A 55,805-nucleotide genomic window follows, 5' to 3' on the forward strand; every position below is an offset into this window, starting at 1 on the left:
TACGACACCGTGACCGCGACCCGCGGGAAGGCGACCCGGGCCGAGCCGGTGGCGGCCGTGTTCTCGCAGAACGCCGCGCACATCGTGAACAGCCTGCCCGAGCTTGAGACCCAGTTGGTCACGTGGGTGCCAGGGCAGGACAGCCCGGATCGGCTGGACGCCATGGTGTGGGCCCTCACTGCTCTCATGCTCGCGCCTGCGGGCAACTCGGCCGCGGTCGCATAGGAGGACCCTTGAGCCAGTACCGGAACCGGGCGCTACGCCGAGCCGCCGAGACACGCGCGCTCAGCCTGGACAGCCTGCGCGACCGCATGCCCATCACCGTGGCGTCGATCGGCGGACAGCAGTCCCTCACCATGGCGCTGGACGCCGAGGCCCGCGGGTTCGCGAACAGCGCCGTCGCCTACCGGTGCGTGGACGCGATCGCCAGCAACGCGAGCAGTGTGCCCCTGGAAGTCGCCCGCCTGGACGGCTCGTTCATCGAGAACCACCCGATCGCGCACCTGTTCAACAAGCGGCCGAACACGTTCATGTCTGCCCGCGCCCTCAAGTACCTCGCCTTCATGCAGGCCGAGTTGGCTGGCCAGGCGTTCGTGTGGCAGGACCGCGGCGAGACCGGCCTAGATGACCCCACCGAAATTCACCTCGTCTTCGATCAAGTCGACGTCGTGGTGGACAAGCCGCTCGCGCAGCGGCCGACGACGACGAACATCGTCGGGTTCATGATCCGACGCGCGGACGGCACACAGGTCCCTGTACTGCCCGAAGAAATGCTCTGGCTCCGATACCCGCACCCGTTCGATCCGCTCGGCTGCCTCGCCCCATGGAAGGCCGCGAGGCACGCAGTCGACATGGACGCATACGCCCGCGAGTGGCAGCGTCAGTCCTACAAGAACGGGGCCCGTCCGACCGGCGTCGTCTACCTCGGCGACATGGGCGAGACCGAGTTCACCGCGGTGAAGGCCGCGTGGCGCGGCAGCATGCAGGGCCCAGAGAACGCGGGCAAGACGCTTCTGGTCCGATCGGCGCCGGGTGGTGGGCAGAACGGACAGAGCAAGGGGATCGGGTTCGAGCGGCTGACCTTCACCCCCCAGGAGATGGAGTACCTGGAGTCTCGCGTGGCCAACGCGGACGAGGTGATGCTCGCCTTCGGCGTGCCCCGGGACTACCTGCTCGGCGGGACGACGTACGAGAACCGGACCGCGGCGAAGGCCACCCTGTGGTCGGACACGATCCGCCCCAAGCTGGAGATGGTGTCCAGCGAGATCGACCTGCGCATGCTGCCCTCGGACGCCGAGGACGCCGTGTTCGACCTGTCCGGGGTGGACGCCCTCCAGGACTCGCAGGACTCCGTGGCCAACCGGGCGCGCGCGTCAATGTACGCGGACATCACCATGGTGGACGAGGCCCGCGCCGTACTCGGCCTGGACCCGCTCCCGAACGGGCTCGGCCAGCACACGCTCACCCCGTACCGCGCACAGTTCGCCCCCGTGCAGGGCGCCCCGTCGGGTGACGAGGCGCGGTCGTGGGATGCGGACTTCTCTCGTCTGCTGCCGTCGTCGCCGGACGTCGGGGCCGTTGTCGAGCGGGCCGTAGAGGCTGCCCTTGCCCGGCTGCTCGGGCAGGCCCCACCGCAGGTCGACGCCCCTCCGACGCCCCGTCGGCCGGAGCTGACCCGTGCCGACGACGACCCGTCGTCGCCGTCCCTCAGCGAGACAAACGCCGCTTATGACGAGCTGGAGCCCGCCGGCCGCCGCGCCGTGCAGGCCCTCGCCCGCGAGCAGCGCGACCGGGTGCTGCGGGACTTCGACCGGCTGATGAAGAAGCCCGAACGCAGCTCCGCGTGGCTGGAGGAGACCCGCGCGCACGCCTGCGCCCTCGCCCGTGACGACCAGGTGCGGCTCACCCCGCCCGACCCCGAGCAGGTGCCCGCGGCCCGCATGACCGACATGGACGTCGCCACCGGCCCGGAGGGGTGGGAAGAGCGCATCCGGGTGCGGGAAATCTTCGACGCGCGATACTGGCGGCGCCGCACCGGCGAGGTGCTGCGGCCGTTCATCGAGCGGGTGTGGCGCCGCGGCGGGGCCACCATCACCGGCTCGTTCGACCTGGACGAGCCGGCCGTGGCCGCCGCCCTGGACGACCGGATCGAGGAGTTGGCCGGGCAGGTCACGGCGACCACGGAACAGGTGCTCCGCTCGCAGCTCCTCGCGCACGGTGTCGCCGAGGGCGAGAGCATGCCCGAGCTGCGGGCGCGGATCCAGCGGGTGTTCGCCAACCTGAGCGACTACCGGGCGACGATGATCGCCCGCACAGAGACCGTCGGTGGGTACAGCCAGGCGTCGTTCCTCGCCGCGCTCGATGCCGGCGCCACGCGGAAGACGTGGCTCGCGACCGCCGACCAGCGGACTCGGGAGACCCACCGGCAGGAGAACGGGACCACCGCGGCGATGAACAAGCGGTTCACCCTCACCAAGAGCAGGTGGCCGGCGGACCCGACGGCCCCGGCGAGCCAGTCCATCCAGTGCCGGTGCGCGCTGACCTTCACCTTCGAGACCGAGGAGTCCTGACCATGTCGGAGCCCGAGCAGTACGACCCGTCCGTTGCCCACCGGTACCCGATGCCGGATCTCTCCGAGGCGCGGTCACTACGACCCCGCGTCTTCTCCCTGGTCCGTGACCACGACGTCACGGGCGTCTCGGGTACGGGCTCCGTTGCCGACGGCGTCTTGTGGCCGGACGGGACGGTGTCGGTTCGGTGGGTGGGCCCCCGTCCGTCCACGGTCTTCTGGGACTCGTTGGCGGACGCGGAGCACGTCCACGGACATGGCGGCCACACCCGCATCGTGTGGGACGACGAGGCCGAGGGGGTCTGACCGTGGTGACCGTGCTGCGCGGTGAGGTCCGCGCCATCCTCCAGCCCGCGGGAACGGCGCAGTACCAGGGCGCCTACTGCCCGCCCGGTGTGCCGTTCGCCGAGGTCCGTCGGGGCCCGTTCGACGGCAAGCAGGACATCGCCGTACGGCCGGACGCCGACGGCGAGTTGCCGCGGCACATGACATTCGGCGGCGGCCGAGTCGTCTACGAGTACGACGGCCGCGACAAGAAGAACCGGGCGGTGTACCGGTACGCGCCGAACCTGTCCCCGGCACACCGCAGCGTCATGGACGGCGTGGCCGAGGTCTACGCCGAGCACGCACTCAAGCAGGCCAAGGGAGGCCAGTAATGGAGATCGAGTTCCGCGTCTTCGAGCAGCACGAGTTCCGTGTAGGCGAGGACCAGGACGGCACCTTCGACGGCATCGCCTGCCAGTACGGGAAGAAGGACTCGTACGGGACGACGTTCCACCCCGGGGTGTTCCGGAAGGGCATCGACAAGGGTTCGTACGCTTACCTGTTCATGCACAGCCCGTACGACCCGATCGGGACGTTCCGTGCTGACGAGCAGCCCACCCACCTGCACATCGCGGGCGCGTACGACGACACGCAGGCGGGCCGGGACAAGCGGGCCATGGCCCGGTCCGGCAGCGCGCGCGAGCTGTCCGTGGGGTTCGTGCGCACGGATCTGCCCGAGTGGAAGAAGCTCGCCGAGATGGGCGACGAGGACCGCGCCGACGTGCTGGAGAACATCCGCTCAGCCCGCCTGGTGGAGGTCTCGCAGATCACCGCGCGCATGGCGGCCGTCCCCGGCTCCAAGCTGAAGACCGTCCGCAGCGCGCTCGGCGCCCTGTACACCGAGACCGTGGGTGAGCCGACGCTGGCCGAGCGGCTGGCCGCGTACGACCGCGAGCACGGCCGCGACTCGGCAGTGGCGTACGAGGAGGAGCAGCGGCGCCAGATGCAGCAGCGGCAGCGCCGGGCCGCCCTGCTGCGGCTCGCGTCTGTGAGGTGAGCTGGGGCGAATTGCAGCCCCCACCCGCACGCGTCCCTGTAGTCGATCTACCCTCCCCTCATCCGGGCCGCTCGCACCGGACGTGAAAGCCGCGAGCATGCCGGGCGCGATCCACCGGCCGTGACAGACGGACCGCAGCAACCCATGACGCATGGGCGGCTGTGCGCCGTCCACGGACCGAGAGGACTCGCGGTGAGCAACTTCGCGAAGATCCGCCCCATCGGTCGCCGCCGCGACGGTCGACCGATCTACCCCATCAAGGGCGGCGCCCCCACGCTGGCCGAGCAGCGCGACGCGATCGTGGCGCAGCTCCAGGACCCCAGCTTCGACGGGGACATGGACGACCTGCTTCAGCGCGCCGACGAGATCGCCGCGCAGATCGAGCAGGCGAACCAGCGGGATGCCCGCCTGCGGGCGCTCCAGGCCGCGCAGCTCCCCGCCGGGGACCCGCAGCCGCAGCCCGGTCAGCGCCGTGAGCAGCCCGGCATGCAGCCCGATGCGAACGGCAACCCGCACCCCCTCACGGTCGCCGAGTCGTTCGTCCGCTCCAAGGCGCTGGAGACCTTCCGTAGCCAGGGCTACACGGGGAAGTTCGCGGTCAACTTCGCCGCGGACGAGACCCGCGACGCCCCAACCGGCACCACCACGACGCAGACGTACCCGCTCCAGAACACGCGGGTGCCCGGCGTCATCCCGGAGCACCCGGACTACCCGCTGCTGGTGGCCGATCTGCTGGACCAGCAGACGTCCGATGGCACCACGCTGGAGTACCTGCGGGACATCTCCGGGCCCGTGGCTGGCACGGGCACGTGGAACAAGGCCGCGGTCGTGGCCGAGGGCAAGACGAAGCCGATGTCCGGTCCGTTCGAGTTCGAGACGATCACCACGACGCTGAAGACCGTCGCCCATTGGACGCCTATCACGAGGCAGGCCGCAGACGACAACGGTCAGCTGATGGGCTACATCAACGGGCGGCTGACGTACGGCCTGCTGTACAAGCGCGACCGTGAAGTGCTCACCGGCAACGGCACCACGGAGATGCAGGGCATCCTCACCACGCCCGGCATCGGCACCTACCAGCCCGAGGCGGGCAGCACGGACGCCAAGCTGATCACCGTCAGGAAGGCGCGCACGCAGGCCGAACTCGCCCTGTACCCGCCGGACGCGGTGATCCTCAACCCGCTCGACTGGCAGGACATCGAGCTGGACACCGACGCGAACGGCCAGTTCCGCGTCATCACCAGCGTCCAGGACTCGGGCGCGGCGATGCGCCTGTGGGGCCTGCGCGTCGTCACCACCGTGGCGATGGCCGCCGGTACTGCGCTGCTCGGCGGGTTCCGCGCGGGCGCCACCCTGTGGACCAGGCAGGGCGTGACGATCCTGATGAGCGATTCGCACGCCGAACTGTTCGTCGCGAACACCCTCGTGATCCTCGCCGAGATGCGCGCGAACGTCGCCGTCCACACCCCGGCCGCCTTCGTGAAGATCACGTTCTCGCCGGCCACGACCTGACCCTTCCGCGGGCGCTGCCCACCCCGTACGGGCCGCGCCCGCCCTGCTTCTTCCACATCGTCTGAGGAGCCACCTCATGGCCACCACACGCAAGAGCACCACCGAGACCCCCGAGCAGCCGAACGCCGCCGTCGTCTCCACCCGCGAGTACGCCGCCGGGGAGGGCTGGCAGGTCGGGCAGACCGCGCCGGCCGACGCGTTCCGTGCGCTCTCCGCACAGGGCGATGGCCAGCCCACCGGCCCGGTCCTGGACCACCACCCGGGCGGATACGCCCGGCAGATCGCCGTGAAGGGGCAGGTCGTCACCGCGGGCGTGCGCCGCGAGTTGGACGCCGCCGAGGCCGAGGAGCCGGCCGTCGAGGGCGAGCAGGGCTGACCGATGGCGTACTGCTCCGAAGAGGCCGCACGTGACGCGGGGTGCACCGGCTCGGATGCCGAGGTCGCCGCGTGGGTCGCTGCTGCCCAGGAGCGGATCGACGCCTACACACAGCAGTGTTTCGAACCAACTGACCTGGTGGTGGTATCGGATGTCGGCGCGGGGGGACTGGTCATCCTCCCGCGCCGCGTTCGGACCGTCACCAGCGTCATGCCCGTGCTGGCCGCCGACGACGGCCCGTCGATCCCGTCGTCTGCCTACCGGGTCACCTCGTCTGACGTGCTCGGGCAGGTCGACGCCGTACGCCTCGCGTGGGGTGGCTACGACGATCTCGTGGTGGGGGCCGAGTCGTACAACGGGGGCTGGCTCGGTCTGTGGGAGCGGTGGGGGGCCGAGCAGGTCAAGGTGGTCGGCTCGTTCGGCTACGACGAGCCGCCGCTGCTCGTGGAGCAGGCGTCCGCCTTGCTCGCCGCGCACCTCCAGGCCGAGGCCGCCCCGTCCGATGCAGACGCCGAGCAGGACCCATCGCTTCAGGTGGACGACGAGGGCAACAACGTGGCCATCGAGGACAGCGACGACGAGCCGTCGTCGGGCGTCGTCTCGGCATCGGCATCGACCGGATCGACGCAGGTCGACGCCCTGTTGGCGGGCTACCTGAACCGCGGTCACAGCCTGATCGGGGGTGTGTGATGCGCGTGCGTAGTTCGTCGCGGTTGCGGCTCGGTGCGTCCGAGTCCGTGCGGATCAACACCCGCCAGTACGAGCGCGGTCTGCGCCGCGCCTTCGGTCGCATGTCGGACGACGTGAAGCGCGCCGTCGACCGGACCCGGGTGGACGTGCAGAACGAGGCACGCCGCCGGGCGCCAGTCGACACGGGCCGCCTGCGGTCGTCGATCGTCTCCCGCGCCGAGGGCTCGGGGCGTGCGGTCGGCTACGTGGTGGGCACCAACGTCTCGTACGCCGCAGATGTGGAGTACGGCACGAGCCCGCACGTCATCAAGCCCAGGTACAAGAAGGCGCTGTACTGGCCGGGCGCCGCTCATCCGGTCGCGCAGGTCAACCACCCTGGCACCCGGGCGCACCCGTTCATGCGGCCCGCGATCGAGCTGACGGAGATCTTCTTCCGGGCGAACCTCTCGCAGATCCGGGGAGGCCGGTGATGGCCGCGAGCACCGCGGGCGCCATCAAGGCCCGCCTGGAAACCCTCCAGTTCGGCGTGCCCGTCTTCCGCGACGGGCCCCGCGAGGGGCAGGTCGAGCCGTTCATCGTCGTGCAGGAGGGCATGCCGGCTGGGCTCGACGCCACGGCGAACGGGGACTTTGGTGACCCGGCGGCCGAGATCAACATCATCGACACCGTCATCGTGGATCTCGTGCAGCGGGCCCGCGTGAAGACCGGCGCGCGCACCACGAAGGTCACCGAGCGGTACGGGCTGGCCGAGGCCATCGCGCACGCCCTGCACGGCTGCCAACTGCCGGCGCACCCGGCGAAGGTCACCGCGGTCCGCGTGCAGGACATCGACCGCATTCCGATCGCCGACAACCGGGTCCGGCACTCGATCACCGTGCAGGTCTACCGGGAGCTGCTGCGCGAAGAGGTGACGCCACAGTGAAGATCACGCACACGCCCATGGCCCGTGACGAGGTGATCGCCGTCCTCGGCCCGCACTGGCCCCCACTGCCCGGCGCCACCGTGGCGCGGATCGGCGCGCTCGTCGCCGTCGACCACGGGGCGGTCGCCGTCCACGACACCGACGGCCGGCCCGGCACCACTTGGTGGGTCATCGACGGGCTGATCGTCCCGCAGGACGCCGGCCCGCCCCCGCAGCTTCCCGGTGTCGCCCCGGAGACCATCCCCGTCCCCGAGCCCGCTGCACCACCCCTCACGTAAGGGCCGGACCCCGGCACCAGGAAGGAACCGAGATGCCCATCTCCCGAGTGACCAAGCTGTACGCAGTCGAGGACGCGAAGATCTTCCCCCTGCTCTCCGACCCGGAAGGCGGCACGCCGTCCTACGGGGCCGGCATCGACGTACCCGGCATCAAGTCCATGGAGATCTCCGGGGACGTCGAGGTGAAGGAGCTGCGGGGCGACAACGGTCTGCTCGACTCGGACGCATCGATCTCGAACGTCACCGTGTCCTACCCGCACGCGAAGCTCTCCCTTGACGTGCTCGTGGCGCTGCTCACTTCCACCATCACTGACTCGGGCACCACGCCGTCGCAGAAGACCAAGTGGGCCATGAAGCAGGGCGCGAAGCCGCTGCCGTACAAGCTGGTCGGGAAGACCCCGACGTCCGGCGGCGACGTCGTCGGCGGTGACGTCCACTTCTCCCTGATGAAGTGCGTGATGTCGTCCTTCCCCGGCCTCGGTCTGGCCGAAGAGGACTACCGCACCATCGACAACCAGGCGCGCTGTGTGCCGCTGATCTCGACCGGCGAGTGGATCGACATCGAGATCAACGAGACCGCTGTAGCGATCCCGACCGCCGCCACCTCGTGATCCCCGGCCGGGCGCGTCCTCGCTCAGCGCGCCCGGCCGGCCCCCTTCCCAGTCCGCAGGCCGAAACCCGGCACTCACCCAGGGACCCACCATGACCACAGGACTTGACCTGCTCGCCGAGGGCGGCGCCGTCACCCTCACCGACGGCACCGAAGTGCCGCTCCGCTACAGCTTCCGCGCGCTTGCGCTGCTGGAGGCCCGCTTCGGCTCCGTGGGGGCCGTACAGAAGGCGATCGACTCGACGGGCGAGGGCGCCGCGTTCGGGCCGCTCGCGCAGATCATCGGCGCGGGGACCGTCGGGCCCGGCGGGTTCGAGCCGCACATCCGCGAGTACCAGGACGCCAAGGGCGACCGCCACATCCAGGACATCGTGTACCGGCGCCGCACGGATGGCGCGATGCTCGATGACCTGCTCGACCCGGGCCGCCTCGACCAGTACACGCGCGCGTTCACGGCCGCACTCGGCCGCGCGCTGGAGAGCCGGAGCCAGGGAAACGCCGGCGCCCCGGTGACCGTCGCTCCGGAGCTGGAGACGACGCCTTCCCCTGGGGCGAATACCTCTACCTCGCCGTCGGTGCCCTCCACATTTCTCCCGGCGAGTTCTGGGGCCTGACCCCGCACCTGCTGCTCGCACTCGCCGAGCAGCACCAGGCCGCCCACCAGACCGGCGGCCGACGAGAACCCGAACCCGCGGACGGCACGAGCCTTCTGGGCCTCGCCGCGATGCGCCGTAGCTGACGAGGAGGTGACCTGTGGCCGACGACATCAACCTGCCGAACCTGGTGTCGCACCTCGCGGTCAACCTCGACGGGGTGTCCGGGGCCATCGCCGACGCCTCGCGGCAGGGCTCGGCGATGGGGTCCGCGCTCGGCCACGGCATCCACCGCGAGCTGGACAGCCTGTTGTCCCACCTGCCTCAGGTGGTGATCGACGGCGACTCGGACCCGCTGGACCGCGACCTTGCCCGGATCCACCGTGAGCTGGCGCAGCTCGACGCGCAGCGCATCGGCGTGGACATCTCCGTCCCGGACGCCCTGCGCGAGCTGGACCGGCTGGAGACGCACCTTCAGCGGATCGGGGACGAGCACCCGAACGTCAACGTGCGCGCGACCACGAGGCAGGCCGCGGCGCAGCTGAACGCGATCCTCGCCGCGGCCCGGCACGTGGACGACACCGACGTCGATATCGACGTGCACGTGGACGAGGACCACGTGAACCGGCTGCGGGGGATACTCGGCCACCTCGCCGCCACGGCGGGGTCGATAGGCGGTATGGCCGCCCAGTTCGGCAAGGTGGCCGCCGCCATCGGGGCCGTCATCCCGGTGGCGGCCGGGGCGACGGCGACGATCGCGAACATCCTGCCGGCGTCCGGCGTGGCGGTCACGGGGCTGCTGTCCGTCGCGCTGGCCGGCGGCACGGTGAAGCTGGCCATGGCCGGGGTGGGAGACGCGATCGGCGCGGCCCTGGACCCGGAGAAGGCCGACGACTTCGCGAAGGCGCTGGAGAAGCTGTCTCCCGAGGCGAGGGCGTTCGCCGTCGCCCTGCACGATGCCGCGCCCGCGCTGCGGGAGCTACAGCAGGGCGTCCAGAACGAGTTCTTCCGGGGGCTCGCCAACGAGCTGGAGCGCACCGGCCGCAGCGTGCTCCCGGTGCTGCGGACGAACCTGCTCAGCACGGCGACCGCGCTGCACGACATGACGGCCGGCGTGCTCGGCGCGGCGCGGGAACTGGCGGACTCGGGCACGTTGGGGACGGCGCTCGGGTCGGCGAGCAAGGGGCTGCGGAACCTGTCCGGGGTCCCGGGCGTGGTGGTCACGGCGCTGGGGCAGATCGGCGCGGCGGCCGGCCCGTCGTTCGAGCGGCTGACGGCCGCGGCCGGGCGCAGCGCGGACCGGATCGGCGAGCGGCTGGCTGGCGCGTTCGAGTCGGGCAGGATGCAGGCCGCCATCGAGCGCGCGATCGGTCTGCTCGGCGACCTGTTCGACGTGGGCGGCAACGTCGTTGAGGTCATCGGGAACATCTTCGGTGCTGTGCCCGCGGGCGGCGGCGGGATGCTCAGCGTTCTCCAGAGCGTCACAGCCGAGCTTGCGAAGATCACGGCAGGCGACGACGTACAGGCGGCGCTACGGGCCCTGTTCGAGACGATGGCGGCCATCGGCCGGGTGGCCGCGCCCCTGCTCGGGCTCGCCTTGCAGGCCCTCGCCCCCGCGATCACGGTGCTGGGGCCGCCCGTGCAGCGGCTCGTGGGCGCGCTCGGGGACGCGCTTCGGCCCGTGATCACCGCGCTCGGGCCCGTGCTGGAGGCCGTTGCCCGCGCGTTCGGCGCTCTGCTCGATGCTCTCGCCCCGCTCCTGCCTGCACTGGGAACGCTGGTTGCTGCTCTGCTCCCGGTCCTCATACCGCTGTTCGATGCCCTACAGCGGATCTTCGCCGCGGCGGCGCCCTCCGTGCGGATCCTCGCGGACATCCTGAGCCAGACCCTCGCGCCCATCTTCAGCGCCCTACCAGCACTGATCACGCCGCTCCTCGACGCGTTCGCCGAGATGGCCGAGCAGCAAGGGCCTCTGCTCGCACAGCTCCTCGCACAGCTTCAGCCCAGCCTCGTGCAGCTCGGCGTGGCCTTCGGGCAGGTCCTGGAGCAGGTCGGGCCGCTGCTGCCGCAGCTGGTCATGCTCGGCGCCACGCTCTTCCAGCAGATCGCCCCGTACCTGCCGCCGCTGATTGCCGCATTTGCCCAGCTCGCGGCCGTCTTCACCGAACAACTCGTGTGGGTCCTCGAACACCTCGTGGTGCCCGCGCTCAGGCTCGTCAACAGCCTGCTGACCGGCGACACCCCGAAGGCCACCGCGGCGGCCGGGGCCGCGATGAACAGCCTTCACCAGGTCATCGCCACGGTGTGGGCCGGGATCGTCAGCTACGTACAGCAGAAGGTTGCCGAGGTCGTCTCGTGGATCGCCGGCCTTCCCGGGCGCGCGGGCGCGGCGCTTGGTGGGCTCGCTGGGAGCCTGAGCAGTCAGGCCAGCAGGGCGGGCACGCAGCTGGTCGCCGCGGTCCGCGGCAAGCTCGACGAGGCGGTGGGTTGGATACGGGGGCTGCCCGGCCGTGCCGCGTCTGCTCTCGGCGGGCTCGGGGGAGTCTTGTTCAGCGCGGGTGCGTCGCTGATCAGTGGTTTCGTTGCGGGCATCACCAGCAGGATTCCGTCGGTCCAGTCCGTGTTGAACGGGATCACGTCGAGGCTGCCGGACTGGAAGGGCCCCAAGGCCAAGGACGCGAAGATCCTCACCCCGGCCGGCCGGGCGCTGATCGAGGGGTTCATCAAGGGCATCACCGGCACCACGGCCAAGCTGCGCTCTACGCTGGCGTCCATCACGAAGGCGCTGCCCGACAACGTGAAGAGCGGCTACGGGAAGACCCTCGCGAAGGCGACGGCCGAACTGGAAAAGCAGGTCGCGAAGCGGGACGCGGTGCTGAAGAAGCTCACCGCGGCACAGAAGAAGCTCGATGACCTGGTGAAGGCCCGGAACAAGGCCGCCTCGGACATCAAGGCGGGGATCCTCGGCGAGGCCAACATCACGACCGGGCACGCCGACGTCAACAGCGTGGCCGCGATCACGGTCGGGCTCCAGCAGTCCGTCAAGGCCACGAAGGAGTTCGAGGCCAACATCGCCAAGTTGGAGAAAGCCGGGCTCCGCTCGGACTTGCTCCAGGAGATCGCCGACGCCGGCGTGGAGGCGGGCGGGGCGACGGCTGCCGCGCTGGCCAAGGCGACCCCGGAAGAGCTGAAGAAGATCAACGGCCTTCAGGCCCAGCTCGCCAAGTCCGCGACAGCGACCGGGAACACCGTGGGCGACGCCCTGTACGGGGCGGGCATCCGCGCGGCTCAGGGCCTGGTGGACGGGCTGAAGTCGCAGGAAAAGGCGATCGAGAAGCAGATGCAGAAGATCGCCGAGGGCATGCTGTCCACGGTCAAGAAGACCCACAAGACCCACAGCCCGAGCCGGGAGTTCCGGTGGCTCGGCGAGATGGACGGCGAGGGCCTGCGCGAGGGACTGCTTGCCTCAACACGGCGCGTGCGGGACGCGGCCCGGTCCATGGCCGGTGCCGCGCTCGACGTCGCGTCCGGCGTGGGTCAGGTGCTGGTCGGCACGCCGTCCGCGGCGCAGCTGGCCGCCGTGTACGGGGGCACAGGCGGCGGGGACCAGCACAACACCTTCAACCTGTACGGCTCCGAGGCGAGCCCTGACGGCATCCTGCGCGCCCTGTCGTGGCGTGGCCTGGTGGGGAGGGGATGAGCCGTGGCACAGCAGCGACTCGGCCGCGTCCAGTGGGGGGCCCTGACGTTCGGGCCGGGCAGCCCGTACAGCGTGACCGCCATCGAGGGCCTGGACGACATGCCCGAGGTGCGCGCCCAGGATGTCGACCGTCCAGGCCAGCATGGGGACTACACCGGCCCGGACTTCACCGGCCCCCGCGTGATCCCGGTCAAGCTGGGGCTGCGGGCGGACACCCCGGACGGACTGCGCGACCTCAGCATCGCTCTGCGCAACGCGACCCAGCCGCAGCAGCGGCCGGAACCCCTTCAGTTCCTCGATCAGGGCATCCTCGTGTGGGCCAAGGTCCGCAAGAGGAGCATCCCGTACGACGCCGAGTACCTGTGGCGGATCGGGGATGCCGCGCTGGAGTTCTACTGCGCCGACCCGTACCTGTACGGCCTCGCCGAGAAGTCCGCTTCGACGACCGCCTACAGCCCCTCGGCCGGACGTACGTACCCGCTCGTCTACGGGTTCTCAACGGTCACGCTCAACTCGAACACCGACTTCGAGTCGACCCTGGCCCCGTGGACGGGGAACACGGCGACCGTGGCCCGCGTCAACACGCAGGCGCACTCCGGGGCGTGGTCGATGCAGGTCACCCCGAACGGCACGAGCCCGAACCCGCGTGGCGAGTCGGAGAAGTTCGCGGTGACGGCCGGGGCCGCCTACCGGGCGCAGGGGTGGATGCGGTGCTCGGCGTCCCGGAACGTTGCCCTGAACGTCAACTGGTACGACACCAGCAGCGTCTACATGACGACGACGTTCAACACGCAGCCGGTACCGGCGAACACGTGGACGTTCCTGAGCGCCACGTTCACCGCCCCTGCGGGCGCGGGGTTCGCGCAACTCGCCGCGACGCTGCCCAACACCCCTCCGTCCACGGACGTGCTGTTCGTGGACGACGTGGCGTTCCAGCAGGACTTCCCGAACGGCACACGATCGTACGGCAGCGCAGGCACGTCGGGCCGCCTCACGGCGGTGAATGACGGTGCGTCGCCCGCCTACCCGGTGCTGCGTCTCGACGGGCCCGTGGCGAACCCGGCCATCGAGCAGATCGGCGGCGGGATCCTCGCCCTCGACGCCACCGTGCAGGCAGGCGAGTACCTGATCATCGACACCCGGTCGCGGGCCGTGCTCCTCATGGGCTCCAGCCCGCGCCGCTCCTGGGTCCGCGGCGGCTCGGCGTGGCCACTGCTCCAGCCCGGCTCCACCGAACTCGCCTACCGCGGCAGCGCCCTGCCCGGCGCGGCCGGCCAACAGTCCCTGCTGACCGTCACCTGGCGCGACACCAGCCTGTGAGAGAGGAGGCCAGCGATGGCCGTCATCAACCCGCCCACCTGGATGCAGGCAGGCAGCTACCCGGCCAGGAACGACCGGCTCGCGCTCACTGCGCTGCTCGCCTACCCCGGCTTCCTGGTCGACGAGTCCACGCCGATGCGGATCCGGCAGGGCGTCAAGCCGTCGTACACCAACCAGCAGCTGAAGGTGCGAGCGGCCCCGACCCCGAACATGACCGTGATCGTCAGCGCGGGGTTCGCGTTCATCGACCAGCACGACGCCGGCGGGGTCGGAACGTACGTCTGCGTCAACGACGCCGATGTGACGCTGACGGTGCAGCCCGCGGGCGGCGTGGGCCAGTACCGCCGGGACACGGTGGTCGCCTCCGTGTACGACGCCGAGTACGCGGGCGGTGCATCGGAATGGCGGCTGGAGATCATCCAGGGTCCGTACGCGACGTCGGCGGGCGCCACGACCCGGGGCACCCTGCCGTCGAACGCGCAGATCCTCGCGGACATCAGCGTGGGCCCGTCGCAGACCAGCGTGGCGGCGGCCAACATCAGCGACATCCGTCAGTTCTCCGTGGCCCTGGGCGGCACGATGCCGGTGTTCTCGAACGTGGCACCGCCACGGCTGCACCCGGGCCAGCTGCTGTACCTGATGGACACAGACGTGTTCGAGGTAGGACAGCAGGCGGGTACCAAGCGGCAGGTCCGGGAGCAGATCCGGCCGTCGTCGTCCGACCAGGCGTCGTTCCCGTCCTCGCCGCAGACGGGCTCGTTCACGGATTTCACAGCCGCGCAATGGCCGCCGATCACGGTCACCGTGCCCCCGTCAGGCATGCTGAAGATCACGATCGGTGCCGCGTGCCTGAATACGAACACGTCCACGTCCACGGCGTGGTGCCGGTGGCGTTCCACGGGCGCCCTGACGGAGACCTCCACGGCCGCGAACTCCGTCTCCACGATCGGCAGCCGCGTCTACGCCAGCCGCACCGTGCTCCGCAGGGATCTCACTCCCGGCGCGTCCGTGACGTTCACCCCGCAGTACAACATCAGCTCGTACGGCGCTGGAGTCACGTCCGTCAGCGACGGACAGCTGATTGTCGAGCCGATCGCATGACCGCCGACCTGTCCGCGCTGTCCGCCGACCTGTCCGCGCTGTCCGCGGACCTGTACGCGGCGGACCTGTCCGCGCAGGCAGAGCACACGTACACGTACCTGTTCTGCGACCTGCGCACAGACACGCTCCTCGCCGAACTGCCGCTCTCCTCGGTCTCGTACTCGTTCGAGCTGAACGGAATCGGCCGCCTGTCCGGGACGATCCCGTACAACGACGAGACGCTGCCCCTCGACCCGGAGACGGCGAGCGAGCCCGGCCGGACCGCGGTCTACGTGGACCGTGACGGCGTACTCGTGTGGGGCGGCATCATCTGGACCCGACAGAACGTCAAGGGCGGGAAGACCATCCAGGCGGCCGAATTCCTCAGCTACTACCAGCACCGCTACGTCAAAAAGACCCTGTCCACGGACACGTCCTTGCTGCTCAACCCGGCCTACGTGGATGCCGGCGGGCAGCGGCTGTACTCCGACCAGAAGTACATCGTGTGGTCGCTGCTGCGGTACTGCGCTGATCAGCCCGGCGGAGACATCCACGTCGACATCAACCCGCTGACCGCACCCCCGCACGGCATCACCCGCGTGGCGACGTACTACGGGTACGAGCGGCCCGAGATCTACAGGAGCATCGCCGAGCTGGCGAACGCGGACGATGGGTTCGACTTCACGATCGAGGTCGCGTGGACGTCGTCGGCAAACAACCAGCCGCCGCAGCGTGTCCGCCGCGCCCGGACCTGGTACCCGCGGCGCGGCCGTGCAGCGGCTGACTCCGGGCTGGTGTTCTCCAAGGGCGGCGGGTACGGGTCGATCCTGTCGTACGAGTGGCCTGAGGACGGCACATCGCTGGTCACCGAGATGTCCGGCCTCGGCGCTGGCACGGGCGAAGCGAAGATCGTGAAGACCGCCAGGGCTCAGGATCTGATCAACTCGGGCTGGCCGCTGCTGGAGGGTGTGGCGACCTATGACGGGGTGGTCGACGAGGCGCAGGTGCAGGGCCTGACGAACGCGGACCTTGCGACGCTGAGCCAGTCGACGGTGCAGCCCACGTTCGAGGTCAGCGCAGACACCGACCCACAGTTCGGAAGCTACAACGTGGGCGACGAGGCGCTGTTCGTCATCGACCCCGAGCCGCAGTCACCGAACGGCCGCGAAGGCGTACTCCGCATCGTGTCCATCGAGAACACCGCGGTGAACGGCCCGGAACGAGTTCGCCTCACCTGCGCGGAGGTCTGACGTGCCCAAGGTGCAGAAGACCCCGGACTTCCTTCAGCGGCTCGCCACCATCGAGGAGCAGCTGGCGGCGCTGCAGCGGTCCGGGTGGGAGCGGGACGAACTGCCCTTCTACCCGACGTCCCTGAACGGGATGGTCTTCGAGGACCAGACCACTTTCATCACGCTGTGGGAGACGATCCTCACCCCCCGCTCGGCGTCCCTCGCACTCGGGCTGGTGCTCCTGGGGGACCAGGTGGACGGCACCACGAACACGGGCGGGGAATGGCAAGTCCTCTTCGACGCGACGGTGGTCGCCGCCGGCACCGTGCCCGCGACGTACTCGTACGTCTTCCCCGCGCTGACCCTCGACCTCACCCCGTACCGCGCCGCCACCCAGCTCAAGGTCCTGTTCCAGGTCCGCCGTACGTCGGGGGCGACGACCGGTGGCAAGTACGGCGGTGGCGGCTGCATCGGCGGTTCTCCCCGCTACGCCCGACTCCTCTGAAAGGAACGGCCCATGGCCCAAATGCCCGGCGCCACACAGCGCCCGATCCCCGTCAACTACACCAAGGGCGGCCAGGCCGAGGTGCGCGGAGTCGTCGTGCACATCATGGCCGGCACCCTCGCCGGCACGGACAGCTGGTTCCGCAACACGAAGGCCAAGGCGTCCAGCCACTTCGGCACCGGCAAGAGCGGTGCGCTGTACCAGTGGGTGGACACCGCCGACCGTGCGTGGGCGCAGGCCGCGGGCAACTCGGCGTGGCTGTCCGTCGAGAACGAGGGACAGGGCGGCGACACCCTCACCGACGAGCAACTGAACCGCAACGCCGAGGTACTGGCGTGGGCGCACCGCAAGTACGGCGTCCCGCTGCAACTGGCGTCGGGCCCGTCCGGCTACGGGCTGGGCTACCACGCGATGGGCGGTAGCGCGTGGGGCGGGCACACCTCGTGCCCCGGCACGCGGATCGTCGCCCAGCTTCCCCAGATCATCGAGCGCGCGAAGCGACTCGTGTCGAGCACATCGGAGGACGAAGTGACCGAAGAGCAGATGGACCGGATCGCGAACAAGGTTGTCGAGCGGCTGCTGTCCGCCGACAAGTTCGACGCACCGAAGGACGCCGCGGACTACAGCCCCGACGAGAAGAACCCGCGGCACTTCTGGACGGGCCGGACCGTGTTCCGGGACCTGGTGACCCGGGTCCGCACCATCGACAAGCGGACGGCCGAGATTGCCGCCGCCATCAAGAAGGGAGCCTGACTCATGACCGAGGCAGCCAAGCGCACCGCGCGCACCGTTCTCCAGACCGCCGTCGGTATCGCGGTGATGCTGCCGCTCATAGTCGACGCCTCGGGGATCCCGCAGTCCCTGCCGTGGGTGGCGGGATCGCTCGCGGTCGCCGGCGGTTTCGCCCGTGTGATGGCCCTGTCGGGCGTGCAGCAGCTGCTGCCGTCGTGGCTGCGCACCGACGACGGGGGACGCGAGTGACCCCGCCGGAGTCCACTACGGTCGCGCTGGAACTGGCCGAACTGCGGCGCACAATGGAAGTGGGATTCACCGAGCAGCGCGGCCAGCTGGCGCTCCTGGTGCAGCGGGGAGACCAGACGGACAAGACGCTGGACGACCATGAGAAACGGCTGGACACGCTGGAACGAGGCCGGTGGCCGCTGCCGGCCGTCGCCACGGTGACGAGCGTGGGCGCACTCGCGGTGACGGTGTGGCAGGCCATCGGCCGGTAACGAATCAGTCGGGCCCCTGCTGCCTTCGGGCAGTGGGGGCCCTTTCGTCATGCCCGAAACCCGTCACTCACCGTGACGTGGTCTTGACGCAGGTGGCCCACTTGGCTGACGGTGCGTGCAACGGCATGCAATCCACTCGACAGAGGAGAACGCAGTGCGTCTAAGGTTCCTTGGCATCATCCCGAATACTCCGAACGACGAGTCACCGACGATCTGGCTCGACGAGGACACGGGTGATCTCCTCATCCAGTCCTACCGGGCGACGGATGAGGAGGTGAAGGCGTGCCAGGAGATCGGCTCGATCCCGGGGCACTCCACCAACGTCCCCGACCATGAGACGATCATCAGGCTTCCTGCGGTCATGCGGAAATACATCCCCCACCCCGATACGGACGGCGAGGCAGCAAGTGCAACCACCAGCGCGTAGCGCCCTGGCGAAGGCTCAGCGAGCTGCGGTGCACCTGGAGTTGCGCGACAGCTACATGCTCGATGACCCTGGGTTCATCGCCTGGCAGCAGGGCAAGCGCCTGACCCCGGACGATCGCGCGTCATGGTGGGGAGGCTGGCACGACGCCGTCCACGACGCGACCGCCCGGGGCGTCGTCGTCCGCCGGGCCCGGATCGTCTCCGAGCCGCTCCATGACTACGCCCGCTACGAGCACGACCTGACGTACGCCAACCTGGCAGCCGGCGAGCAGGTGCGCTGGCTACCGCGGAGGCAGGCGACCGGCCTGCTGCTGCCGGCAAACGACTTCTGGGTGTTCGACGACGAACTGCTCCTGGTCCACCACTTCACCGGCGATGGCCAGCTCGCCGAGGACGGCCGCGAGTACATCCGGGATCCGGCGCTCGCAAAGCAGCACGCCGAAGCCTTCGAGGCCGTCTGGCAACGTGCCGTCCCGCACGACCAGTACCAGATCGCCTGACCACGAACGCTTATGGCCGTCTCGGCATCGTCCAGTGCACAGCAGGCCCGGAAGGATCTCGCCGACCGTCTCGGCGAGATCCGCCTGGACGCGGGGCTAAACGGCCGCGACCTCGCCGCTCGGCTCGGTTGGATCCCCTCCAAAGTGTCCCGGATCCAGAACGCCCGCACGTCGCCGTCTGCGGACGACATCCGGGCCTGGTGCGCCGCGTGCGATGCAGATGACCAGGCGGCGGACCTGGTCCAGAAACTCCGCGCTGTCCAGGGGATGTTCGTGGAGTGGCGGCGCATGGAGCGCACCGGCCTGCGCCACGCGCAGGAGGCCGTACGGCCCCTCTTCGAGCGCACGACACGGTTCCGCGCCTACTCCTCGTGGCTCGTGCCGGGCCTCATCCAGAGCCGCGCGTACACCGACGCCGTGCTCCGGGCAGTGCAGCGCCGCCGTGTACTGGTCGATGACGTGGACGCGGCCGTGGATGCCCGCATGGAGCGGCAGAAGATCCTCAATGACGGCAGCCGTACGTTCGCCTTCCTCATCGAGGAGTCCGTGTTGCGGTCCGGGATCGGCGGGCGAGACGTATTGGCCGGCCAGCTCGGGCAGCTGATCACGGTGGGCTCGTTGCCGAACGTCAGCTTGGGCATTGTGCCGATGGGCGCAGATCGTACGCGGACGCCAGTTGAGGGCTTCTGGATCTACGACTCGGAACAGGTGAATGTGGAGTTGGTCTCCGGTTACCTGACGATCACGCAGCAGCATGAGGTCGATGCGTACGCAGGGACGTTCGCTGAGCTGTCCGAGCAGGCGGTGTTCGGGGCTGGCGCGAGGGCGGTCATTGCACAGGCGCTCGCTGCCCTGGAGTGAATCCGCGTGCAATCTCGTAGAACCTTCTGGCTGTCGATCGAGCCCTGTCCGTACGGTCCGTAAGCAGGACCCCGGCGAGGCGGTCACCTCCCGGGGCGTGGCCGACTGGATGGAGTCGACATGCCGCACGCTACAACTTTGACGCCCGTGGGGGCAGTCCAGCTGCTACCGCTCCCAACGATCCGGAACCTGACCGAGGATCAGGTCTGCGGTCGCGCCTGCGTCTGGTGCGCCGACGCCCTGACCGCGGGCGCCGTCATGAGCCTCGGCCCCCGGAGACGGCCCGGCACTGACAGCGGCGCCAGCTGGTATCCGCGGGGCTGCATGCCGTGCGTGCGCGCCGAGGCCCGCCGGGTCGCTGCCCTTCACTCCCGGACCTGTTCCACCTGCCGCGGCCCCCGTGCCTGCTCGACCCGCAGGGAACTGCTCGATCTCGCCGACGGGGACCAGCGATGACCGCGCAGGCGACCACCAGCAGGCGGGGCCTGTGCTCGTGGTGCAAGCGGTTCACCGACGGCATCCGACTGATCCAGATCGATGATGCGGGCTCGGGCTCGGCCACGCGTGGCCTGTATGCCTGCGGTCCGTGCCGTGAAGTCCACCGCCTGGTCCCGCTCGCCGACCGGCCATGACCCCGCAGCCTGGGCCGCCGCCCGTCGCGTCGCTGACCTACGCCCAGTACTCGGGCTGGGCCTGCTGCTGGTGCGCCAAGAGCCTGCTGAACGTCATCGGCGCCGTGTCCGCCGGCATCGCCCGCGGCCGGGAAGGCGTGCACGTCCTCGACATCGAGGTCTACGCCTGCCCCGACTGCGCCGGCCGCAGCTCCAGCCGTCCCACGAACCGCCGAGGAGGAACCCCGTGAAGACCACGGCCGAGCGGATGGCCGAAGCGCAGCAGTCGGGCGGCCGGGCCGCGGGCTACTGCTGGCTGGAGCATCCGAACGGCCGCGCGCGCTGCACCAGACCCCCACACGAGGACCGGACCCACGTGGACTACTACCGCGGCCGGAAATCCGTGACCGACACCCAGGGCACTGCGTGGGTGGAGTAGAGCCTCCAGCGTCGGCGAGGGCGAACCGCCGGCGCTGGAGATGAGCGGGCCGCCTCCGTCCCCCGCGGGGGCGGCTCCGCTGTGCTGAGCGCCGTGAGCTGTGCTCGGCCCGTGTGCGGATGACGGCCGGCGTACCTGTGTCCGTCGGCGGTCATCCTCTGCTCTGACTCGGTCAGAGCGAGCCGCCTCACCCCCTGGCCGGGGTGGGGCGGTCTACGTTTGTCGGACGACCCCCGTCGGCGGATGCGGCGGGGGTCGCCGCCTGCGGGCCGGGTCTCCCCACCCGGGGGCCGCAGGTAACGACGAGCCTGTGTCTGGCGTACGAGGGGAGTCGCAGTCCTCGTCTTCTTCGCACCCTAGGTCGCTGAGCGCATTGATCAAGTCCCCCGGATGGGGGACGGTGAAACCATGATCGTCTGGGGATGTGGACTCCATGCGGATTCCGATCATGGAAATGGCCCCTCGAAGATCACTCCGAGGGGCCGCAAAACCCTAGCTGACCAGGGCCTTATCTACCGGTGGGCGCGGACGGTTTCGAACCGCCGACATCCTGCTTGTAAGGCAGGCGCTCTACCACTGAGCTACGCACCCCGAATGAGTCGACAGCCTACCTTGCCGACGGCGGTGCGCCGCAAACCCGTATCGGGGGTTATCCCCACCGTGGATGCGGTAGTGGGCCGGATCGGCGGGTGGGGGGTGGGGGGCCTAGCGTCGGGGCAGGTCCGCGTCGTCCGGTTCAGGGGGAGTTTCGTCTCATGGTTCGTTCAGTTCGTGCCCGTACGGGCGTCGCCGTCGGTGCTGTCGTGGTGGTGGTCGCCGGGGCCGCCGGCTGCGGTGGCTCCGCCGGGGACGACAAGCATCCCGACCACCGGGACTTCACGCTGCACGGCCGTACGCTCACCGTCGACTCCCACGGCTCGGCGCTGGAGATCGTCGCCGTGGACTCGGCCAAGGCGGACACGGTCAAGGTCACCCGGTGGTTCCATGGGTCCGTCGTCGTCGGCGGCAACCCCCGGGTGACCTGGTCGATGAAGGACGACCGGCTGGAGCTGCGGGTGAAGTGCTCCGGCCTGGTCGCCGACTGCTCGGCCCGGCACCGCATCGAGGTGCCGCGCGGGATCGCCGTCAAGGTGCAGGACGACGACGGCAGCGTACAGGCGCGTGGGTTCAAGGACGCCCTCGACATCCGTACGCACGACGGCTCCGTGCGCGTCACCGACTCCAGCGGCCCGCTCGACCTGCGCACCGACGACGGCTTCGTGCGCGCCGAGGTGTCCTCGCCGACGGTCCGGGCCCGTTCCCACGACGGCGCGGTCCGCCTCCAACTGCGCGCCGTACCCGACCTGGTGGACGCCCGCACCGAGGACGGCTCCGTCACCATCGACCTGCCCCGCGCCACGTACCGGGTGACGACCGGCGCGGTCGACGGCTCGGTGGACGTGTCCGTGCCGCGCGACGACGCCAGCGCCCACGCGGTCACCGCGCACGCCCGGGACGGAGACATCGCGGTACGGACCGCGAAGTGACCGGCCCGTGTGTTCGTCCTCTGCGGGTGGGAGAATGACACCACCGAGGACGCAGCACAGCACGGGAGAGGGATGTGACGGCGACACCGGCGACGACACCATCGCAGCCGTACCCGCCGTTCGCACGGCCAAGGCGCGGCCCCTCGGCCCTCCGGGACGCCCTCACCCTGATGGGCCTGCCCGTGCTCGTCGCCCTCGCGGTGCCCGGCGCGTTCGCCGGCGGTGGCACCCGGCGCTGGTTCGGCGGACGGGCGGAGAGCCAGCGGGCGCAGGCGCAGGCCGCGAAGGACGCCGCGGCGGCCGCGTTCTACGAGCTGGACACGGCCCAGCGGGACCTCAGGATCTCCATCGAGACGATCACGGCCGTCGACGACTCCCCCGCGGCCCGGCGTGCCGTCTCCGACTTCGACGCGCTCGGCCGGCGCATCGACGAGGCCAGCCACCGCTATATCGAGGCCGTCGACGCGCATGACCTGGACCGGGACGACCTGGAGGCATCCGTCGCCTCCCGGGCGCGCGGCGAGCTGACCGCGGCCAAGGAGGAACTGGTCCGGGTCAAGCAGGAGCTGGACCGGTTCGGCGACGGGCTCGGACCGCTGCTCGGCAAGGCCGAGACCCAGCTGGCCCGGCTCGCGCCCGCCGTGGAACGGGCCCGGCAGGCGCTGCTCGCCGCCTCGAACGCGCTGGACGCCGTCCGTGGTACGGGACTGAAGGCGGACGACCTCGCCGCCCGGCTCGCGGCGCTCTCCCCCGAGCTGACCCGGCTGAACCAGGGCGCGGGACAGCACGGGGTGCAGCCGACGCTGGAGCGGGCCGAGCGGGTGGCGCGGGAGGCGGAGGCGATCCGGGTCGAGGCGGAGCGGCGGCCGGAGCAGGCCGCCGAGATCGATCACCGCCTGGTGAGCCTGCGGACCCGGGCGCAGGCCCTGACCACCCGGGCCGGGCAGGTCGATCCGGTGCTGAGCGAGTTGCGCCGCCGGTTCGCGGCGGCCTGCTGGCAGGACCTCCAGCAGGTGCCGGCGCAGGCCGCCGAGAACGTACGGCAGGCCGAGCTGAAGCTGCGCGAAGCGCAGACGGCCCGGGACGCGCAGCGCTGGGCGGACGCCACGTCGCTGCTGTCGACCGTGCGGGCGCTGCTGAACACCACGGACGAGGCGGTGTCGGCGGCCGGTGACCGGCTGACCCGGCTGAACGCCGTACAGAAGGATCCGCAGCAGGAGATCGAGCGGACCCGGTTCGCGATCCGGGACGCGCAGCGGCTGGCCATGGCGGGCCGGGCCACGCCGGACCCGCGGGACGCCCGGCCGCTGGACGACGCGGTGGCCCGCCTGGAGCGGGCGATCGGCACGCTGGAGGGGCGCCACCCCGACTACTGGCACTTCCTGACCGAGACGGAGGCGGTGCGGCAGACGGTGGCCCGCGTGGTCTCCCGCATCCGTGAGGAGCGGGGCGCCCCCGGTCACTGACCGACATTTGCCCGGGGGGCGGGGTGGGCGGATATTGGGGTGGTACGCATGGCCTCCGCACACGCCCCAGGGAGGCGGAGATGGCCTCACATACGATGCGGCCGGAGACGCGGCGCCGGATCCGGTTCGACGAGCACCTGCCCGTCGATCACCGGCTGAATCTGGTCTACCGGATCGGCGCGGGCCTGATGGGCCTGTTCCTGCTGGCCTTCGGCGTCCTCGGCCTGACCGACAACATCGGCTTCTTCAACACCGGCGGGAACACGGCGCTGGGCCTGAACACCAACGGTGCGCTCAGTGTCCTGTCGATCTGCGTCGGGGTGCTGCTGTGTGTCGGCATGGTGATCGGCGGGAACTTCGCGTCCACGCTGAACATGACCCTCGGCATCCTGTTCCTGCTCAGCGGCTTCTTGAACCTCGCCCTGCTGGACAGTCCCTACAATTTCCTCGCGTTCCGCATCCAGAACGTCTTGTTCAGCTTCGTGGTCGGCCTGCTGCTGATGGTCTTCGGCATGTACGGCCGAGTCAGCTCAACCCTCCCCCACGACAACCCCTACTGGCGAGCCCGCCACCCCACCCCCCAACAACTAGACCAACGCCAAGAACCCCAGTAGGACAGCGCCCCAAAGGACCGCGGGGCTGTACCGACACAGCCGGGCCGCGCCCCGCAGGGCCGCGGGGCTGTATCGACATAGCGGGCCGCGCCCCGCAGGGGCGCGGGGAACTGCGCGACCAGCCACGACGCAGCCGCAGCCGGGAAACGACCGGCCACGAACGGCGAGACCGGACGCAGCCGCAGACGACCGACGACAGAACGCGCCCCGCAGGGGCGCGGGGCTGTATCGATATGCGGCTCCGCCGCGCGAGCGCGACCAGCCACAACGCAGCCGCAGCCGGGAAACCGCCGGTCACGGACGACGACCCCCCGGTCCAGCCACACCGCAGGGCCGCGCTGGGAATCGAACGGTAACTGCAACAGGCGACCCCGGCAGATAACCTGTCCGCATGCCTCGCTACGAGTACCGCTGCCGGAGCTGCGGCGACACCTTCGAACTGAGCCGCCCCATGGCGGAGTCCGCCGCGCCCGCCGTCTGCCCCGCGGGCCACGACGACACGGTGAAGCTCCTGTCGACCGTGGCCGTCGGCGGCTCGGCAACCGCGTCCGCACCGACGTCCGCACCCCGCCCGAACGCCGGAGGCGGCGGCTGCTGCGGCGGCGGCTGCTGCGGCTAGCTGCGCCGCTGCGGCTAGCCGCGCCGCTACGTACCCTGCCGTGCCGTCCGCAGGAACTCGTGGAGGATGCGCTCACCGGCCAGTACCCCCCGCTCCGGGAGGGCGCTGACCGTGGGGGCCGTCCAGCCGGAGTCGGCCAGTTCGCCGTGTCCGGGCCGCCAGCCGCGGTCGGCCGCGAGGAGCAGGTCGGCGTCGAGCAGGGAGTCCCCGGCGGCCAGCGTCAGCTCCGCCCCGGTGCGGCGGGCTATCTCGCGTACGGCCCCGCTCTTGGTCAGCGGCTTGGGCACGGCGTAGATCTTGCGGCCCTGGAGGGAGACCGTCCAGCCCCGGTTCTCGGCCCACACGGCGAGTTCCTTCACCCAGTCCTCGGGCAGCAGCTCGCGCTCGACGACCAGATAGGCGAACAGGTCGTCGGCGACCCGGTGTTTGCGTACCCACGCGGGGTCGGCGGTGTCGGCGAGGTGCTGTACGACCTCGTCCAGGGAGGCGCACTCGGCCGCCAGCCGGGCCAGTACCCGCGCGTGCCATTCGGGGTCGGACACGCCGTCCACCAGCAGGTGCCCGCCGTTGGCGCAGACCGCGTAGGCGGGCGCCGGGCCGGGCAGGTTGATCCGCTGGTACTGCCTGCGGGTCCGGGTGGTGGTCGGCACGAACACGGCCGCGTCAGCCAACTCGGCGAGCAGGTGGGCGGCGGTCTCCGTCAGGTAGGACAGCGGTCTGCTCTCGTGCACCTCCACGCACAGCAGCCGCGGCGCCCGGGCGTCCGGCATGGTCAGCGCGAGGGCCGCCGCCGAGTAGATCAGGGTGCGGTCGAGGTCGCTCGCCACGAGCACCGGCATCAGACCGTCACCGCCCTGCCGTCGGCGCCGGTGGCGCCCCGCGTGTACTGGGGGTGGATCAAACCCACGCAGGTGTAAGGGAGTTCGTCCACCTCCTCGACGGGTACGCCGCGCTGTTCGGCCAGCAGCCGCACATGGTCCAGGTCGGCGCCCGCGCCGGACCGGGCGAGGATCTTCCACGGCACCCGGCGCAGCAGCACCCGGGTGGTCTCGCCGACCCCGGGCTTGACCAGGTTCACGTCGTGGATGCCGTACTCCTCGCTGATGCGCTCGACGGCCGCCCAGCCCGCCCAGCTCGGGGTGCGGTCGGCGGCGGCGAGTTCCTTCACGGCGGCGGCCACCGGGTCGGCGGCCTCGGCGAAGCGTGCGGAGACGGCGTCCAGGAAGGCCGTCGACAGGTCGGAGCCGGCGAGTTCGCGGTAGAACTTGGCGCCGTGGTAGTCGTGCGGTCCGACGAGGTCGGCGCGCAGGACCGTACGCGAGATCAGGCCGGAGACCGTGGAGTTGAGGCAGGCGGACGGGATGAGGAAGTCCTCGCGGGTGCCGTAGGTCCGTACGCATGAGCCGGGGTCGGCCAGCACCGCGATCTCCGGGTCGAAGCCGGTGATGCCCTCGGCTTCCTCGAACTCCCGGATCGCGGCGGCGAGTTCGCGGGTGATGGCGCCCTTGCCGGTCCAGCCGTCGACGAAGACGACGTCCTGCGGCTCGTGGTGGGCGGCCAGCCAGCGCAGCGCGTTCGTGTCGATGCCCCGGCCGCGCACGATGGAGACGGCGTAGTGCGGCAGGTCGAGTCCGTGCCGGAACCGGGCCCAGCGGCGCATCAGCACGCCGACGGGGGTGCCCGCGCGGGCCAGGGAGACCAGGACGGGGCGGGGGGACCGCTCGGCGATCACCGTCTCGGTGACGACGCCGACCGCCCGCGCCAGCCGTGCGGCGGAGGCGTCGAGGGCCTGGTGGAACAGCTCCTGGTACTGCTCGCTCGGCTGGTACTCCACCGGCAGCGACTCGGCGTAGTGGGCCCCGCCGTTCTGGATGGCCTCCTCGCGCTCCTCGGTCGGCGCCTCCAGGGTGACGTCCGAGAGGTCCTGGAGCAGCCAGCCGACCTCGTCGGGTGCGTACGAGGAGAAGGCGGGGCCGCGAAGGGGCTCGGGCAGCATGGCGGGTCTCTCCTCGCAGGCAGCGGGGATGTACAGGGGCTCGGGGACGTACGACGGTACGACGGCGAGCAGGACATGCGGGCTGTGCTCGCCGAGCCGGGCCAACAGGCCGCCGGGGGCGTGCAGTTCGGGGGTGTCGCCGACCGAGTCGACGACCGCGACGACGGCGTCGAAGCCGCCGCCCGCCACGTTGTAGGCGTAGCGCTCGCCGGGGCCGTCGGCCGGGTCGTCGTGGGCGGGGAAGACGATGCGGCTGCGTATGGCGTAGCCGGGGTCGTCGACGGCGAGTACGGGTGAGCGGGTGGTGGTGGAGTAGCGGACCTCGGCGGTGACGATCTGCTCCAGTTCGCGGGCGAGGCGCAGGGGCGCGTACATCAGTTCCTCGAAGCCGAGGACCAGGACGCGCCGGGCGTCGGCGGGCAGGGCCTCGGCGACGCGGGCGGCCATGGCCGGCAGGGCCCGCTCCAGGCGGGCCCGGTGCGCGGGCGTGAAGCCGTGCCGCCCCCCGTCGGGCACCCCGCCCGGCCACCGCAACTCGACCCGCCCGCCCGCCACCCGCGCAGGAGCGACCGGTTCGGGGCCGGCGGCCCCGGCCGCACCACGGTCCACCGCCGGGGCGCCGCCATCCGCCGGGGTGTCGTCCGCCGCGGGGCCCTCCGCCCCCGTGACGCCGTCCGGCCCCGTCGGGCCCTCCGCCGCGGTGCCGCCGTCCGGCCCCGTCGCGGCGTGCGTCTCCGCGGGGGCGTGCGTCTCCGTGAGGGCGTGCGTCTCCGTGAGGGCGGCGGGGGTGCCGGCGGCTGTGTCGGCGGGTGCGACGGGCTCGTGGTGGGCGACCAGGGCCCGGCCCTTTTCCAGGACGTCCGCCGGGAGGCGCACCGTGCCCGAGGCCGCTGCGACGAGGTCCACGCGGGCGCCGATCTCGCGGGCGAAGTCGGCCAGCCGGGCGGCGTCGGCCGGCGAGCGCATGTCGACCAGGGCGACCACCACGTAGCGCGAGCGCGGATAGCGTTCGTGCAGATCACGAATGGTGTTCAGCACCGTGTTCCCGGTGGAGAACTCGTCGTCGACGAGGACCAGCGGGCCGTCGCCGACCAGCAGCGCCGGGTCCTCCGGCAGCAGCAGATGCGAGGTGGCGTGCGAGTGGGCCTCCTCGAAGCCGCCGGCCGGTGCCACGCCGGGTACCGGCCGGCGCGTGGAGTGCAGGTACGGGGCCAGGTGCAGGCCATCGGCGACCGAGTGGCCGAGCCCGGTCGCGGTCTCCGCGTAACCGAGGACGACCGCGGTGGCGGCCTCCTCGTCGCCCAGCAGCTCACGCACCCGCCGGCCGAGGGCGACCCCGTGGCCGTACACCACGGCCGGCGACTGCGGCACATGCTTGCCGAGCACATGGGAGACGAGCAGATGCGCCCGCTTGGGGTTGCGGCGCAGCGCGAGCCCGAGCAGGTCCGTCAGGGTGTCGTCGCCCGTCAGCTGGACGCCGAGCCGTTCGGCGACCCAGCTGCCGGACCAGACCGTGGGGGTGTCATTCATGGGGTTCATGGGTTCCTTGTGCCGCGGGCGCTCAGCCCGGTATTCCGGCGGCCAGCAACTCGACGAAGCCGACGTCCTCGTGGGCGACGCCGAACATCTCGGCGCGCAGCAGGGTCCGCTCGGCCCAGGCGCGGTGCGGCTTCACCTCGTTCATCTTGTTGGTGTACGCCGACCGCAGGACGCCCCCGCCGCCCCGGTCCGGGCGCAGGATGTCCTGGGCGTCGCTGAACTCCTCGTGACTGACCACGGACAGCGCGTGCACGGGCAGCACATGGGACGGATGGATGCAGGTCTTGCCGAGCAGGCCGTTGGCCTGGTCCAGGGAGATCTCCCGGAGCAGTCCGTCCATCGCGTGCTCGATGAGCCGTTCACGCAGCTCGACGGCCTGCCCCTCCAGGAAGGGGCTGCGGCGCAGCATCGGCTTGAACATGCGCTCCGGGACCCGGAAGTACTCCCACACCGGCCCGGTGACCGTGAAGCCGGTGCCGTCGGCCCGGCCCAGCATGTTGACCACGTCGGCGATCACGGAGGCGACGATCTGGACGTCGTAGGCCGTCATGTCGGGCGGCCGGCGCAGTCCGTAGGAGGAGCAGAAGTCGGTCACGCCGAGACGCAGGGCCAGCACCCGGTCGCGGTACTTGTCGACCGCGCGCAGGATGCCCTCCAGGGTCTCCACCCGTGACTCCCGGTACAGCAGTTCGGGTGATTCCAGGACGGGCATGGCGAACAGCCGCCTGCCGCTGGCCGCCTCGGCGCCGGTCAGCGCCTCCAGGAAGGGGATGCCGCGTTCCTCGGTGAACTTCGGCAGGACGAAGCCGGACAGCAGCCGGATGCTCGGGCCCAGGCGCCGTACCAGGTCGGGGATCTGTTCGGGGTGGCGGACCCGGATGAAGAGCAGCGGCAGCTGCGCGCCCCGCCGGGACGCCAGGTCGGCGAACTGCCGGACCAGGTTCTCCTCGCCGGCCACGACGTCCGCGTCGTCGATCGAGTCCTCCAGGCACAGCACCATCGAGACCACGCCGAGTCCGGCCTGTTTGACGATGTCGTCGGCCAGCCGCGGCCGGGTGGCCGGGCTGTACAGCGTGGCGCCCAGGCCCGCGGAGAGCAGCCGGGCCGCGGAGTCGGCGGTGAACTCGCACGGCTCCTGATGGAAGAGGCGCCGCCGCACCTCAGGGGCGATGTGCCCGAAATGACGCATATAACTCCCCCGTGGTGCAAGGTGGGCCTGTGGGTTCCGTGTTGGGGTGGCCGGTAATAGTACGTAGGGATCCATGCCCTGGGTTCCCGCCGGGCATGAATTTCAGGTAACTCGACCGTGTCGGCCGCGGGCACCCCCCGCGTTGTCGTGACCAGGACCGAGAGGGCAGGATGACCGCATGACGCACGCGATGCTGAAAGGGTCGAACGTCCCGCTGGAGGCCACGACCGTGCGGGCCGTGCTGCGCTGGGCCCCCGGGCAGGGGGTCCCCGACATCGACGCTTCGGCGCTGCTCCTCGGCCCCGGCGGTCGTGTGCGTTCCGACGAGGACTTCGTCTTCTACAACCAGCCCCGGCATCCGTCGGGTACGGTGTGGCGGCTCGGCAAGAAACGGGTCGCCGAGGGCCTCACCGACACGATCCAGACAGACCTCTCGGGAGTCGACCCCGGGGTGGGCCGAATTCTGCTGGTCGCCTCGGCGGACGGCGTCACCTTCGACCGCGTACGGTCCCTGCGCATCCTGCTGTACGACGCGACGGTCGCCGACGGTGCGGCGCTGGCGTACTTCGACGTGAAGCCGGAGACCGGGGCGGAGACGGCGCTGATCTGCGGTGAGCTGTACCGCCGTGGTGAGGGGTGGAAGTTCCGCGCCCTGGGCGAGGGGTACTCCAACGGGCTCAAGGGGCTGGCCACGGACTTCGGTATCTCGGTGGACGAGTCGGAAGCGGCGGAGTCGGAGGCGGCGGAGGTGGATGCGGCGGCTTCTGCTCCTCCTGCGGAGGTGTCCCGGCCGTTGCCGCCTGAGCAGCCGTCCACCGTGCCGTCCGCCGTGCCGTCCGCCGTGCCGACGCAGCCCGCTTACGGGTATCCGCAGCCTGGGGCTGGGCAGCCTGCGTACGGATATCCGCAGCCTGGGTCGGCTCAGCCGGCGTATGGCTATCCGCCGGCGGTGGCTGTGGCTCCGCGGGTGGCTCCGCCGGATGTGCGGTTGCCGCCTCAGGGGCCGCAGTTCGTGCGGTGACTGTTTGGCGGGGGGCGCCCATTGGGGGTGCCTCGGTAGGGCGTTGGCGGGTGCCGCGCCGTTGTGGCTGGTCGCGCAGTTCCCCGCGCCCCTGAGGGGGCCTCTGCTTCCCGGCGGAACCAGTGGGTGGCGCCTCAGGGGGCGCCTACGGGGGTGCCTCAGTTGACCGTTTGCGGGTGCCGCGCCGTTGTGGCTTGTCGCGCAGTTCCCCGCGCCCCTGAGGGGCCTCTGCTTCCCGGCGGAACCAGTTCGGGGCGGTGGGATTAACTAGTGGCCTGGTTGGGATTTGTAGCCTCTGCCCCATTGGAGGCCCCAGCCGTACAGGCGGTCCAGTTCGCCCTGGAAGCCGTAGACGAACTGGACCTCGCGGCGGACGACCAGTTCGCCCTTGATGTTCTCGATCAACACCACGGCGCAGGAGCGTGCCTGCGGGTGCCGCTCGTCCAGACCTATCTCGATCCGCGGCCCGTTGCTCGGATAGAGCGTGACGATCGCGTGGGTGCGGTCGAACGCCGGGGTCTGGTCGTAGATGTACACGAACACCAGCAGCCGCTTTATGTTCTCGCGGTGGTCCAGATTGACGTACATCGTCTCGCCGGACGCCGAACCGAACCGGTCGTCGCCGCTGATCTTGACGTACGGCGGTGCGTTGATGTCGCCGAGGTAGCCGCCGAGCGGCTGTACGACCCCCTTCGTGCCGTCGGTCAGCTCGTACAGGCAGCCCAGGTCGAGGTCGACGTTGACCATGCTCTGCCCGTGGCCCAGGATCTCCGGGGGTTTCAGCGCCTTGAAGGGGTGCCGGAACAGGCTGGTGCGCTCGACGCCGCCCATGATGTCGGACGTCCGCATCCGCCAGGTCAGGTTGACGCGCAGATGCCCGGTGGCCGCGTCCTGTTTGGACAGGGACACCTGCTGGTGCCGCTTGGTGAGCTGGATGGAATTGGTGGCCGCGCTGCCCGAGTCGAAGTCGGCCGCGCGCCCGCCCAGCAGCCCGTCGAAGAAGCCCATTCCCGCCCCCAGTACTGATGCCCGGCCCTGTGCCGGGGCGGCCGAGCGCGTCGGCCGCCCCGCACAGAGCGTTCCTCACCGGCCGGGGTGTCACACCCCGGACGGGACCTCGGTCTTCTCGTCCGAGCCGGTGCCGCCCTCGGCCGCGGCGAGGGCGCGGTTGCGGCGGACGGAGGACCAGAAGGAGGCGCCGATCAGGATGACGCCGACGAGGCCGGTGATGACCTCGTTGATCTGGTACTGGATGGTGACCATGAGGATCACGGCGAGGGCGCCGATGGCGTAGTGGGCGCCGTGCTCCAGGTAGACGTAGTCGTCGAGGGTGCCCTGGCGGACCAGGTAGACGGTCAGGGACCGGACGTACATCGCGCCGATGCCCAGGCCGAGGGCCATCAGGACGATGTCGTTGGTGATGGCGAACGCGCCGATCACGCCGTCGAAGGAGAAGGACGCGTCCAGGACCTCCAGGTAGAGGAACATGAAGAACGCGGCCTTGCCGGCCAGGGCGACGGCCGAGCGCTTCTTTCCGGTGCGCGCGGCCTGTTCCTCTTCCTCGTGTTCGCGTTCCTCCTCTTCTTCGAGGCGGTCCTCGAAGAAGCCGGACAGGCCGCCGACGACCATATAGGTGATCAGGCCGGCGATGCCGGAGATCAGGACGGTCTGGGCCTTGTCGACGTGGGCGCCGCCGTGCTGGTGGGCGTGGGTGGCGAAGGTGAAGGCGGTGATGAGCAGGACGGCCAGCGCGATGCAGACCGACAGCATGTCGACCTTGCCGAGTTTGGCCAGCGGCCGTTCGATCCAGCGCAGCCACTGGATGTCGCGCTCCTCGAAGAGGAAGTCGAGGAAGATCATCAGCAGGAACATGCCACCGAAGGCGGCGATCGCCGGGTGGGCGTCGGTGACCAGTTCCTGGTAGCGGTCCTTGTTGTTGAGCGCGAGGTCGACGGCCTCGATGGGGCCCATCTTCGCGCTGATCGCGACGATCACGACCGGGAAGACCAGCCGCATGCCGAACACCGCGATGAGAACGCCGACCGTGAGGAAGATCCGCTGCCAGAAGGCGTTCATCTTCTTCAGGATGCCGGCGTTGACCACGGCGTTGTCGAACGACAGCGAGATTTCGAGGATGGACAGGATCGCCACGATGCCGAATGCGGTCCACCCCCCGTAGAAGACCGCAGCGACCAGGCCGAGCGCGGTGACCGCGAACGACCAGCCGAAGGTTTTGAGAAGCACTGGCTACCCCATCGTGTGTTGGGGGTTCCCGCCCAGACGCAGTCTGGGCGAGGCGTCTCCCCCGCGCCGTACCCGGCTTTACGAAACGTTGACTCCGAAGTCTAGAGCGATGCCCCGAAGCCCCGACGCGTACCCCTGCCCCACTGCACGGAACTTCCACTCGCCCTGGTAGCGGTACAGCTCGCCGAAGATCATGGCGGTCTCGGTGGAGGCGTCCTCGCTGAGGTCGTACCGGGCGAGTTCCTGGCCGTCGGCCTGGTTGACGACGCGGATGAAGGCGTTGGAGACCTGGCCGAAGGTCTGGCCGCGCTCGTCCGCCATATGGATCGAGACCGGGAAGACGATCTTGTCGCAGTGGGCCGGGACCTTCGGCAGGTCGACCAGGATGCTCTCGTCGTCGCCCTCGCCCTCACCGGTGAGATTGTCACCGGTGTGCTCCACCGAGCCGTCCGGGCTCTTCAGCTGGTTGTAGAAGACGAACCACTCGTCGCCGAGGACCCGGCCGCCCTGGCACAGCAGCGCGCTGGCGTCCAGGTCGAAGTCGGCGCCGGTGGTGGACCGCGCGTCCCAGCCGAGTCCGATCATGACGTTGGTGAGGTTCGGTGCGGCCTTGGAGAGGGAGACGTTGCCTCCCTTGGCGAGTGTGACGCCCATGTTGCTGGTCCTCCCCTGGGTGGAGCCGTTCGGTTGTCCTGCGCGTCCGGCGCCGGCCCCCGGGCGGGGCGGCGGCGCCGGACGGGACGGGTCACTTCTCAGACGTTGACGCCGAAGTCCTGCGCGATGCCGCGCAGGCCCGAGGCGTAGCCCTGGCCGATGGCGCGGAACTTCCACTCCGCGCCGTGCCGGTACAGCTCGCCGAAGACCATGGCGGTCTCCGTGGAGGCGTCCTCACTGAGGTCGTAACGGGCGATCTCCTGCTGGTTGGCCTGGTTGACGACGCGGATGAACGCGTTGCGCACCTGGCCGAAGGACTGCTGGCGGTTCTCGGCGTCGTAGATCGACACCGGGAAGACGATCTTGTCCACGTCGGCCGGGACCGACGCGAGGTCGACCTTGATGATCTCGTCGTCGCCCTCGCCCTCACCGGTGATGTTGTCACCGGTGTGCTCCACCGAGCCGTCCGGGCTCTTGAGGTTGTTGAAGAAGACGAAGTTCTGGTCGCTGCCGACCTTGCCCGACGCGTTCAGCAGCAGCGCGCTGGCGTCGAGGTCGAAGTCGGTGCCGGTGGTGGTGCGGACGTCCCAGCCCAGACCGACGAGGACAGCGGTCAGGCCCGGGGCCTCCTTGGTCAGTGATACGTTGCCGCCCTTGCTGAGGCTGACTCCCACGAGTCCTCCATGTATGTCCGGGGGCGGGGAGCCCCGTCGTGCGTCGGATACCGGATCAACGAGTCGATCCTAGTGACGGGTTCCCGCCCCCCGCAGGCCCTGGAACCGAAGAATCGAAGGTGTCGGCGGCGGGGCGCCGCGTCACAGGGCGTGCAGCGTCACAGGGCGCCGAGCGCCCGCACGTACGCGTCCAGGTCACGCGCGTCCGGCAGGGCGTTGACGACGGTCCAGCGCACGACGCCCTCCTTGTCGATGATGAAGGTGCCGCGCAGAGCGCAGCCCTTGCCCTCGGCGAAGACGCCGTACGCGCGCGAGGTCTCGCCGTGCGGCCAGAAGTCGCTGAGCAGCGGGTACTCCAGGCCCTCCTGCTCGGCGAAGACGCGCAGGGTGTGGATGGAGTCGTTGGAGACGGCGAGCAGCTGCGTGTCGTCGTTGACGAACGTGGGCAGGTTGTCGCGCAGTTCGCACAGCTCGCCCGTGCACACTCCGGTGAAGGCGAAGGGGTAGAAGAGGAGCACCACGTTCTTGTCGCCGCGGAAGTCCGAGAGCCGCACGGTGCGGCCGTGGTTGTCCTTCAGTTCGAAGTCGGGCGCCTTGTCGCCGACCTGGATCGCCATCGTCCTGTGTCCCTTCGGTGGGGCTGTTCGGGTGGCACCACCCTACGCAGCGATCACCGGGGTACGGCGGACGGGCCGGTTCTGGCCCGGCCCGTCCCGCGTACGGGATGAGGCGGCCTACTTCCTGGACTTGGCGGCCTTCGGCGTCACCAGACGCGAGCCGCTCCAGTCCTTGCCCACGCTGACGCTCTTCGACGCCGACAGCCCGGCCGTCGTCGCGGCTTCGGAGATGTCACTCGGCTCCACGTACCCCGAACGGCCGGTCTTCGGCGTGAAAAGCAGGATCGCGCCACCCTCCTCGATGTAGGTGGTGGCGTCCACCAGCACATCCGTCAGGTCGCCGTCGTCGTCGCGGAACCACAGCACCACGGCGTCGGCCACGTCGTCGTAGTCCTCGTCCACCAGGTCGCTGCCGATGACTTCCTCGATGGACTCGCGGAGCTCCTGGTCGACGTCGTCGTCGTAGCCGATCTCCTGGACCACCTGCTCGGGCTGGAACCCCAGCCTTGCGGCAGGGCTCGTCCGCTCCTCCGCGTGGTCCGCGGTCGCGCTCACGGGTTGCCTCCTGATCATGTTTCGGTGAATGACTCAGCCACGCGCGTGCGCGAAGCATTGGCCGTAGTCCACACGGGCGGGGCGGATCGCGCAAGTACCCGGCCGTTCAGACCGCCGAAACGGTGACGATCCCGGCCGTGTCGACGCAACTCCTGGCACCGTATCGCGCGGCACTCGACCGCACACCACACCGTTGTGCCCGGTTTGCCCCATTCGGAATCATCCGCCTATACGGCGATCGAACAGCTTTGCCACGCACCGTACACCCTGAGGCGTATCGTTGCGTTTCGACTGGACCGCCCGGAATACGAGGCGGGAGGGGCCGGACGGATTCCCCCTCGCCTCGCGGTGGAGGTGACGTACGCCGTGCCGAGGTACACGATGGGGAGCGGTGCGGGGACACCGCGTGAGGACAGACGGTGAAGCGACCCATCTGACAGGTAGCCAGGCAAAGCAGGTAAATCAGCCCTCCGACAGGTAAGGAACAGCGTGGTTTCCGGATCCGATCGCAATCCGATCATCATTGGCGGCCTTCCGAGTCAGGTTCCTGACTTCGATCCCGAGGAAACCCAGGAGTGGCTCGACTCCCTCGACGCCGCCGTCGACGAGCGCGGCCGGGAGCGGGCGCGCTACCTGATGCTCCGCCTGATCGAACGCGCCCGCGAGAAGCGGGTCGCCGTGCCCGAGATGCGCAGCACGGACTACGTCAACACCATCGCGACCAAGGACGAGCCGTTCTTCCCGGGCAACGAGGAGATCGAACGCAAGATCCTCAACGCGACCCGCTGGAACGCGGCCGTGATGGTCTCCCGCGCGCAGCGCCCCGGCATCGGCGTCGGCGGCCACATCGCCACCTTCGCCTCCTCCGCCTCGCTGTACGACGTGGGCTTCAACCACTTCTTCCGCGGCAAGGACGACGGCAGGGGTGGCGACCAGGTCTTCTTCCAGGGCCACGCCTCCCCCGGCATCTACGCGCGCGCGTACCTGCTCGACCGGCTCACCGAGGCGCAGCTCGACGGGTTCCGCCAGGAGAAGTCGAAGTACCCCAACGGGCTGTCCAGCTATCCGCACCCCCGCTCCATGCCGGACTTCTGGGAGTTCCCGACGGTCTCCATGGGCCTCGGCCCGCTCGCCGCGATCTTCCAGGCCCGGATGAACCGCTACATGGAGGCGCGCGGCATCGCCGACACCTCCGCATCGCACGTGTGGGCGTTCCTCGGTGACGGCGAGATGGACGAGCCGGAGTCGCTGGGCCAGCTGACCATCGCCGCGCGTGAGGGCCTGGACAACCTCACCTTCGTCGTCAACTGCAACCTCCAGCGGCTGGACGGCCCGGTGCGCGGCAACGGCAAGATCATCCAGGAGCTGGAGTCCGTCTTCCGTGGCGCCGGCTGGAACGTGATCAAGCTGGTCTGGGACCGCACCTGGGACCCGCTGCTCGCCCAGGACCGCGACGGCGTGCTGGTCAACAAGATGAACATCACTCCGGACGGCCAGTTCCAGACGTACGCCACCGAGTCCGGCGCCTATATCCGCCGGCACTTCTTCGGCGACGACCACCGGCTGCGCGCCATGGTCGAGAACATGACCGACGACCAGATCCTGCACCTGGGCCGCGGCGGTCACGACCACCGGAAGATCTTCGCGGCGTTCTCCGCGGCCAAGGCGCACAAGGGCCAGCCGACGGTGATCCTGGCCAAGACGATCAAGGGCTGGACGCTGGGCCCCAACTTCGAGGGCCGCAACGCCACGCACCAGATGAAGAAGCTGACGGTCGACGACCTCAAGCACTTCCGTGACCGGCTGCACCTGCCGATCTCCGACCGGGAGCTGGAGTCCGGCCCGCCGCCGTACTACCACCCCGGCCGGGAGACGGAGGAGATGCAGTACATGCACGACCGGCGCAAGGGGCTCGGCGGCTATGTGCCGACCCGGGTCGTGCGCTCGAAGCCGCTCGCACTGCCGGGCGACGCGACGTACGCGACCGTGAAGAAGGGCACCGGTCAGCAGTCCGTCGCCACCACCATGGCGTTCGTACGGCTGCTGAAGGACCTCATGCGGGACAAGGAGATCGGCCGGCGGTTCGTGCTGATCGCACCGGACGAGTACCGCACCTTCGGCATGGACTCCTTCTTCCCGAGCGCGAAGATCTACAACCCGCTCGGCCAGCAGTACGAGTCGGTCGACCGGGACCTGCTCCTCGCCTACAAGGAGTCGCCGACCGGCCAGATGCTGCACGACGGCATCTCGGAGGCGGGCTGCACGGCCTCGCTGATCGCGGCGGGCTCCGCGTACGCGACCCATGGCGAGCCGCTGATCCCCGTCTACGTCTTCTACTCGATGTTCGGTTTCCAGCGCACCGGCGACCAGTTCTGGCAGATGGCCGACCAACTGGCGCGCGGTTTCGTACTGGGCGCGACCGCCGGGCGCACCACCCTGACCGGAGAGGGGTTGCAGCACGCGGACGGCCAGTCCCAGCTGCTCGCCTCCACCAACCCGGCGTGCGTGGCCTACGACCCCGCCTACGGGTACGAGATCGCGCACATCGTGCAGGACGGGCTGCGCCGCATGTACGGCGGTGACACCGAGCACCCGCACGGCGAGGACGTCTTCTACTACCTCACCGTCTACAACGAGCCCATCCAGCACCCGGCCGAACCGGCGGACGCGGACGTCGAAGGCATCCTGAAGGGCATCCACCGGATCGGCGTGGGCAGCGCGGGCTCGATCCCGGCGCAGATCATGGCGTCCGGGGTCGCGGTGCCGTGGGCGCTGGAGGCGCAGCGGATCCTCGGCGAGGAGTGGAACGTCCGCGCGGACGTCTGGTCGGCGACCTCCTGGAACGAACTGCGGCGGGAGGCCGTGGCGTGCGAGGAGTACAACCTGCTCCATCCGGAGGAGGAGCAGCGCACGCCGTACGTCACGCGGAAGCTCAGCGGGGCGGAGGGGCCGTTCGTGGCCGTGTCCGACTGGATGCGGTCGGTGCCGGACCAGATCGCGCGGTGGGTGCCGGGGACGTATCAGTCGCTGGGCGCGGACGGGTTCGGCTTCGCCGACACCCGGGAGGCGGCGCGGCGCTTCTTCCACATCGACGCGGAGTCGATCGTGGTGGGGGTGCTGGCCGAGCTGGGACGGGAAGGAAAGGTCGACCGCTCGGTCCTGAAGCAGGCCATCGACAGGTATCGCTTGCCGTAGGCTCCGCCGGTCCCCTGCGGAGGGCCTCGGCCGTCGCTTCAGTGCGGGTACGTTGTGGTTTCTCGCGCCGTTCCCCGCGCCCCTAACGGGGCGCACCCGCCGTCGTTCGGGTGCGGGGGACGCCCCAAAGGGGCGCGGGGAACTGCGCGACCAGCCACGAACCACCCGCACCCAAAAGACCCGCCGTCAATCGGGTGCAGGTGCGTTGTGGTTGCTCGCGCCGTTCCCCGCGCCCCTGACGGGGCGCACCCCCGTTGGCTGCTGGGCCGCCGGAGGTCAGATGTGGCCGACGCCCGCGCCCGCCTCCGCGTTCTCGCCGCGCTTGGTCAGGAGTGCGACCAGGACGGCGACGATGGCCACGCCCGCGGCCACGAAACAGGCCAGGCTCATGCCGGAGATGAACGTGTCGTGCGCGACCGCGCTGATCTTGCCGACGATGGTCGCGGGCGTGCCCTCGGGCACCGGCGCCACCCCCACCTGCACCGCCTCGGACGCCTGGGCGAGCTGTTCGGAGGAGAGCTTCGGCAGCCCCGCGTCCGTCCAGTTGCCCGGCAGGGCGCTGTCGACCTTGGACGCCATCACGGCACCCAGCACCGCCGTACCGAGGCTGCCGCCGATCTGCATCGCGGCCTGCTGGAGACCGCCTGCCACACCGGACAGCTCCATCGGGGCGTTGCCGACGATGACCTCGGTGGCGCCGACCATGACGGGCGCGAGGCCGAGGCCCAGCAGGGCGAACCAGATCGACATCACACCGCTGCCGGTGTTGGTGTCCAGCGTCGACATGCCGTACATCGCGATCGCGGTGGCGGCCATACCGCCCGCGAGCGGAATCCGCGGGCCCAGCTTGGTGATCATGGCGCCGGCGAGCGGGGAGCCGACGATCATCATGCCGGTGAGCGGGAGCAGGTGCAGACCGGCGTCGATCGGGCTCATGCCGTGCACGTTCTGCAGGTAGAACGTGACGAAGAACAGGCCGCCCATGAAGGCGATGGCCATGAGGACCATCAGCACCACGCCCGCCGACAGCGGGATGGAGCGGAACAGGCCGAGCGGGATCAGCGGCTCCTTCACCCTCGTCTCCCAGAAGGAGAAGAGCCCGAAGAGCAGCACCGACCCGACGATGAACGCCCATGTCTTGCCGTCGCCCCAGCCCCACTCGGGCGCCTTGATGAGCGCCCAGACGAGGCAGAACATCGCGCCGGACAGCAGGACGATGCCGGGGATGTCGAAGGAGCGCGGCGCGTTCTCGGCGCGGTGGTCCTTGAGGATCAGCACGCCGAGGACGAGCGCGATGACGCCGACCGGCACGTTGATGAAGAACACCGACTGCCAGTTGACGTGCTCGACCAGGACGCCGCCGAGGATCGGGCCGCCCGCGGTGGAGGCACCGATGACCATGCCCCAGATGCCGATCGCCATGTTGAGCTTCTCGGCCGGGAAGGTGGCCCGCAGCAGGCCGAGCGCGGCCGGCATCAGCAGCGCGCCGAACAGGCCCTGGAAGACACGGAAGGTGACGACGAGCCCGATGCTGTCGGACAGGCCGATGGCGCCCGACGCGGCGGCGAAGCCGACCACGCCGATCAGGAAGGTCTGCCGGTGACCGAAGCGGTCACCGAGCTTGCCCGCGGTGATCAGGGAGACCGCGAGTGCGAGGAAGTACCCGTTGGTGATCCACTGGACCTGGGCGAAGGTCGCGCCGAGGTCCTTCTGGATCGCCGGGTTGGCGATGGCCACGATGGTGCCGTCGAGGGCCACCATCATGACCCCTACGGCAACGGTGATGAGCGTGAGCCACGGATGGCCGCGCAGGCCCGCGGCCGGGGCCTGGACCGACGGGTCCGACGGAACCCGGTCCGCCTTGTCCCCCGACCCCGCCGCGTCGATGGTGGTCTGACTAGTCATACCTTCGAGGCTAATGACAGCGTCTGACAATTGACAAACCAATTCACAAGTCGGTAACTGTCATGTCACTCACATATAGCCTGAACTGGGAGAACGGTTCGCCCAAGAGGTGGAGGAGGCCCGTGGAGACGCTGCGCGAACGCAAGAAGCGCCGTACCCGGGACGCCCTGCTGCACGCCGCACTCGACCTGTTCACCACCCAGGGGTACGAACAGACGACCGTCGACGAGATCGCCGACGCCGTCGAGGTGTCGCAGCGCACATTCTTCCGGTACTTCCCCGGAAAGGAGGAAGCGGCCTTCGCCATCGAGGAGATCGCCGAGGCCCACTTCCTGCGCGCGGTGCGCGAGCGCCCGCCGTGCGAGCCCCCGCTTGAGGCGCTGCGCCAGGCCGTGCTGGAGGGCTGGGAGACCGTGAACGAGGCCATCGCCTCCGTCGTCCCGGTCGAGACCTATCTGCGCATGTTCCGGGTGATCGAGTCGACGCCCGTGCTGCTCGCCGCCCATCTGCGCCGCGCCGTGGAGACGGAGGACGCGCTGGCCCGGCTGCTCGCCGAGCGCGAGGGGGTGGACGTCGAGACGGACCCGCGCCCGCGCCTGCTGGTGGCCGTGTTCGGCGCGGTGATAAGGGTCACCGGGCGCGCATGGTCGGCGGGCGACGACGTCAGCGTCGCGGCGATACGCGACCTCACCAGGTCATATCTGGACCTGGTGGGACCCGAGCTGATCGGGAGCTGGCGAGCGGACTGAACCCGCCGCGTCCGTCGAAACGTGATACCCGTCACTCGGTTACCGCGAGACCCTCTCGTTCTCCTAGTGTGTCCTCCCAGTGACTTCCTTCGACACCTCCCCGCAACTCAACGTCTGGCGCGCACTGCTCGCCCTGGCCGTCGTGTTCGTGATGCTCGCGACCACCGGCTGGACCGCCCTGCGCAGCCACCGGGAGGCGAGCGCCCTGTCGGCCTCGCTCACGGCGTGGGAGCACGGCAGCGTGCACGGCCACCGGCTGCCCGACCCGCACGCGGCCCCCGCCGTGCTCAGCCGGTTCTTCGCCTCGCTCAGCGCGCAGGAGCGCGTCCGGCTGGCGCACCGGTACCCGCTCGCGGTCGGCAACATGAACGGCGCCCCGGTCGAACTGCGCTACCGCGCCAACCGCATCGCCCTCGACCATGCGCGCGAGGCCGAGAAGAAACGCATGCACGACAACAGGCTCACGCCCGCCGGCCAGCAGCAGGCGGGCCGTCGTATGCACCGCTTCGAGGCACTGCTGACCAAGGGCCGGCACATCCTGGCCTTCGACCCCGCGGGCCCGGGCCGGATCGCCGAGGTGTTCGGCAGCCTGCGCAAGGCGGAGCGGATCTCGGTCGTCGTCCCCGGCGTCGACACCGACCTGCTCACCTTCCAGAAGACGTACAGCCCGTACTCGGCGCCGGTCGGCATGGCCAAGGCGCTGTACTCGGCGGAGCGCACCCAGAGCCCCACGACCCGTACGGCCGTGATCGCCTGGGCCGACTACACCTCGCCCAGCGGCCTCGGCGTCGACGCGGCCACCGCGATGCGCGCCGAGGACGGCGCCGTCCGGCTGAACGCGCTGCTGCGGTCGCTGCCCGGCGCCGCGCCCCTGTCGCTGTTCTGCCACAGCTACGGCTCCGTGGTCTGCGGGGTGGCCGCGCACGGCATGCCGCGCCGGGTGACCGACCTGGCGGTGGCCGCGAGCCCCGGCATGCGGGTCGCGAAGGCCGCGCACCTCGGTACGGACGCCCGGGTGTGGGCGATGCGGGATCCCACCGACTGGATCCAGGACGTGCCCTACCTGGAGGTCGGGGGGCTCGGGCACGGCGCGGACCCGGTCTCCGGCGCGTTCGGCGCGCGGGTGCTGTCGGCTCGGGACGCCCAGGGGCACAGCGGCTATTTCGAGCCGGGCACGGACAGCCTGCGCAACCTGGCCGACGTCGGCGTGGGCGCGTACCACTCGGTGACGTGCGCCCGCGACGACGAGGGGTGCCGGACGGGTCTGACCGACGGCTCGACGGTCGAACGCGCGTAGAACTTGCAGGAAGTGCGGTCTGCTCGGGGAGGGACGGAGGAGCTTGTGCCGCATACGATGAGCCGCATGGGTGACGTGCTGGCCGGATTTCATGCCGCCTGGGAGTTCGAGTCCGACTCCGTGCTCATCCGTTACGAACGGGGGATTCGAACGCCCAAGTTGTTCCAGGCGCTCGGGGAACGACGCGTCCCGCTGGCCGCGCTCGAAGGGGTGACGCTCTCCCCCGGACGGCGCGGCACGGTCGTGCTGCGCGCGGAACCACGGCCCGGCGCCGATCCGCTGATGGAGGCGGCGGACGGGCAGCTCAAGGAGCACAGCGACCCCTACCGGCTGGTGCTGCCCGCCGAGCGGGCCACCCTCGCCGAGTACTACGCCGACGAACTGCGCGCACAGCTCACCGAGTCCGGCCCGGTCGAGCGCCACCTGGTGGCCGCGCCCGAGGCGCCCCGGCACTTCAAGGCGTACGACGGGAAGGCGTCCTTCGACGGGACCTCGGTGCACTTCCGCTGGTCCTGGACGGGCGCATCCACCGCCAAGTGGAAGGCCGGCGACCAGCGCTTCCAGGTCGCCGACCTCGGCGGCGTCGAATGGCGCTCCCCCGAGGTGTTCGAGGGCCATCTGCGGCTGCTGCACCGCTCCCCCGCCGCCGGCCGGACCGCCCAGCCCGACCAGGACCCGGCGACGGTCGTCTTCGGCCTCGGCTACGGGCCCGTCCATGAATCGCTGCCCTTCGCCGCGGCCGTGCTGGCCGCGGTGCGGGCGCGCGGGCCCGCGGCCGCGGTGCCGGCGACACCGCGCCGCCGCGACCCCGCCGACATCGCCGAGCGGATCCGGCACCTCGGGGAACTGCACCGGGCGGGGCTGGTCACGGACGAGGAGTTCGCCGTGAAGAAGGCGGAACTGCTGGCGGAGCTGTAGCCGCCGCGGTCAGCGGCCGGCCCGCTCCCGCTCGAAGTCGCGCCCGGCGTCCGCGTAGAAGCTGATCTTCCGGTCCAGTACGGCGAGGGTGTCCTGGAGTTCCGCGATCCGGGACAGCACGTCCCGGCGGGTGGACTCCAGCAGTTCGTGCCGCTCCAGGAAGGTGTGGTCGCCCTCGCGCACCAGCTCCGCGTACCGGACCATGTCCGCGACCGGCATACCGGTCAGCCGCAGCTTGGTGACCAGGTCGAGCCAGTCCAGGTCGCGGTTGGTGTAGCGGCGCTGGCCGGTGTGCGAGCGGTCGATGTGGGACATCAGGCCGATGCGTTCGTACCAGCGCAGGGTGTGGGCGGTCAGGCCGGTGAAGGCGACGACCTCGCTGATCGTGTACTGGTCCTGGCCGTCGGGGCGCGGGTGCCGGCGGGGTGGGGCGGAGCAGAGGTCGGCGGGGGTCTGGGCTTGCTCGGTGGCCGCGGGCGTGGTCTGCATCACCGTCATGGGTTCCACGCTATGACCTTTGAGCGCACTCCAAGCAAGGGGCTGCCGCCGGCTTGGCGGAGAGGGTGGTGTTGCTTGCCGTGGCGTTCTTCGGGTGCGGGGTGGTGGGGGCGGTTTGGGGGGTTGGGGGGCTTGGGGGGCTTGGGGGGCTTGGGTCGTCTTTCGGGTGCGGGTGCGTGGTGGCTTGTCGCGCAGTTCCCCGCGCCCCCCTGCGGGGCCTCGGCCGTTCTTCGGGTGCGGGTGGGTTGTGGTTTCTCGCGCCGTTCCCCGCGCCCCTGACGGGGCTCAGCCGCCGTTCTTCGGGTGCGGGTGCGTTGGGGCTTGTCGCGCAGTTCCCCGCGCCCCTATCGGGGCGACACCCGCCGTCTTTCGGGTGCGGGTGCGTTGTGGTTTCTCGCGCCGTTCCCCGCGCCCCTGACGGGGCTCAGCCGCCGTTCTTCGGGTGCGGGGTGCATTGTGGCTTGTCGCGCCGTTCCCCGCGCCCCTATCGGGGCGACACCCGCCGTCCTTCCAGTGCGGGTGCGTTGTGGTTTCTCGCGCCGTTCCCCGCGCCCCTGACGGGGCTCAGCCGCCGTCTTTCGGGTGCGGGTGCGTTGGGGCTTGTCGCGCAGCTCCCCGCGGTCCTTCAGGGTGCGACAAATCACGCCAGGTGCGTGCCGTCAGGGGCGCGGGGGACTGCGCGGGCGGCTGCGACGGTGCCGCGGACGGCCGACGGCATGTCGCGGCAAATCCAGCGGAGCGTAGCGTGGGCGGTATGAGTCTTGTTCGGCGGGCAACTCCCGATGATGCACAGGAAGTTCTGCGGCTGCGGCAGGTCATGATCGACTCAATGTTCGGGTCCGACCCGTCCACGGACTGGCACGGGGAGTCCCTGCCGACCCTGCGCGGCCGGCTCGCCGAGCCGGACGGCGACTTCGCCGCGTTCGTCGTGGACCACCCCGAGCGGCCGGGGGCGCTGGCCGCACTGGTGGCCGGCACGATCGAATACCGGATCGGCCGGACCCGCAACCCGCAGGGCACGGTCGGCTTCGTGTTCAGCGTCGCCACCGACCCCGGCGCCCGCCGCCGCGGATACGCGCGCGCGTGCATGGGCGAACTGCTGGAGTGGTTCCGCTCCCGCGGCGCCGCCCAGGTCCAGCTCACCGCCTCCGCCGAGGCCCGCCCGCTGTACGACTCCCTCGGCTTCCGGCCCAAGCCGGACCCTTTGCTGGAGCTGAGACTCTGAGGACCTAAGCTCGGCCGTATGGCGTTGCAGAGTCTTGCGTTGGTCGGTAAGTGGCCCGTGGCGACCGCCGCGGCGGGTGTCGTACGGGCCGACGGAACGGTGCTGGGGACCCACGGGCCGGCCGGCCTGCGCTTCCCGCTGGCCTCGGTCACCAAGCCGCTCACGGCGTACGCGGCGCTCGTCGCGTACGAGGAGGGGGCGATCGAGCTCGACGAACCGGCGGGGCCGCCCGGCGCGACGGTCCGTCATCTGCTCGCCCACACCTCCGGGCTGGCCTTCGACGAGCACCGGGTGACCGCACCGCCCGGGGAGCGGCGGCTGTACTCCAACGCCGGCTTCGAGCAGCTCGGCGACCACCTCGCCAAGGCGACCGACATCCCGTTCGCCGAGTATCTGCGGCAGGCGGTGCTGGAGCCGCTGGGCATGACGGACACGTCGCTGGAGGGCTCGCCCGCGAAGGACGGGGTGTCGACGGTGGCGGACCTGCTGCGGTTCGCGGCCGAGGTGCAGGCGCCCCGGCTGCTGGATCCGCGGACGGTCGCCCAGGCGATGACCGTGCAGTACCCGGGGACCAAGGGCGTCCTGCCGGGGTACGGGCACCAGAACCCGAACGACTGGGGGCTGGGTTTCGAGATCCGCGACGCCAAGTCGCCGCACTGGACGGGCGGTTCGTCCTCCCCGCGTACCTTCGGACACTTCGGGCAGTCCGGTACGTTCCTGTGGATCGACCCGGACGCGCGGGCGGCGGGCGTCGCGCTGACCGACCGCGCCTTCGGCACCTGGGCGATCGAGGCGTGGCCGGTGTTCACGGACGCGGTGCTCTCGGAACTGCGCGGCTGAGGCCCGCCGGGCGCTTCCCGCGCCCTACGCGGCCATCTCCCACAGCAGCAGCTCCGCCCCCGTCTCCGCGACCGCCTCCAGGCCCTGTGCGGCCGTGATGCGGGCCGAGTCGCCCGCCTCCAGGCGCTGCGCCGCGAACCGCAGCGCTCCGCGCACCATGTGCAGGTAGAGGTACGCGGCGTCCGGCAGCGCCGTGCGCTCTCCGGGCCGCAGCCGCCGTACGTGGAGCATCGCGCCGGCCTCGGGGACGGCGTACGGGGTGGAGTCGGCGATGCCTCGGACGATCTCGTAGCCGGGGATGCCGCCGGGGGTCCGCGGGGCCAGCCACATCTGGACGAAGGTCAGCGGCACCGGGCCGTCGTTGCGCTCCACATGGCGGACACCGGCCGCGGAGCTGAGGCGCTGGACGTCGCCCGGGCCCAGCACGGTCTCGCGGCCCGTCGAGTCACGGTGGGTCAGCTCGCCCTCCACGACCCAGGTGACGATCTCGGTATGGCTGTGCGGGTGCTCATCAAACCCGGCGCCGACCGCCAGCCGCTCCTCATTACAAGCGATGAGCGCACCGAAACGGAGATTGTCGGGATCATAGTGCGGACCGAACGCGAAGGCATGCCAACTCTCGATCCCACCCGGCCCATCCCCACCCACATACCGCTCCCCAGCCCGCCGCACATCCATCACACCCCCACGTTAACCCGCCCCTCAAAGGGGCGCGGGGCTGTGTACATATGCGGCTCCGCCGCGCAGGCGCGACCAGCCACAACGCACCCGCACCCGAACAACGGCCAAGGCCCCCCGCAGGGGGGCGCGGGGCTGTGTACATATGCGGCTCCGCCGCGCAGGCGCGACAAGCCACAACGCACCCGCACCCGGTGACGGCCGAAACCACCCACGGTGGACGCCCACTGCCAAGGCGAGCCCCCGGCGACACGTACCGCCGTCCGGATGAGGCAGTCTTGTCACCGTGCCCGAACCAGAATCCCGCAACCCCGACCCCGCATCGCACGGAGTGCACCCGCACTCCGCGACCCTGCGGCGGCTGGAGAAGTCGTCCGGCAGCCTCGCCGCCCAGGCCATCGCCCGCATGGACGAGTCCCTGCCGTGGTACCGGGCGATGCCCCCGGAGAATCGATCCTGGATCGGGCTCGTGGCCCAGGCCGGTATCGCCGCCTTCACCGAGTGGTTCCGGCACCCGGACGCCCCGCAGGCCATCTCGACGGACGTCTTCGGCACCGCGCCGCGCGAGCTGACGAGGGCCATCACGCTGCGCCAGACCGTGGAGATGGTGCGGACCACCATCGAGGTCATGGAATCGGCGATCGACGAGGTGGCCGCGCCCGGCGACGAGGGCGTGCTGCGCGAGGCGCTGCTGGTGTACGCCCGGGAGATCGCGTTCGCCACCGCCCAGGTGTACGCGCAGGCCGCCGAGGCACGCGGTGCCTGGGACGCGCGGCTTGAGTCCCTGGTGGTCAACGCCGTGCTCAGCGGGGAGGCCGACGAGGGCGCCGTCAGCCGGGCCGCTGCGCTCGGCTGGAACTCCCCCGAGCATGTGTGCGTCGTGCTCGGGACCGCGCCGGACGGCGACAGCGAGCTGACCGTGGAGGCCATTCGGCGGGCCGCACGACACGCCAAGCTCCAGGTGCTCACCGGGGTGCTCGGCGACCGGCTGGTCGTCGTCGCCGGCGGCAGCGACAACCCGCTGGCCGTCGCCAAGTCGCTGATCGGCCCGTTCGCCGCGGGACCCGTCGTGGCCGGGCCCGTGGTGCCCGATCTGCTGGCCGCGACCCGGTCCGCGCAGGCCGCCGCGGCGGGGCTGAAGGCATGTTCCGCCTGGCAGGACGCACCGCGCCCGGTCCTGGCGGACGACCTGCTTCCGGAACGTGCCATCGCGAGCGATCCGAGCGCCCGTGAGCAGCTGGTGGAGGAGATCTACAGACCGCTCGAAGAGGCCGGTTCGGCCCTGCTGGAAACCTTGAGTGTCTATCTGGAACAGGCGAGCAGCCTGGAGGGCGCCGCCCGCATGCTCTTCGTTCACCCGAACACCGTGCGCTACCGGCTCCGACGTGTGACAGACGTCACCGGATGGTCACCGTCCGATGTACGATCCGCGTTCACGCTACGGATCGCGCTGATCCTGGGGCGTCTGGCCGATGGAGATCCCCAGTCCTAGCCTTTTGTCGGAGACCCACAAAACCCCCTCGTGTTCTTCGTCCTTGTCCCCACGGGCGGCCCCGGCCGTCCCCAAGAGAGAGTGTGAGAGTGCTCGTACTCGTCGCTCCCGGCCAGGGCGCCCAGACGCCCGGCTTTCTGACCCCCTGGCTCGATCTCCCCGGTGCCGCCGACCGCGTCGCCGCGTGGTCCGACGCCATCGGACTGGACCTGATCCACTACGGCACCCAGGCCGACGCGGACGCCATCCGTGACACCGCGGTGGCCCAGCCGCTGCTGGTCGCCGCCGGGATCCTGTCCGCCGCGGCACTGGGTGACATCACGCCCGACGCCGTGGCCGGACACAGCGTCGGCGAGATCACGGCGGCCGCGTTCGCCGGCGTCCTGGACGACACCGCGGCGCTGAGCCTCGTACGCAGGCGCGGGCTGGCGATGGCGGACGCCGCCGCGATCACCGAGACGGGCATGTCGGCGCTGCTCGGCGGCGACCCCGAGGTGTCCGTGGCGCACCTGGAGAAGCTGGGCCTGACCCCCGCGAACATCAACGGCGCGGGCCAGATCGTCGCCGCGGGCACGCTGGAGCAGCTGGCCGCGCTGGCCGAGGACAAGCCCGAGGGCGTCCGCAAGGTCATGCCGCTCAAGGTGGCCGGCGCCTTCCACACCCGGCATATGGCGCCCGCGGTCGAGGCGCTGGCGAAGGCCGCGGCGGACCTCACGCCCGCCGACCCGAAGGTCGCCTACGTCTCCAACAAGGACGGCCGGACCGTGGGCGCAGGCGCCGAGGTGCTGGACCGGCTGGTCGGCCAGGTCGCCAACCCGGTCCGCTGGGACCTGTGCATGGAGACGTTCAAGGAGCTGGGCGTCACCGCGCTGCTGGAGGTGTGCCCCGGCGGCACGCTGACCGGCCTGGCCAAGCGCGCCCTGCCCGGCGTCCGGACGCTGGCCCTGAAGACCCCCGACGACCTCGACGCGGCCCGGGAGCTGGTCTCCGAGCACGCGCCCGCCTAAGGAGCCGTACCGACCATGTCGAAGATCAAGCCCAGCAAGGGCGCCCCGTACGCGCGCATCCTCGGTGTCGGCGGCTACCGCCCGACCCGGGTCGTGCCCAACGAGGTGATCCTGGAGCGGATCGACTCCTCCGACGAGTGGATCCGCTCGCGCTCCGGCATCGAGACCCGGCACTGGGCGGGCCCCGACGAGACGGTCGCCGCGATGTCGATCGAGGCCGCGGGCAAGGCGATCGCGGACGCGGGCATCTCCGCCGAGCAGATCGGCGCCGTCGTCGTGTCGACCGTCTCGCACTTCAGTCAGACCCCGGCCGTCGCCACCGAGATCGCCGACAAGCTCGGCACGGACAAGGCCGCCGCCTTCGACATCTCGGCGGGCTGCGCCGGCTTCGGCTACGGCCTCACCCTCGCCAAGGGCATGGTCGTCGAGGGCTCGGCGGAGTACGTACTGGTCATCGGCGTGGAACGGCTCTCCGACCTGACCGACCTGGAGGACCGGGCGACGGCCTTCCTGTTCGGTGACGGCGCGGGCGCCGTCCTGGTCGGCCCCTCTCAGGAGCCCGCGATCGGCCCGACCGTGTGGGGCTCCGAGGGCGACAAGGCCGACACGATCAAGCAGACCGTGCCCTGGGACCGCTTCCGGAACGGCGACGTCTCCGAACTCCCCCTCGACAGCGCGGGCAACGTCAAGTTCCCCGCGATCACCCAGGAGGGCCAGGCGGTGTTCCGCTGGGCCGTGTTCGAGATGGCGAAGGTCGCCAAGGAGGCGCTGGACGCCTCCGGCCTCACCCCGGACGACCTGGACGTCTTCATCCCGCACCAGGCCAATGTGCGGATCATCGACTCGATGGTGAAGACCCTCAAACTGCCGGAGCACGTCACGGTCGCCCGTGACATCCGCACCACCGGCAACACGTCGGCCGCCTCGATCCCGCTCGCGATGGAGCGGCTTCTGGCGACCGGCGAGGCGAAGAGCGGCGACACCGCGCTCGTCATCGGATTCGGGGCGGGTCTCGTCTACGCCGCCACGGTCGTTACCCTCCCCTAGGCACTCCGTGCCGGATCATGCGTCCGGTACGGCTCAGCAACACCTGCCGCTGACGCGGCGGGCGCCACCAACCCGTCTGGATATCGAAGAAGGAGCGCCTGACATGGCCGCCACTCAGGAAGAGATCGTCGCCGGTCTCGCCGACATCGTGAACGAGATCGCCGGCATCCCGGTTGAGGACGTCCAGCTGGACAAGTCCTTCACCGACGACCTGGACGTCGACTCGCTGTCCATGGTCGAGGTCGTCGTCGCCGCCGAAGAGCGCTTCGACGTCAAGATCCCGGACGAGGACGTCAAGAACCTCAAGACCGTCGGCGACGCGACCGAGTACATCCTCAAGCACCAGGGCTGAGCCACCGCCCAGTCCCGAGGCTGCAATGCCCCGCCACCCGGCGGTGGCGCCGCTGAATCCCGTATCCGTTGGAGAAAGAATTCCCGTGAGCCCGACCAATCGCACCGTGGTCGTCACCGGTATCGGCGCAACCACACCGCTGGGTGGCGACGCAGCCTCTACCTGGAAGGCCCTGCTCGCCGGCACGTCCGGCGTCCGTCTCCTTGAGCAGGAGTGGGCCGCCGACCTGCCGGTCCGCATCGCCGCACAGATCGCCGTCGAACCGGGCGAGATCATTCCGCGCCCGCAGGCCCGCAAGCTGGACCGGTCCGCGCAGTTCGCGCTGATCGCCGCTCAGGAAGCCTGGAAGGACGCCGGTTTCACCGCCAAGGCCGGTGAGGACGGCTCCGTGAACCCCGACCGGCTGGGCGCGGTCATCGCCTCCGGCATCGGCGGGGTGACGACACTGCTCGACCAGTACGACGTGCTCCGGGAGAAGGGCGTACGCCGTGTCTCCCCGCACACCGTGCCGATGCTGATGCCCAATTCCCCCGCCGCCAACGTCGGGATCGAGCTGGGTGCGCGCGCCGGGGTGCACACCCCGGTGTCGGCCTGCGCCTCGGGCGCGGAGGCCATCGGCTACGCCATCGAGATGATCCGCACCGGCCGCGCCGACATCGTCGTCGCGGGTGGCACGGAGGCGGCCATCCATCCGCTGCCCATCGCCGCGTTCGGCAACATGATGGCGATGTCCAAGAACAACGACGACCCGCAGGGCGCCTCGCGTCCCTACGACAGCGGCCGGGACGGCTTTGTGCTCGGTGAGGGCGCCGGTGTGATCGTCCTGGAGTCCGAGGAGCACGCGAAGGCCCGCGGCGCCCGGATGTACGCCGAGGCGGTCGGCCAGGGCATCTCCGCCGACGGCCACCACATCACGCAGCCGGAGCCGTCCGGCAACGGCATCGCGCACGCGCTGCAGAACCTGCTCGACAACACCGATCTGAAGCCGGCCGAGATCGTGCACGTCAACGCGCACGCCACCTCGACCCCGCAGGGTGACATCGCCGAGGTCAAGGCGCTGCGGAAGGTGTTCGGCGATGATGTCGACCACATGGCGATCTCCGCGACCAAGTCGATGACCGGGCATCTGCTCGGCGGTGCCGGCGGGATCGAGACCGTCGCGTCGGTGCTCGCGCTGGTGCATCGGATCGCCCCGCCGACCATCAACCTCGACAACCCCGACCCCGAGCTGGACGCGGACGTGGTCCACGGGGAGGCGCGGCGGCTTCCCGAGGGCCGTATCGCCGCGCTGAACGACTCGTTCGGGTTCGGTGGGCACAACGTGGTACTGGCGTTTCGATCGCTCTGACGTCAGCGGCTCTTATGTCAGCGGCGTGCTTCATGGCTCGGTCTCCTTTTGCGGAGGTCGGGCCATGCGCCGTTGGGGGATTGGTTGTGTTGCCGGGTGCGGGTTGTTTGTGGCTGGTCGCGCCCGCGCGGCGGAGCCGCATAGGTACACAGCCCCGCGCCCCTTACGGGGCGCTCCTGCGCTGAGGGCGCTATACGACCTGGTGGAGCCAGCGGACCGGGGCGCCTTCTCCGGCGTATCTGAAGGGTTCCAGTTCGTCGTCCCAGGGCTTGCCCAGGAGCTTGGCGATCTCCGCCTCCAGGTCCGTCTCGCCGCGCTGGGACCGGGTCAGCGCCGCGCGCAGCCGGTCCTCGGGGATCAGGATGTCGCCGTGGATACCGGTGACGGCGTGGAAGATGCCGAGGTCGGGGGTGCAGCTGTAGCGCTCGCCCTCGGCCGTGGGGCAGGGCTCCGCGGTGACCTCGAAGCGCAGCAGGTGCCAGCCGCGCAGCGCGGACGCCAGCTTGGACGCGGTGCCGGGCTCGCCCTGCCAGGAGAACTCCGAGCGCCAGGTGCCGGGGGCGGCGGGCTGCCGGATCCAGTCGAGGCTGACGCGAGTGCCGAGCACCCCGGCGACGGCCCACTCGACGTGCGGGCACAGCGCGCGCGGCGCGGAGTGCACGTACAGAACTCCACGTGTCGTCACCGGGACCTCCGGGCTGAGCGGGACAGGGTGCGGTCTGGCTGGGCGGCTGTGACAGGACGGCCGCGTTGATGGCGAGGCTACCGTGCGGCGGCGGGCGGAGTGTGACGTACCGTCCGTCCCGGCGCCAGGAAACGCCGCCATTCACCCAGGGGGACGCTTGTACGGGTGTGAGACGTTGCATGCCGCACGCCGGGAACCCTCGCGCGTTGTTATGGGTTGGGGACCACGACGGGACGACGGCCATGACGGCGCGTCGGCGGCACGACAAGGGGATGGACCAGGGGATGCGAAACCGACGCCGGCGTTCACGAGCCGTGCTCACCGTCGTGCTGGCGGCGGTCCTGGGCGTCGCGGGATGCGAGGCCGCGGGCGACAACTCCCCGGCGCCGGGCGGCACCAAGGCGCGGGCGGCCGTGGTGTGGAACCGCAGCCCGGCCTCGATCGCCGCCGTCGGCGACTCCATCACCCGGGGCTTCGACGCGTGCACGGTGCTCTCGGACTGCCCGGAGGTGTCCTGGGCGACCGGCACCGGCACCGAGGTGGACAGCCTGGCGGTGCAGTTGCTCGGGCGGTCCCGGGCGGCCGAGAACAGCTGGAACTACGCCGTGACCGGCGCCCGGATGCGTGACCTCGCCGACCAGATGGCGCAGGCGGTGACGCGCGCGCCCGAGTTGGTGACGGTGATGATCGGGGCCAACGACGCCTGCCGGGCCACGACGTCGGCGATGACGTCGGTGACCCGTTTCCGCGAGGGGTTCGAGGAGGCGATGGCGACGCTGCGCGCGGCGCTGCCGAAGACGCAGGTGTATGTGGCGAGCGTGCCGAACCTCAAGCGGCTGTGGTCGCAGGGCCGCACCAACCCGCTCGGCAAGCAGGTGTGGAAGCTGGGCATCTGCCCGTCGATGCTGGGCGACGCGGACGCGCTGGACCTGGTGGCCACGAAGCGCCGGGACACGGTGCAGGAGCGGGTGGAGGCGTACAACAAGGTCCTCGCGGAGGTGTGCGCCAAGGACCGGCGGTGCCGCTTCGACGGGGGCGCCGTGTTCGACTTCGAGTTCAGCACCGAGCAGCTCAGCCACTGGGACTGGTTCCACCCGAGCAAGGACGGCCAGCAGCGGCTCGCGACGATCGCCTACCGGACCGTCACGGCGCGGAACCCGTGACCTAGGGTTTCCCACATGAGCGAACTTTTCGGCACACTTTCCGACGGCACCCGGGTCCACCGCTGGACGCTGGAGCGCGCCGGGGTGCGGGTGCGGGTCCTGACGTACGGCGGGATCGTGCAGTGCGTCGAGGTCCCGGACCGGGACGGGCGGACGGCGAACGTCGTGCTGGGGTTCGCCGCCCTGGACGGCTATGTCGCCCATCCGGAGCCGTACGTCGGCGCCGTGATCGGCCGCTACGCCAACCGGATCGCGGGCGCACGCTTCCCGCTGGACGGCCTGGTCTACGCGCTGGAGCCGAACAACGGCCCCAACTCCCTGCACGGCGGGGAGCGCGGCTTCGACAAGCGCGTATGGGACGCGGAGCCGGTCGAGCACGGCGTACGTCTGACGCGGATCAGCCCGCACGGCGAGGAGGGCTTCCCTGGCCGCCTGGAGGTGACGGTGACGTACGCGCTGGACGCGTCCGGGGCGCTGCGCATCGGGTACGAGGCGGTGACGGACGCGCCGACGCTGGTCAACCTCACCAACCACAGCTACTTCAACCTGGCCGGCGGTGGCAACGCGGGCGGGCACGAACTGCGGCTCGCCGCCTCCCGGTTCACTCCGGTCGACGCGGATCTGATCCCGACCGGGGAACTGGCGGACGTGACGGGCACCCGGTTCGACTTCCGCACGGCGCGCAAGGTGGGCGCCGGCTACGACCACAACCTGGTCCTCGACAAGGGCGTCACGGACGTTCCGGTCGCGGTGGGCGAGTTGTACGACGCGGCGTCCGGGCGGGTGCTGACGGTTTCGACGACCGAGCCGGGCGTCCAGCTGTACACCGCCGACCACCTGGGCGATCCCTTCGCGCCCGGCGACGGTCTCGCGCTGGAGACCCAGCACTTCCCGGACTCCCCGAACCGCCCGGACTTCCCCACCACCGAGTTGCGCCCCGGCGCGACGTACCGCTCGGAGACGGTGTACGGCTTCGGGGTCCGGGGTTAGCACCAGGGGCCAATCGACGTCGTTCACTGCGGGTGCATTGTGGCTTGGCGCGCAGTTCCCCGCGCGCCCCTTCGGGGGCCCAATCGACGTCGATCACTGCGGGTTCGCTGTGGCTGAGCGCGCAGTTCCCCGCGCCGCCCCCTACGGGGGCCCGATCGACGTCGTTCACTGCGGGTTCGTTGTGGTTGAGCGCGCCGTTCCCCGCGCCCCCTTTGGGGGGCTGATCGCTGCTATTGCTTCTATTTCTATTTGGGCCTTGGGGTGGAACAGGCGGGGGGTCTCGAAGGTCATGCTGGTGGGTGGGGTGGTGGTGAGGAATTCTTGGCGTACCGCGGCGTATTCGGGGAGGCCGTCCATGTCGGTGAGGTAGGTGCGGATGTTGATGATGTCCGCCAGGGTCGCGCCGTGGGCTTCGAGCAGGGCGGCGATCGTCTCGAAGATGCCGCGGGACTGCTCGGCCAAGGTGGCGCCCTCGGCGATCTGGCCGGAGATGAACAACAGGGCGCTGCCGTCGGCGTGTTCGACGCGGGCGACCTGGGAGTAGTAGGGGCTCAGAGGCTGCGGCGCGGACGCGGGGTTGCCCAAGGTGATCTGCACGGGGCTCCTTCGGAGGGGGCGGCGGCCGGGCCGGACGCCGGTGACGTGACGACGTTAGGTCCGCCTCCGTGATGCGACAAGCGAATGTCTAGCATGGCTGCCATGCCCACCCCGCATGACAAATCGCCGTACGAGCTGCCCGACCTCGCCACGCTGTGGCTGCGCGCGTTCCTGGAGGTGGCCCGTGGCGGCTCCTTCACCGTGGCCGCGCGGACGCTCGGCTGGACCCAGTCGGCGGTGTCCCGGCAGATCGCCTCGCTGGAGTCGGCGCTCGGCGGCGCCCCGCTGTTCGACCGGCTGCCGCGCGGGGTGCGGCTCACCGAGGCGGGCC

General features: G+C 70.5%; 61 protein-coding genes and 1 tRNA gene (2 of these 62 running past the window's edge). 47 read left to right on the plus strand and 15 right to left on the minus strand.

Annotation, left to right across the window (positions count from 1 at the left end):
- The 28 genes from AC27LF_RS28920 to AC27LF_RS29055 all read left to right on the plus strand — a co-directional run.
- Positions 1 to 225 carry the 3' portion of a phage terminase large subunit family protein gene (locus tag AC27LF_RS28920; protein ID WP_479658279.1) on the plus strand. The gene continues 1,086 nt to the left of window position 1, outside the view, so the window shows 225 of its 1,311 coding nt (coding positions 1,087-1,311); its start codon lies beyond the left edge, outside the window; it ends in the stop codon at positions 223 to 225.
- An 8-nt stretch (positions 226 to 233) separates the two neighbouring features.
- Positions 234 to 2,570, plus strand: coding sequence for a phage portal protein (locus AC27LF_RS28925; protein ID WP_479658280.1), 2,337 nt, complete (start codon positions 234 to 236; stop codon positions 2,568 to 2,570).
- 2 nt (positions 2,571 to 2,572) lie between these two features.
- The gene (locus AC27LF_RS28930) at positions 2,573 to 2,875 is read left to right on the plus strand and encodes a hypothetical protein (protein WP_479658281.1); all 303 of its coding nucleotides are present in this window, start codon (positions 2,573 to 2,575) and stop codon (positions 2,873 to 2,875) included.
- Between the two features lie 2 nt (positions 2,876 to 2,877).
- Complete coding sequence (locus AC27LF_RS28935; RefSeq protein WP_479658282.1) at positions 2,878 to 3,225, plus strand: hypothetical protein; 348 nt, start codon at positions 2,878 to 2,880, stop codon at positions 3,223 to 3,225.
- Positions 3,225 to 3,890: an HK97 family phage prohead protease gene (locus tag AC27LF_RS28940; protein ID WP_479658283.1), complete on the plus strand. Its 666-nt coding sequence runs from the start codon at positions 3,225 to 3,227 to the stop codon at positions 3,888 to 3,890. The genes AC27LF_RS28935 and AC27LF_RS28940 overlap by 1 nt, the downstream gene beginning before the upstream one ends.
- Before the next feature lie 192 nt (positions 3,891 to 4,082).
- A complete protein-coding gene (locus tag AC27LF_RS28945) occupies positions 4,083 to 5,402 on the plus strand; it encodes a phage major capsid protein (protein ID WP_479658284.1) in 1,320 nt (439 codons plus the stop codon).
- 76 nt (positions 5,403 to 5,478) lie between these two features.
- Entirely contained in the window at positions 5,479 to 5,778 is a 300-nt protein-coding gene (locus AC27LF_RS28950) for a hypothetical protein (protein WP_479658285.1), read from the plus strand.
- A gap of 3 nt (positions 5,779 to 5,781) precedes the next feature.
- Complete coding sequence (locus AC27LF_RS28955; protein WP_479658286.1) at positions 5,782 to 6,468, plus strand: hypothetical protein; 687 nt, start codon at positions 5,782 to 5,784, stop codon at positions 6,466 to 6,468.
- Positions 6,469 to 6,473: 5 nt separating this feature from the next.
- Positions 6,474 to 6,938 carry an HK97 gp10 family phage protein gene (locus AC27LF_RS28960; RefSeq protein ID WP_487231280.1) on the plus strand — a complete coding sequence of 155 codons (465 nt, stop codon included), beginning with the start codon at positions 6,474 to 6,476 and terminating at the stop codon, positions 6,936 to 6,938.
- Positions 6,938 to 7,390: a hypothetical protein gene (locus AC27LF_RS28965; RefSeq protein ID WP_479658288.1), complete on the plus strand. Its 453-nt coding sequence runs from the start codon at positions 6,938 to 6,940 to the stop codon at positions 7,388 to 7,390. Before AC27LF_RS28960 ends, AC27LF_RS28965 begins: the two co-directional genes overlap by 1 nt.
- The gene (locus AC27LF_RS28970) at positions 7,387 to 7,668 is read left to right on the plus strand and encodes a hypothetical protein (RefSeq protein WP_479658289.1); all 282 of its coding nucleotides are present in this window, start codon (positions 7,387 to 7,389) and stop codon (positions 7,666 to 7,668) included. The genes AC27LF_RS28965 and AC27LF_RS28970 overlap by 4 nt, the downstream gene beginning before the upstream one ends.
- Before the next feature lie 32 nt (positions 7,669 to 7,700).
- Positions 7,701 to 8,279: a phage tail protein gene (locus tag AC27LF_RS28975; protein WP_479658290.1), complete on the plus strand. Its 579-nt coding sequence runs from the start codon at positions 7,701 to 7,703 to the stop codon at positions 8,277 to 8,279.
- A 91-nt stretch (positions 8,280 to 8,370) separates the two neighbouring features.
- Positions 8,371 to 8,892: a hypothetical protein gene (locus tag AC27LF_RS28980; RefSeq protein WP_479658291.1), complete on the plus strand. Its 522-nt coding sequence runs from the start codon at positions 8,371 to 8,373 to the stop codon at positions 8,890 to 8,892.
- Positions 8,865 to 9,017, plus strand: coding sequence for a hypothetical protein (locus AC27LF_RS28985; RefSeq protein WP_479658351.1), 153 nt, complete (start codon positions 8,865 to 8,867; stop codon positions 9,015 to 9,017). Before AC27LF_RS28980 ends, AC27LF_RS28985 begins: the two co-directional genes overlap by 28 nt.
- A gap of 14 nt (positions 9,018 to 9,031) precedes the next feature.
- A complete protein-coding gene (locus AC27LF_RS28990) occupies positions 9,032 to 12,571 on the plus strand; it encodes a hypothetical protein (protein ID WP_479658292.1) in 3,540 nt (1,179 codons plus the stop codon).
- 3 nt (positions 12,572 to 12,574) lie between these two features.
- Positions 12,575 to 13,891 (plus strand): carbohydrate binding domain-containing protein, encoded by a 1,317-nt coding sequence (locus AC27LF_RS28995; protein WP_479658293.1) that lies wholly within the window; start codon positions 12,575 to 12,577, stop codon positions 13,889 to 13,891.
- 15 nt (positions 13,892 to 13,906) lie between these two features.
- Positions 13,907 to 14,992, plus strand: a complete 1,086-nt coding sequence (locus tag AC27LF_RS29000) for a hypothetical protein (RefSeq protein ID WP_479658294.1) — start codon at positions 13,907 to 13,909, stop codon at positions 14,990 to 14,992.
- Positions 14,989 to 16,221, plus strand: coding sequence for a hypothetical protein (locus tag AC27LF_RS29005; RefSeq protein ID WP_479658295.1), 1,233 nt, complete (start codon positions 14,989 to 14,991; stop codon positions 16,219 to 16,221). The genes AC27LF_RS29000 and AC27LF_RS29005 overlap by 4 nt, the downstream gene beginning before the upstream one ends.
- A gap of 1 nt (position 16,222) precedes the next feature.
- Positions 16,223 to 16,705: a hypothetical protein gene (locus AC27LF_RS29010; protein ID WP_479658296.1), complete on the plus strand. Its 483-nt coding sequence runs from the start codon at positions 16,223 to 16,225 to the stop codon at positions 16,703 to 16,705.
- A gap of 12 nt (positions 16,706 to 16,717) precedes the next feature.
- A complete protein-coding gene (locus tag AC27LF_RS29015; protein WP_479658297.1) occupies positions 16,718 to 17,458 on the plus strand; it encodes an N-acetylmuramoyl-L-alanine amidase in 741 nt (246 codons plus the stop codon).
- A 3-nt stretch (positions 17,459 to 17,461) separates the two neighbouring features.
- Positions 17,462 to 17,686 (plus strand): hypothetical protein, encoded by a 225-nt coding sequence (locus tag AC27LF_RS29020; RefSeq protein WP_479658298.1) that lies wholly within the window; start codon positions 17,462 to 17,464, stop codon positions 17,684 to 17,686.
- Positions 17,683 to 17,937: a hypothetical protein gene (locus AC27LF_RS29025; RefSeq protein ID WP_479658299.1), complete on the plus strand. Its 255-nt coding sequence runs from the start codon at positions 17,683 to 17,685 to the stop codon at positions 17,935 to 17,937. The genes AC27LF_RS29020 and AC27LF_RS29025 overlap by 4 nt, the downstream gene beginning before the upstream one ends.
- A gap of 154 nt (positions 17,938 to 18,091) precedes the next feature.
- Entirely contained in the window at positions 18,092 to 18,364 is a 273-nt protein-coding gene (locus AC27LF_RS29030) for a hypothetical protein (RefSeq protein WP_479658300.1), read from the plus strand.
- Positions 18,345 to 18,863 carry a DUF6879 family protein gene (locus AC27LF_RS29035; RefSeq protein ID WP_479658301.1) on the plus strand — a complete coding sequence of 173 codons (519 nt, stop codon included), beginning with the start codon at positions 18,345 to 18,347 and terminating at the stop codon, positions 18,861 to 18,863. Before AC27LF_RS29030 ends, AC27LF_RS29035 begins: the two co-directional genes overlap by 20 nt.
- Positions 18,864 to 18,875: 12 nt before the next feature.
- Complete coding sequence (locus AC27LF_RS29040) at positions 18,876 to 19,724, plus strand: helix-turn-helix domain-containing protein (protein ID WP_479658302.1); 849 nt, start codon at positions 18,876 to 18,878, stop codon at positions 19,722 to 19,724.
- A 452-nt stretch (positions 19,725 to 20,176) separates the two neighbouring features.
- On the plus strand, positions 20,177 to 20,356 hold the full coding sequence (locus AC27LF_RS29045; protein WP_479658303.1) for a hypothetical protein: 180 nt from the start codon (positions 20,177 to 20,179) through the stop codon (positions 20,354 to 20,356).
- Positions 20,353 to 20,586 carry a hypothetical protein gene (locus AC27LF_RS29050; RefSeq protein ID WP_479658304.1) on the plus strand — a complete coding sequence of 78 codons (234 nt, stop codon included), beginning with the start codon at positions 20,353 to 20,355 and terminating at the stop codon, positions 20,584 to 20,586. Before AC27LF_RS29045 ends, AC27LF_RS29050 begins: the two co-directional genes overlap by 4 nt.
- Positions 20,583 to 20,774 (plus strand): hypothetical protein, encoded by a 192-nt coding sequence (locus AC27LF_RS29055; protein ID WP_479658305.1) that lies wholly within the window; start codon positions 20,583 to 20,585, stop codon positions 20,772 to 20,774. Before AC27LF_RS29050 ends, AC27LF_RS29055 begins: the two co-directional genes overlap by 4 nt.
- A gap of 519 nt (positions 20,775 to 21,293) precedes the next feature.
- Here AC27LF_RS29055 and AC27LF_RS29060 read toward each other — a convergent pair.
- Positions 21,294 to 21,365: transfer RNA gene (locus tag AC27LF_RS29060), tRNA-Val, on the minus strand.
- A gap of 164 nt (positions 21,366 to 21,529) precedes the next feature.
- Here AC27LF_RS29060 and AC27LF_RS29065 point away from each other — a divergent pair.
- From AC27LF_RS29065 to AC27LF_RS29080, 4 genes are all read left to right on the plus strand, one after another.
- Positions 21,530 to 22,300 (plus strand): DUF4097 family beta strand repeat-containing protein, encoded by a 771-nt coding sequence (locus AC27LF_RS29065; protein WP_479658306.1) that lies wholly within the window; start codon positions 21,530 to 21,532, stop codon positions 22,298 to 22,300.
- Between the two features lie 74 nt (positions 22,301 to 22,374).
- A complete protein-coding gene (locus AC27LF_RS29070; protein WP_479658307.1) occupies positions 22,375 to 23,766 on the plus strand; it encodes a hypothetical protein in 1,392 nt (463 codons plus the stop codon).
- 80 nt (positions 23,767 to 23,846) lie between these two features.
- A complete protein-coding gene (locus AC27LF_RS29075) occupies positions 23,847 to 24,380 on the plus strand; it encodes a DUF4383 domain-containing protein (RefSeq protein WP_479658308.1) in 534 nt (177 codons plus the stop codon).
- A 391-nt stretch (positions 24,381 to 24,771) separates the two neighbouring features.
- Entirely contained in the window at positions 24,772 to 24,999 is a 228-nt protein-coding gene (locus AC27LF_RS29080) for an FmdB family zinc ribbon protein (protein ID WP_479658309.1), read from the plus strand.
- Between the two features lie 26 nt (positions 25,000 to 25,025).
- Here the strand turns inward: AC27LF_RS29080 and AC27LF_RS29085 are convergent, their stop codons facing one another.
- From AC27LF_RS29085 to AC27LF_RS29095, 3 genes are read right to left on the minus strand one after another with little or no spacing between them, the layout of a single operon-like run.
- Complete coding sequence (locus AC27LF_RS29085) at positions 25,026 to 25,838, minus strand: HAD family hydrolase (protein ID WP_479658310.1); 813 nt, start codon at positions 25,836 to 25,838, stop codon at positions 25,026 to 25,028.
- On the minus strand, positions 25,838 to 28,534 hold the full coding sequence (locus AC27LF_RS29090) for a phosphoribosyltransferase (protein ID WP_479658311.1): 2,697 nt from the start codon (positions 28,532 to 28,534) through the stop codon (positions 25,838 to 25,840). The genes AC27LF_RS29085 and AC27LF_RS29090 overlap by 1 nt, the downstream gene beginning before the upstream one ends.
- A 22-nt stretch (positions 28,535 to 28,556) precedes the next feature.
- Entirely contained in the window at positions 28,557 to 29,723 is a 1,167-nt protein-coding gene (locus AC27LF_RS29095; protein WP_479658312.1) for an HpcH/HpaI aldolase/citrate lyase family protein, read from the minus strand.
- Positions 29,724 to 29,901: 178 nt separating this feature from the next.
- Here AC27LF_RS29095 and AC27LF_RS29100 point away from each other — a divergent pair, with 178 nt between their 5' ends.
- Positions 29,902 to 30,744, plus strand: a complete 843-nt coding sequence (locus tag AC27LF_RS29100; protein ID WP_479658313.1) for a TerD family protein — start codon at positions 29,902 to 29,904, stop codon at positions 30,742 to 30,744.
- Between the two features lie 267 nt (positions 30,745 to 31,011).
- Here the strand turns inward: AC27LF_RS29100 and AC27LF_RS29105 are convergent, their stop codons facing one another.
- The 6 genes from AC27LF_RS29105 to AC27LF_RS29130 form a co-directional block, all read right to left on the minus strand.
- The gene (locus AC27LF_RS29105; protein WP_479658314.1) at positions 31,012 to 31,752 is read right to left on the minus strand and encodes a TerD family protein; all 741 of its coding nucleotides are present in this window, start codon (positions 31,750 to 31,752) and stop codon (positions 31,012 to 31,014) included.
- 90 nt (positions 31,753 to 31,842) lie between these two features.
- On the minus strand, positions 31,843 to 32,988 hold the full coding sequence (locus AC27LF_RS29110; protein ID WP_479658315.1) for a DUF475 domain-containing protein: 1,146 nt from the start codon (positions 32,986 to 32,988) through the stop codon (positions 31,843 to 31,845).
- Between the two features lie 78 nt (positions 32,989 to 33,066).
- Positions 33,067 to 33,642 (minus strand): TerD family protein, encoded by a 576-nt coding sequence (locus tag AC27LF_RS29115; protein ID WP_479658316.1) that lies wholly within the window; start codon positions 33,640 to 33,642, stop codon positions 33,067 to 33,069.
- A 98-nt stretch (positions 33,643 to 33,740) separates the two neighbouring features.
- Positions 33,741 to 34,316 carry a TerD family protein gene (locus AC27LF_RS29120; protein ID WP_479658317.1) on the minus strand — a complete coding sequence of 192 codons (576 nt, stop codon included), beginning with the start codon at positions 34,314 to 34,316 and terminating at the stop codon, positions 33,741 to 33,743.
- A gap of 158 nt (positions 34,317 to 34,474) precedes the next feature.
- The gene (locus AC27LF_RS29125; RefSeq protein WP_479658318.1) at positions 34,475 to 34,933 is read right to left on the minus strand and encodes a peroxiredoxin; all 459 of its coding nucleotides are present in this window, start codon (positions 34,931 to 34,933) and stop codon (positions 34,475 to 34,477) included.
- A 117-nt stretch (positions 34,934 to 35,050) separates the two neighbouring features.
- The gene (locus AC27LF_RS29130; RefSeq protein ID WP_479658319.1) at positions 35,051 to 35,488 is read right to left on the minus strand and encodes a DUF3052 domain-containing protein; all 438 of its coding nucleotides are present in this window, start codon (positions 35,486 to 35,488) and stop codon (positions 35,051 to 35,053) included.
- A 489-nt stretch (positions 35,489 to 35,977) separates the two neighbouring features.
- On the opposite strand from AC27LF_RS29130, the gene aceE reads away from it, so the two are divergent.
- Positions 35,978 to 38,683, plus strand: coding sequence for a pyruvate dehydrogenase (acetyl-transferring), homodimeric type (gene aceE, locus AC27LF_RS29135; protein WP_479658320.1), 2,706 nt, complete (start codon positions 35,978 to 35,980; stop codon positions 38,681 to 38,683).
- A gap of 276 nt (positions 38,684 to 38,959) precedes the next feature.
- Here aceE and AC27LF_RS29140 read toward each other — a convergent pair whose 3' ends face one another.
- The gene (locus AC27LF_RS29140) at positions 38,960 to 40,588 is read right to left on the minus strand and encodes an MFS transporter (protein WP_479658321.1); all 1,629 of its coding nucleotides are present in this window, start codon (positions 40,586 to 40,588) and stop codon (positions 38,960 to 38,962) included.
- A 122-nt stretch (positions 40,589 to 40,710) separates the two neighbouring features.
- On the opposite strand from AC27LF_RS29140, the gene AC27LF_RS29145 reads away from it, so the two are divergent.
- The 3 genes from AC27LF_RS29145 (at position 40,711) to AC27LF_RS29155 (ending at position 43,552) form a co-directional block, all read left to right on the plus strand.
- A complete protein-coding gene (locus AC27LF_RS29145; RefSeq protein WP_479658322.1) occupies positions 40,711 to 41,337 on the plus strand; it encodes a TetR family transcriptional regulator in 627 nt (208 codons plus the stop codon).
- Between the two features lie 79 nt (positions 41,338 to 41,416).
- Positions 41,417 to 42,634, plus strand: coding sequence for an alpha/beta hydrolase (locus AC27LF_RS29150; protein ID WP_479658323.1), 1,218 nt, complete (start codon positions 41,417 to 41,419; stop codon positions 42,632 to 42,634).
- 66 nt (positions 42,635 to 42,700) lie between these two features.
- Positions 42,701 to 43,552, plus strand: coding sequence for a DUF4429 domain-containing protein (locus AC27LF_RS29155; protein ID WP_479658324.1), 852 nt, complete (start codon positions 42,701 to 42,703; stop codon positions 43,550 to 43,552).
- Between the two features lie 9 nt (positions 43,553 to 43,561).
- Here AC27LF_RS29155 and AC27LF_RS29160 read toward each other — a convergent pair whose 3' ends face one another.
- On the minus strand, positions 43,562 to 44,050 hold the full coding sequence (locus AC27LF_RS29160; RefSeq protein ID WP_479658325.1) for a MerR family transcriptional regulator: 489 nt from the start codon (positions 44,048 to 44,050) through the stop codon (positions 43,562 to 43,564).
- 754 nt (positions 44,051 to 44,804) lie between these two features.
- Here AC27LF_RS29160 and AC27LF_RS29165 point away from each other — a divergent pair.
- Both AC27LF_RS29165 and AC27LF_RS29170 read left to right on the plus strand, forming a co-directional pair.
- A complete protein-coding gene (locus AC27LF_RS29165) occupies positions 44,805 to 45,275 on the plus strand; it encodes a GNAT family N-acetyltransferase (protein ID WP_479658326.1) in 471 nt (156 codons plus the stop codon).
- A gap of 18 nt (positions 45,276 to 45,293) precedes the next feature.
- Positions 45,294 to 46,115 (plus strand): serine hydrolase domain-containing protein, encoded by an 822-nt coding sequence (locus AC27LF_RS29170; RefSeq protein ID WP_479658327.1) that lies wholly within the window; start codon positions 45,294 to 45,296, stop codon positions 46,113 to 46,115.
- Between the two features lie 24 nt (positions 46,116 to 46,139).
- Here AC27LF_RS29170 and AC27LF_RS29175 read toward each other — a convergent pair whose 3' ends face one another.
- Positions 46,140 to 46,793: a pirin family protein gene (locus AC27LF_RS29175; RefSeq protein WP_479658352.1), complete on the minus strand. Its 654-nt coding sequence runs from the start codon at positions 46,791 to 46,793 to the stop codon at positions 46,140 to 46,142.
- A 286-nt stretch (positions 46,794 to 47,079) separates the two neighbouring features.
- Here AC27LF_RS29175 and fasR point away from each other — a divergent pair, with 286 nt between their 5' ends.
- From fasR to fabF, 5 genes are all read left to right on the plus strand, one after another.
- Complete coding sequence (gene fasR / locus AC27LF_RS29180; protein WP_479658328.1) at positions 47,080 to 48,285, plus strand: fatty acid biosynthesis transcriptional regulator FasR; 1,206 nt, start codon at positions 47,080 to 47,082, stop codon at positions 48,283 to 48,285.
- Positions 48,286 to 48,374: 89 nt separating this feature from the next.
- A complete protein-coding gene (locus AC27LF_RS29185; RefSeq protein WP_479658329.1) occupies positions 48,375 to 49,292 on the plus strand; it encodes an ACP S-malonyltransferase in 918 nt (305 codons plus the stop codon).
- 15 nt (positions 49,293 to 49,307) lie between these two features.
- Positions 49,308 to 50,339 carry a ketoacyl-ACP synthase III gene (locus AC27LF_RS29190; protein ID WP_479658330.1) on the plus strand — a complete coding sequence of 344 codons (1,032 nt, stop codon included), beginning with the start codon at positions 49,308 to 49,310 and terminating at the stop codon, positions 50,337 to 50,339.
- A gap of 103 nt (positions 50,340 to 50,442) precedes the next feature.
- Positions 50,443 to 50,691, plus strand: coding sequence for an acyl carrier protein (locus AC27LF_RS29195; RefSeq protein WP_030040115.1), 249 nt, complete (start codon positions 50,443 to 50,445; stop codon positions 50,689 to 50,691).
- An 85-nt stretch (positions 50,692 to 50,776) separates the two neighbouring features.
- Entirely contained in the window at positions 50,777 to 52,039 is a 1,263-nt protein-coding gene (fabF, locus tag AC27LF_RS29200) for a beta-ketoacyl-ACP synthase II (RefSeq protein ID WP_479658331.1), read from the plus strand.
- Between the two features lie 190 nt (positions 52,040 to 52,229).
- On the opposite strand, the gene AC27LF_RS29205 is transcribed toward fabF, so the two are convergent.
- On the minus strand, positions 52,230 to 52,724 hold the full coding sequence (locus tag AC27LF_RS29205; protein WP_351728916.1) for a DUF3145 domain-containing protein: 495 nt from the start codon (positions 52,722 to 52,724) through the stop codon (positions 52,230 to 52,232).
- Between the two features lie 284 nt (positions 52,725 to 53,008).
- Here AC27LF_RS29205 and AC27LF_RS29210 point away from each other — a divergent pair, with 284 nt between their 5' ends.
- Both AC27LF_RS29210 and AC27LF_RS29215 read left to right on the plus strand, forming a co-directional pair.
- Positions 53,009 to 53,887: an SGNH/GDSL hydrolase family protein gene (locus tag AC27LF_RS29210; protein WP_479658332.1), complete on the plus strand. Its 879-nt coding sequence runs from the start codon at positions 53,009 to 53,011 to the stop codon at positions 53,885 to 53,887.
- A 15-nt stretch (positions 53,888 to 53,902) separates the two neighbouring features.
- Positions 53,903 to 54,877, plus strand: coding sequence for an aldose epimerase family protein (locus AC27LF_RS29215; protein WP_479658333.1), 975 nt, complete (start codon positions 53,903 to 53,905; stop codon positions 54,875 to 54,877).
- Between the two features lie 165 nt (positions 54,878 to 55,042).
- Here AC27LF_RS29215 and AC27LF_RS29220 read toward each other — a convergent pair whose 3' ends face one another.
- Entirely contained in the window at positions 55,043 to 55,474 is a 432-nt protein-coding gene (locus tag AC27LF_RS29220; protein WP_479658334.1) for a RidA family protein, read from the minus strand.
- 93 nt (positions 55,475 to 55,567) lie between these two features.
- On the opposite strand from AC27LF_RS29220, the gene AC27LF_RS29225 reads away from it, so the two are divergent.
- Positions 55,568 to 55,805: the 5' end (the start) of a LysR family transcriptional regulator gene (locus AC27LF_RS29225; RefSeq protein ID WP_479658335.1), read on the plus strand. 719 nt of this gene lie beyond the right edge of the window; 238 of the gene's 957 nt are visible here — the first part of the coding sequence; the start codon lies at positions 55,568 to 55,570; its stop codon lies off the right edge, out of view.

The organism is Streptomyces diversicolor (genome assembly GCF_057537855.1).

What these genes read in the sequence shown, in the direction of transcription:
- AC27LF_RS29065 (WP_479658306.1), top strand. Translation starts at nt 21,530, where the DNA reads ATGGTTCGTTCAGTTCGTGCCCGTACGGGCGTCGCCGTCGGTGCTGTC.
- AC27LF_RS29020 (WP_479658298.1), top strand. Translation starts at nt 17,462, where the DNA reads ATGACCGAGGCAGCCAAGCGCACCGCGCGCACCGTTCTCCAGACCGCC.
- AC27LF_RS29215 (WP_479658333.1), top strand. Translation starts at nt 53,903, where the DNA reads ATGAGCGAACTTTTCGGCACACTTTCCGACGGCACCCGGGTCCACCGC.
- AC27LF_RS28965 (WP_479658288.1), top strand. Translation starts at nt 6,938, where the DNA reads ATGGCCGCGAGCACCGCGGGCGCCATCAAGGCCCGCCTGGAAACCCTC.
- AC27LF_RS29155 (WP_479658324.1), top strand. Translation starts at nt 42,701, where the DNA reads ATGGGTGACGTGCTGGCCGGATTTCATGCCGCCTGGGAGTTCGAGTCC.
- AC27LF_RS29080 (WP_479658309.1), top strand. Translation starts at nt 24,772, where the DNA reads ATGCCTCGCTACGAGTACCGCTGCCGGAGCTGCGGCGACACCTTCGAA.
- AC27LF_RS29040 (WP_479658302.1), top strand. Translation starts at nt 18,876, where the DNA reads ATGGCCGTCTCGGCATCGTCCAGTGCACAGCAGGCCCGGAAGGATCTC.
- AC27LF_RS29140 (WP_479658321.1), bottom strand. Translation starts at nt 40,588, where the DNA reads ATGACTAGTCAGACCACCATCGACGCGGCGGGGTCGGGGGACAAGGCG.
- AC27LF_RS29160 (WP_479658325.1), bottom strand. Translation starts at nt 44,050, where the DNA reads ATGACGGTGATGCAGACCACGCCCGCGGCCACCGAGCAAGCCCAGACC.
- AC27LF_RS29005 (WP_479658295.1), top strand. Translation starts at nt 14,989, where the DNA reads ATGACCGCCGACCTGTCCGCGCTGTCCGCCGACCTGTCCGCGCTGTCC.
- AC27LF_RS29190 (WP_479658330.1), top strand. Translation starts at nt 49,308, where the DNA reads ATGTCGAAGATCAAGCCCAGCAAGGGCGCCCCGTACGCGCGCATCCTC.
- AC27LF_RS29050 (WP_479658304.1), top strand. Translation starts at nt 20,353, where the DNA reads ATGACCCCGCAGCCTGGGCCGCCGCCCGTCGCGTCGCTGACCTACGCC.
- AC27LF_RS29085 (WP_479658310.1), bottom strand. Translation starts at nt 25,838, where the DNA reads ATGCCGGTGCTCGTGGCGAGCGACCTCGACCGCACCCTGATCTACTCG.
- AC27LF_RS29015 (WP_479658297.1), top strand. Translation starts at nt 16,718, where the DNA reads ATGGCCCAAATGCCCGGCGCCACACAGCGCCCGATCCCCGTCAACTAC.
- AC27LF_RS29210 (WP_479658332.1), top strand. Translation starts at nt 53,009, where the DNA reads ATGCGAAACCGACGCCGGCGTTCACGAGCCGTGCTCACCGTCGTGCTG.
- AC27LF_RS29000 (WP_479658294.1), top strand. Translation starts at nt 13,907, where the DNA reads ATGGCCGTCATCAACCCGCCCACCTGGATGCAGGCAGGCAGCTACCCG.
- AC27LF_RS28955 (WP_479658286.1), top strand. Translation starts at nt 5,782, where the DNA reads ATGGCGTACTGCTCCGAAGAGGCCGCACGTGACGCGGGGTGCACCGGC.
- AC27LF_RS29195 (WP_030040115.1), top strand. Translation starts at nt 50,443, where the DNA reads ATGGCCGCCACTCAGGAAGAGATCGTCGCCGGTCTCGCCGACATCGTG.
- AC27LF_RS28980 (WP_479658291.1), top strand. Translation starts at nt 8,371, where the DNA reads ATGACCACAGGACTTGACCTGCTCGCCGAGGGCGGCGCCGTCACCCTC.
- AC27LF_RS29105 (WP_479658314.1), bottom strand. Translation starts at nt 31,752, where the DNA reads ATGGGCTTCTTCGACGGGCTGCTGGGCGGGCGCGCGGCCGACTTCGAC.
- AC27LF_RS28930 (WP_479658281.1), top strand. Translation starts at nt 2,573, where the DNA reads ATGTCGGAGCCCGAGCAGTACGACCCGTCCGTTGCCCACCGGTACCCG.
- AC27LF_RS29175 (WP_479658352.1), bottom strand. Translation starts at nt 46,793, where the DNA reads ATGGATGTGCGGCGGGCTGGGGAGCGGTATGTGGGTGGGGATGGGCCG.
- AC27LF_RS29165 (WP_479658326.1), top strand. Translation starts at nt 44,805, where the DNA reads ATGAGTCTTGTTCGGCGGGCAACTCCCGATGATGCACAGGAAGTTCTG.
- AC27LF_RS29075 (WP_479658308.1), top strand. Translation starts at nt 23,847, where the DNA reads ATGGCCTCACATACGATGCGGCCGGAGACGCGGCGCCGGATCCGGTTC.
- AC27LF_RS29095 (WP_479658312.1), bottom strand. Translation starts at nt 29,723, where the DNA reads ATGCGTCATTTCGGGCACATCGCCCCTGAGGTGCGGCGGCGCCTCTTC.
- AC27LF_RS29090 (WP_479658311.1), bottom strand. Translation starts at nt 28,534, where the DNA reads ATGAACCCCATGAATGACACCCCCACGGTCTGGTCCGGCAGCTGGGTC.
- AC27LF_RS28940 (WP_479658283.1), top strand. Translation starts at nt 3,225, where the DNA reads ATGGAGATCGAGTTCCGCGTCTTCGAGCAGCACGAGTTCCGTGTAGGC.
- AC27LF_RS28975 (WP_479658290.1), top strand. Translation starts at nt 7,701, where the DNA reads ATGCCCATCTCCCGAGTGACCAAGCTGTACGCAGTCGAGGACGCGAAG.
- AC27LF_RS29045 (WP_479658303.1), top strand. Translation starts at nt 20,177, where the DNA reads ATGACCGCGCAGGCGACCACCAGCAGGCGGGGCCTGTGCTCGTGGTGC.
- AC27LF_RS29100 (WP_479658313.1), top strand. Translation starts at nt 29,902, where the DNA reads ATGACGCACGCGATGCTGAAAGGGTCGAACGTCCCGCTGGAGGCCACG.
- AC27LF_RS29170 (WP_479658327.1), top strand. Translation starts at nt 45,294, where the DNA reads ATGGCGTTGCAGAGTCTTGCGTTGGTCGGTAAGTGGCCCGTGGCGACC.
- AC27LF_RS29125 (WP_479658318.1), bottom strand. Translation starts at nt 34,933, where the DNA reads ATGGCGATCCAGGTCGGCGACAAGGCGCCCGACTTCGAACTGAAGGAC.
- AC27LF_RS29115 (WP_479658316.1), bottom strand. Translation starts at nt 33,642, where the DNA reads ATGGGCGTCACACTCGCCAAGGGAGGCAACGTCTCCCTCTCCAAGGCC.
- AC27LF_RS28950 (WP_479658285.1), top strand. Translation starts at nt 5,479, where the DNA reads ATGGCCACCACACGCAAGAGCACCACCGAGACCCCCGAGCAGCCGAAC.